This window comes from Pseudonocardia alaniniphila (genome assembly GCF_022524485.1).
Classification (GTDB): domain Bacteria; phylum Actinomycetota; class Actinomycetes; order Mycobacteriales; family Pseudonocardiaceae; genus Pseudonocardia; species Pseudonocardia alaniniphila.
On the sequence record NZ_JAKXMK010000041.1, the window covers coordinates 54335 to 104101 of the forward strand.

At 68.8% G+C, this 49767-nt stretch carries 49 protein-coding genes and 4 pseudogenes (1 of these 53 running past the window's edge); 29 read left to right on the top strand and 24 right to left on the bottom strand.

The window, feature by feature from the left end:
• Nucleotides 1-476, bottom strand: the 5' portion of a protein-coding gene (locus MMF94_RS36760; protein ID WP_338104412.1) for a site-specific integrase. 88 nt of this gene lie to the left of the window's left edge; the window shows 476 of its 564 coding nt (coding positions 1-476); its start codon is at nt 474-476; its stop codon lies beyond the left edge, outside the window.
• Between the two features lie 103 nt (nt 477-579).
• On the opposite strand from MMF94_RS36760, the gene MMF94_RS43875 reads away from it, so the two are divergent.
• On the top strand, nt 580-882 hold the full coding sequence (locus tag MMF94_RS43875) for a transposase (RefSeq protein WP_417715115.1): 303 nt from the start codon (nt 580-582) through the stop codon (nt 880-882).
• Complete coding sequence (locus tag MMF94_RS36765) at nt 882-1724, top strand: IS3 family transposase (protein WP_417715116.1); 843 nt, start codon at nt 882-884, stop codon at nt 1722-1724. Before MMF94_RS43875 ends, MMF94_RS36765 begins: the two co-directional genes overlap by 1 nt.
• A 67-nt stretch (nt 1725-1791) precedes the next feature.
• Here the strand turns inward: MMF94_RS36765 and MMF94_RS36770 are convergent, their stop codons facing one another.
• The 7 genes from MMF94_RS36770 to MMF94_RS36795 all read right to left on the bottom strand — a co-directional run bounded on the left by MMF94_RS36770 (nt 1792) and on the right by MMF94_RS36795 (nt 8406).
• On the bottom strand, nt 1792-3033 hold the full coding sequence (locus MMF94_RS36770; RefSeq protein WP_241042088.1) for an acyl-CoA dehydrogenase family protein: 1242 nt from the start codon (nt 3031-3033) through the stop codon (nt 1792-1794).
• A 539-nt stretch (nt 3034-3572) separates the two neighbouring features.
• Complete coding sequence (locus MMF94_RS43880) at nt 3573-4082, bottom strand: transposase (protein ID WP_379660527.1); 510 nt, start codon at nt 4080-4082, stop codon at nt 3573-3575.
• A 362-nt stretch (nt 4083-4444) separates the two neighbouring features.
• The gene (locus MMF94_RS36775; protein ID WP_241042089.1) at nt 4445-4912 is read right to left on the bottom strand and encodes a hypothetical protein; all 468 of its coding nucleotides are present in this window, start codon (nt 4910-4912) and stop codon (nt 4445-4447) included.
• 339 nt (nt 4913-5251) lie between these two features.
• Nucleotides 5252-6160: a hypothetical protein gene (locus MMF94_RS36780; RefSeq protein ID WP_241042090.1), complete on the bottom strand. Its 909-nt coding sequence runs from the start codon at nt 6158-6160 to the stop codon at nt 5252-5254.
• Nucleotides 6161-6244: 84 nt separating this feature from the next.
• The gene (locus MMF94_RS36785) at nt 6245-6931 is read right to left on the bottom strand and encodes a hypothetical protein (RefSeq protein ID WP_241042091.1); all 687 of its coding nucleotides are present in this window, start codon (nt 6929-6931) and stop codon (nt 6245-6247) included.
• Between the two features lie 42 nt (nt 6932-6973).
• Entirely contained in the window at nt 6974-7135 is a 162-nt protein-coding gene (locus tag MMF94_RS36790; RefSeq protein ID WP_241042092.1) for a hypothetical protein, read from the bottom strand.
• 476 nt (nt 7136-7611) lie between these two features.
• Nucleotides 7612-8406: a TauD/TfdA family dioxygenase gene (locus tag MMF94_RS36795; protein ID WP_241042093.1), complete on the bottom strand. Its 795-nt coding sequence runs from the start codon at nt 8404-8406 to the stop codon at nt 7612-7614.
• Nucleotides 8407-8840: 434 nt separating this feature from the next.
• On the opposite strand from MMF94_RS36795, the gene MMF94_RS36800 reads away from it, so the two are divergent.
• The 7 genes from MMF94_RS36800 (at nt 8841) to MMF94_RS36830 (ending at nt 16066) form a co-directional block, all read left to right on the top strand.
• A complete protein-coding gene (locus MMF94_RS36800) occupies nt 8841-9713 on the top strand; it encodes an ABC transporter substrate-binding protein (RefSeq protein ID WP_241042094.1) in 873 nt (290 codons plus the stop codon).
• 176 nt (nt 9714-9889) lie between these two features.
• Nucleotides 9890-10699, top strand: a complete 810-nt coding sequence (locus MMF94_RS36805; protein ID WP_241042095.1) for a histidine racemase CntK family protein — start codon at nt 9890-9892, stop codon at nt 10697-10699.
• The gene (locus MMF94_RS36810) at nt 10692-11531 is read left to right on the top strand and encodes a class I SAM-dependent methyltransferase (RefSeq protein ID WP_241042096.1); all 840 of its coding nucleotides are present in this window, start codon (nt 10692-10694) and stop codon (nt 11529-11531) included. Before MMF94_RS36805 ends, MMF94_RS36810 begins: the two co-directional genes overlap by 8 nt.
• 3 nt (nt 11532-11534) lie before the next feature.
• Nucleotides 11535-12830 (top strand): opine metallophore biosynthesis dehydrogenase, encoded by a 1296-nt coding sequence (locus MMF94_RS36815; RefSeq protein ID WP_241042097.1) that lies wholly within the window; start codon nt 11535-11537, stop codon nt 12828-12830.
• The gene (locus tag MMF94_RS36820; protein WP_241042098.1) at nt 12827-14077 is read left to right on the top strand and encodes an MFS transporter; all 1251 of its coding nucleotides are present in this window, start codon (nt 12827-12829) and stop codon (nt 14075-14077) included. The genes MMF94_RS36815 and MMF94_RS36820 overlap by 4 nt, the downstream gene beginning before the upstream one ends.
• Before the next feature lie 80 nt (nt 14078-14157).
• Complete coding sequence (locus MMF94_RS36825) at nt 14158-15249, top strand: FecCD family ABC transporter permease (protein WP_379660534.1); 1092 nt, start codon at nt 14158-14160, stop codon at nt 15247-15249.
• A gap of 28 nt (nt 15250-15277) precedes the next feature.
• The gene (locus MMF94_RS36830) at nt 15278-16066 is read left to right on the top strand and encodes an ABC transporter ATP-binding protein (RefSeq protein WP_241042100.1); all 789 of its coding nucleotides are present in this window, start codon (nt 15278-15280) and stop codon (nt 16064-16066) included.
• A 241-nt stretch (nt 16067-16307) separates the two neighbouring features.
• Here MMF94_RS36830 and MMF94_RS36835 read toward each other — a convergent pair whose 3' ends face one another.
• Together MMF94_RS36835 and MMF94_RS36840 are read right to left on the bottom strand one after the other, a co-directional pair.
• Nucleotides 16308-17474, bottom strand: a complete 1167-nt coding sequence (locus MMF94_RS36835; RefSeq protein ID WP_241042101.1) for a GTP-binding protein — start codon at nt 17472-17474, stop codon at nt 16308-16310.
• A gap of 305 nt (nt 17475-17779) precedes the next feature.
• Nucleotides 17780-18337 carry a helix-turn-helix domain-containing protein gene (locus tag MMF94_RS36840; RefSeq protein WP_241042102.1) on the bottom strand — a complete coding sequence of 186 codons (558 nt, stop codon included), beginning with the start codon at nt 18335-18337 and terminating at the stop codon, nt 17780-17782.
• Between the two features lie 76 nt (nt 18338-18413).
• Here MMF94_RS36840 and MMF94_RS36845 point away from each other — a divergent pair, with 76 nt between their 5' ends.
• A complete protein-coding gene (locus MMF94_RS36845) occupies nt 18414-20018 on the top strand; it encodes an SAM-dependent methyltransferase (RefSeq protein WP_241042103.1) in 1605 nt (534 codons plus the stop codon).
• 213 nt (nt 20019-20231) lie between these two features.
• Here MMF94_RS36845 and MMF94_RS36850 read toward each other — a convergent pair whose 3' ends face one another.
• Nucleotides 20232-20570, bottom strand: a complete 339-nt coding sequence (locus MMF94_RS36850; protein WP_241042104.1) for a hypothetical protein — start codon at nt 20568-20570, stop codon at nt 20232-20234.
• Here MMF94_RS36850 and MMF94_RS36855 point away from each other — a divergent pair.
• Nucleotides 20561-20950, top strand: coding sequence for a transposase (locus tag MMF94_RS36855; RefSeq protein WP_379660528.1), 390 nt, complete (start codon nt 20561-20563; stop codon nt 20948-20950). The two genes, MMF94_RS36850 and MMF94_RS36855, sit on opposite strands and share 10 nt — an antisense overlap.
• A 271-nt stretch (nt 20951-21221) precedes the next feature.
• Here MMF94_RS36855 and MMF94_RS36860 read toward each other — a convergent pair whose 3' ends face one another.
• A complete protein-coding gene (locus MMF94_RS36860; RefSeq protein ID WP_241042105.1) occupies nt 21222-22583 on the bottom strand; it encodes a site-specific integrase in 1362 nt (453 codons plus the stop codon).
• Nucleotides 22584-22593: 10 nt separating this feature from the next.
• Nucleotides 22594-22776 (bottom strand): helix-turn-helix domain-containing protein, encoded by a 183-nt coding sequence (locus tag MMF94_RS36865; protein WP_241042106.1) that lies wholly within the window; start codon nt 22774-22776, stop codon nt 22594-22596.
• A 1325-nt stretch (nt 22777-24101) separates the two neighbouring features.
• Between MMF94_RS36865 and MMF94_RS36870 the strand changes: the two genes are divergently transcribed.
• The 9 genes and pseudogenes from MMF94_RS36870 to MMF94_RS36905 form a co-directional block, all read left to right on the top strand.
• Nucleotides 24102-25253, top strand: coding sequence for an SNIPE associated domain-containing protein (locus MMF94_RS36870; protein WP_241042107.1), 1152 nt, complete (start codon nt 24102-24104; stop codon nt 25251-25253).
• 111 nt (nt 25254-25364) lie between these two features.
• Nucleotides 25365-25547, top strand: coding sequence for a hypothetical protein (locus MMF94_RS36875; protein WP_241042108.1), 183 nt, complete (start codon nt 25365-25367; stop codon nt 25545-25547).
• A 516-nt stretch (nt 25548-26063) separates the two neighbouring features.
• On the top strand, nt 26064-26516 hold the full coding sequence (locus tag MMF94_RS36880; protein ID WP_241042109.1) for a ParB N-terminal domain-containing protein: 453 nt from the start codon (nt 26064-26066) through the stop codon (nt 26514-26516).
• Complete coding sequence (locus MMF94_RS36885; protein WP_241042110.1) at nt 26513-26902, top strand: hypothetical protein; 390 nt, start codon at nt 26513-26515, stop codon at nt 26900-26902. The genes MMF94_RS36880 and MMF94_RS36885 overlap by 4 nt, the downstream gene beginning before the upstream one ends.
• A gap of 95 nt (nt 26903-26997) precedes the next feature.
• Nucleotides 26998-27729: a hypothetical protein gene (locus MMF94_RS36890; RefSeq protein ID WP_241042111.1), complete on the top strand. Its 732-nt coding sequence runs from the start codon at nt 26998-27000 to the stop codon at nt 27727-27729.
• Between the two features lie 514 nt (nt 27730-28243).
• Nucleotides 28244-28366, top strand: a complete 123-nt coding sequence (locus MMF94_RS43470; protein ID WP_277398909.1) for a hypothetical protein — start codon at nt 28244-28246, stop codon at nt 28364-28366.
• Between the two features lie 30 nt (nt 28367-28396).
• Nucleotides 28397-28804 carry a hypothetical protein gene (locus tag MMF94_RS36895; RefSeq protein WP_241042112.1) on the top strand — a complete coding sequence of 136 codons (408 nt, stop codon included), beginning with the start codon at nt 28397-28399 and terminating at the stop codon, nt 28802-28804.
• A gap of 544 nt (nt 28805-29348) precedes the next feature.
• Nucleotides 29349-30212: an alpha/beta fold hydrolase gene (locus MMF94_RS36900; protein ID WP_241042113.1), complete on the top strand. Its 864-nt coding sequence runs from the start codon at nt 29349-29351 to the stop codon at nt 30210-30212.
• 40 nt (nt 30213-30252) lie between these two features.
• Nucleotides 30253-30539, top strand: a pseudogene (locus tag MMF94_RS36905) (phosphate signaling complex PhoU family protein); the annotation flags it as partial.
• Between the two features lie 34 nt (nt 30540-30573).
• Here MMF94_RS36905 and MMF94_RS36910 read toward each other — a convergent pair.
• Both MMF94_RS36910 and MMF94_RS36915 read right to left on the bottom strand, forming a co-directional pair.
• Nucleotides 30574-31005, bottom strand: coding sequence for a hypothetical protein (locus tag MMF94_RS36910; RefSeq protein ID WP_241042114.1), 432 nt, complete (start codon nt 31003-31005; stop codon nt 30574-30576).
• Between the two features lie 156 nt (nt 31006-31161).
• Entirely contained in the window at nt 31162-31440 is a 279-nt protein-coding gene (locus tag MMF94_RS36915; RefSeq protein WP_241042115.1) for a hypothetical protein, read from the bottom strand.
• Nucleotides 31441-31778: 338 nt separating this feature from the next.
• Between MMF94_RS36915 and MMF94_RS36920 the strand changes: the two genes are divergently transcribed.
• On the top strand, nt 31779-32219 hold the full coding sequence (locus MMF94_RS36920; protein ID WP_241042116.1) for an Hsp20/alpha crystallin family protein: 441 nt from the start codon (nt 31779-31781) through the stop codon (nt 32217-32219).
• Here MMF94_RS36920 and MMF94_RS43885 read toward each other — a convergent pair.
• Nucleotides 32209-33096 (bottom strand): transposase family protein, encoded by an 888-nt coding sequence (locus MMF94_RS43885; protein WP_379660530.1) that lies wholly within the window; start codon nt 33094-33096, stop codon nt 32209-32211. The two genes, MMF94_RS36920 and MMF94_RS43885, sit on opposite strands and share 11 nt — an antisense overlap.
• Nucleotides 33097-33270: 174 nt before the next feature.
• Here MMF94_RS43885 and MMF94_RS36925 point away from each other — a divergent pair, with 174 nt between their 5' ends.
• The gene (locus tag MMF94_RS36925) at nt 33271-33867 is read left to right on the top strand and encodes a VOC family protein (protein ID WP_241042117.1); all 597 of its coding nucleotides are present in this window, start codon (nt 33271-33273) and stop codon (nt 33865-33867) included.
• Here MMF94_RS36925 and MMF94_RS36930 read toward each other — a convergent pair.
• Nucleotides 33836-34060: pseudogene (locus tag MMF94_RS36930) on the bottom strand (helicase C-terminal domain-containing protein); the annotation flags it as partial. The gene MMF94_RS36925 and the pseudogene MMF94_RS36930 overlap by 32 nt on opposite strands.
• Nucleotides 34061-34839: 779 nt before the next feature.
• Between MMF94_RS36930 and MMF94_RS43890 the strand changes: the two are divergent.
• The 3 genes and pseudogenes from MMF94_RS43890 to MMF94_RS36945 form a co-directional block, all read left to right on the top strand.
• Nucleotides 34840-35301 (top strand): annotated as a pseudogene (locus MMF94_RS43890) (hydantoinase/oxoprolinase N-terminal domain-containing protein); the annotation flags it as partial.
• A gap of 163 nt (nt 35302-35464) precedes the next feature.
• Entirely contained in the window at nt 35465-36793 is a 1329-nt protein-coding gene (locus MMF94_RS36940; protein WP_241042119.1) for a hydantoinase/oxoprolinase family protein, read from the top strand.
• On the top strand, nt 36790-38340 hold the full coding sequence (locus tag MMF94_RS36945; protein ID WP_241042120.1) for a hydantoinase B/oxoprolinase family protein: 1551 nt from the start codon (nt 36790-36792) through the stop codon (nt 38338-38340). The genes MMF94_RS36940 and MMF94_RS36945 overlap by 4 nt, the downstream gene beginning before the upstream one ends.
• Before the next feature lie 204 nt (nt 38341-38544).
• Here MMF94_RS36945 and MMF94_RS36950 read toward each other — a convergent pair whose 3' ends face one another.
• Both MMF94_RS36950 and MMF94_RS36955 read right to left on the bottom strand, forming a co-directional pair.
• On the bottom strand, nt 38545-39060 hold the full coding sequence (locus tag MMF94_RS36950) for an SRPBCC family protein (protein ID WP_241042121.1): 516 nt from the start codon (nt 39058-39060) through the stop codon (nt 38545-38547).
• A 583-nt stretch (nt 39061-39643) separates the two neighbouring features.
• Nucleotides 39644-41149, bottom strand: coding sequence for an FAD-dependent oxidoreductase (locus tag MMF94_RS36955; protein WP_241042122.1), 1506 nt, complete (start codon nt 41147-41149; stop codon nt 39644-39646).
• 596 nt (nt 41150-41745) lie between these two features.
• Here MMF94_RS36955 and MMF94_RS36960 point away from each other — a divergent pair.
• Nucleotides 41746-41925 carry a hypothetical protein gene (locus MMF94_RS36960; protein WP_241042123.1) on the top strand — a complete coding sequence of 60 codons (180 nt, stop codon included), beginning with the start codon at nt 41746-41748 and terminating at the stop codon, nt 41923-41925.
• Nucleotides 41926-42265: 340 nt separating this feature from the next.
• On the opposite strand, the gene MMF94_RS36965 is transcribed toward MMF94_RS36960, so the two are convergent.
• Entirely contained in the window at nt 42266-43162 is an 897-nt protein-coding gene (locus tag MMF94_RS36965; RefSeq protein ID WP_241042124.1) for an SDR family oxidoreductase, read from the bottom strand.
• Nucleotides 43163-43537: 375 nt separating this feature from the next.
• Here MMF94_RS36965 and MMF94_RS36970 point away from each other — a divergent pair, with 375 nt between their 5' ends.
• From MMF94_RS36970 to MMF94_RS36985, 3 genes are all read left to right on the top strand, one after another.
• On the top strand, nt 43538-43675 hold the full coding sequence (locus MMF94_RS36970) for a hypothetical protein (RefSeq protein ID WP_241042125.1): 138 nt from the start codon (nt 43538-43540) through the stop codon (nt 43673-43675).
• A 383-nt stretch (nt 43676-44058) separates the two neighbouring features.
• Entirely contained in the window at nt 44059-45642 is a 1584-nt protein-coding gene (locus MMF94_RS43635) for a SigB/SigF/SigG family RNA polymerase sigma factor (protein WP_338104411.1), read from the top strand.
• Between the two features lie 377 nt (nt 45643-46019).
• On the top strand, nt 46020-46598 hold the full coding sequence (locus tag MMF94_RS36985; protein WP_241042126.1) for a DUF6328 family protein: 579 nt from the start codon (nt 46020-46022) through the stop codon (nt 46596-46598).
• A gap of 395 nt (nt 46599-46993) precedes the next feature.
• Here MMF94_RS36985 and MMF94_RS36990 read toward each other — a convergent pair whose 3' ends face one another.
• The 4 genes and pseudogenes from MMF94_RS36990 to MMF94_RS43895 all read right to left on the bottom strand — a co-directional run bounded on the left by MMF94_RS36990 (nt 46994) and on the right by MMF94_RS43895 (nt 49725).
• A complete protein-coding gene (locus tag MMF94_RS36990) occupies nt 46994-47404 on the bottom strand; it encodes an FCD domain-containing protein (RefSeq protein WP_277398911.1) in 411 nt (136 codons plus the stop codon).
• A gap of 262 nt (nt 47405-47666) precedes the next feature.
• Nucleotides 47667-48182: an SRPBCC family protein gene (locus tag MMF94_RS36995; RefSeq protein ID WP_241042128.1), complete on the bottom strand. Its 516-nt coding sequence runs from the start codon at nt 48180-48182 to the stop codon at nt 47667-47669.
• A 436-nt stretch (nt 48183-48618) separates the two neighbouring features.
• A pseudogene (locus MMF94_RS37000) lies at nt 48619-49376 on the bottom strand (IS5 family transposase).
• 13 nt (nt 49377-49389) lie between these two features.
• Nucleotides 49390-49725: an FAD-dependent oxidoreductase gene (locus tag MMF94_RS43895; RefSeq protein WP_420852492.1), complete on the bottom strand. Its 336-nt coding sequence runs from the start codon at nt 49723-49725 to the stop codon at nt 49390-49392.
• Nucleotides 49726-49767: the final 42 nt, after the last annotated feature.

The window sequence follows — 49767 nt, forward strand, 5'->3', positions numbered from 1 at the left end:
ACGGTCGAGCCGCCGGTGTGTCCGACCAGGCGGGCGATGTGTTCGATGGGGACGCCCTCGTCCGACAGCAGGGACACGAAGCTGTGTCGTAGCTCGCGTGGTGTCCAGTCCTTGGCGTTGAGGCCTGCCGCGGTGGCGATGCGGCGGAAGCCGCGCCGGACGTTCGCGGCGTCGAGTGGGGTGCCGGCTTCGGAGGCGAAGACGAGGTCGTGGTCGGCCCAGCGCTCTTTGGCGAGCGTGCGTTGTGCGGTTTGTCTGGCCCGGTGTTCGCGGAGCGCGTCGATGCATCGTTGGGGGAGGGCGAGGGTGCGGCGGGAGGTGCGGGTCTTGGTGTCGCCGCCTGCTCGGACGGAGCGCCAGACCATCATGTGGGGCAGGACCGGTGGGCTCGCGTGGGGGTTGCCGTCAAGGTCGACGTGGCTCCAGGTGAGGGCCCGCAGTTCTTCGGTTCGGGCGCCGGTGAGTAGGGACAGCAGTGAACCGCCCCGGGGTGTCCGGAGACTTTGATGTGCCCCGAGTTCCCTGGAGGCGGCTTACTGGATGATCACGGTCCTCTGACCCGAGAGGATCGCCAGTTCCGTGCCGAAGAGGTATCCCGCCGAGTTCCGCCGCAAGGTCCTCGACCTGGTTGCTGCGGGCCGTCCCGTCGCTCAGGTCGCCGCTGATCTCGATATCAGGGATCAGACGATCTACGTGTGGCGACGCCAGGAGCTGATCGATACCGGCCAGCTTCCGGGCACGACCAGTACCGAGAACGCCGAACTGACCGCGGCGCGCAAACGCATCGCCGAACTCGAGGCCGGAGTGGCCATCCATCGCCGAGCTGCACAGCTGCTCGGCGAGGTGGTGTCCCCAAAAGACGTTACGAGGCGATCGCGGTGATGGCCTCGGAGAAGCTGCGCGTTCAGCTCGCCTGCCCAGTGCTCGGCGTCGCCGAGTCCGGCTACTACGACTGGCGCTCGCGCCCACCCTCGGCCCGCTCGCTGCGCCATGCCTGGCTGACCGAGCAGATCCAGGCCGTCCACCAGGCCTCGTTCGGCACCTACGGCTCGCGCCGCGTGCACGCCGAGCTGCGTCTCGGACTGGGCATCGTGGTCGGTCACCCCGGCGTGGAGATGCTCATGCGCCGTGCCGGGCTGGTCGGCCTGCCCGGACGTAAGCGTCGCCGTCCGATCCACGACACCCCGTTCGCCGGCGACCTGGTGGACCGCAACTTCGCTCGCCACCGGCCCAACGAGTTGTGGGTCACCGACATCACCGAGCACCCCACACGCGAGGGAAAGGTCTACTGCGCGGTCGTGCTGGACGTGCACTCCCGCCGGGTCGTGGGCTGGTCGATCGACGCCTCGCAGACCGCGGCGTTGGCCACCAACGCGCTGAGCATGGCCATCGCCAACCGCAGCCCGAGACCGCAGACCGCGACCGTGATCCACTCCGACCACGGCGTGCAGTTCACGTCCTGGGCCTTCACCCGTCGAGCCCGAGAGTCCGGGCTGGTGCCGTCCATGGGCCCGATCGGAAACTGCTACGACAACGCCGTCATCGAGTCCTTCCGCGTGCAGACTGAGCTGCTCAACCGCCGCCGATGGCGCACCCGCCTCGAGCTCGCCAACGCCCTGTTCGAATACCTGGAGATCTTCCACAACCGCCGCCGACGCCACAGCGCCCTGGGCATGCTCACACCGATCGAATACGAAAAGCTCCACGCCACCGCGACCGCGTGAACCCAGCAACCCGACTCCGCCAAGTCCGAGGCACATCAGAGCCTCCACAGGACCCAGGGCGGTTCACTCAGACGGACCCGGTGACCTGTTCCTTGATGCCCAGGAGCGCGCGCCCGTAGATCTCCCTGCCCAGCGACGTCGAGACCCCCGCATGCCGGGATCCGGTGGCCAGGTCGCGCCAGAACCGCTGGAGCGGGTTGCTGCGACGGAAGCCCGCGGTTCCGCCGATGTCGAGCAGCAGTTCCATCGCCTCCCGGCACCGCTGCATGACCACGCCGTTGTCCATCCTGATGCGGGCCCGGGCCGCAACGTCCAACCGGCGGCCCTCGATCGAGGCGGTCTCGATGTCGGCGGCCGCGCGGTAGGCGTGCAGCCGGGCGGTGTCGATGAGCGACGCGGCCTCGGCGATCCCCAACTGGACACTCGGCGAGCGGACCGCGTCGGTGTAGGTCGAGCTGGTGATCGGCTTCCCGTCACTTAGCGTCTCGAGCACATGTTCCAACGCACCCTGAGCCATCCCGATGATCGGGCCCGCGAGCGACACCCGCAGCCACGATTGAACCCGCGCGAGATAGACACGCTCGCCCTCCTGCCACCGCTGCCGCGAACCGCGCAACCTCCGCGCGGCCATGGTGCGGTACTCCGGCACGAACACATCACCCACGACGACGCTGTCGCTGCCGGTGCCCTCCATACCGGCCACGTCCCAGCTGTCTTTCACCTCGACGTCGCAGGCCGGGACAAGGACGAGGCGGGCATCGGGCTCCGGCGTCGAGCCGGCATCGACGAGCACCCGCAACAGCACCCACTGCGCCTGATGGATCCCCGAGGCGTAGCGCCATTCCCCGCTGACCCTGATCCCACCCGGCACCGACCGCACCGAGTTCGACCCGGCACTTTTCAGCGCCGCGCTCACCGCCGCGTGAGCGTCCGTGCCCCAGATGTCATGCCGGGCCTCATCGTCGAACAGCGAGGCCATGAACGCGGAACCGCAATAGATCTTCCCGACCCAGGCGCTCGATCCGCAGCCACGAGCCAGCTCCGCGAACACGTCGATGACCGTGCGCACGCCGGCCTCGCGGCCACCGAACCTCCGTGGCGCGGTCAACGTGTAGAAGCCCTCGGCACGCAGCGCCGCGTCCACCTCCGGCGTCAGATTCCCCCGCTGTTCGGTCTCCGCCGCATGAGACCGCAGCAGCGGCACCAGCTCCCGAGCGGCAGCAATCAACTCCGCCCGTTCAGCCGGGTCGTTGAGTTCGGTCGGAACAGACACGGACGCACTCATAAGTCCCCTCGATGCTGTGGGCAATTTCGCCCGGTCTGCGAACGATCACCGGAATGGACATGAAAGCCTGCTCCGATCGAGCGTCGCCTGACATCGACCAGACCCAGGCTGGAGCCGATGACTTCGGAGGCTGCCCAGGACGCTGGGCATGTCATTCCGTGCTCCCCTCGAATGTCACTTCGTTCGCTGCGCAGACATTCGCCGCGCAACGGTGGCCAGCTCATGGACATGACTTGTGGGCACGCGCGATCCTGGCACATTCTCGATATTTCGCTTCGGATCATTCGGGGGTGAAGATGCTCCCAGCGCTATCAGCGAGAGTAAGCACCCGACGGCGCTACAGCGAGTTCGGTCAGGCGTTAGGGACGTCCGCGGCGGACTGCTCATACGCGGCGGACCGGAGGGCGGCGACGCAGTGATTGCAGGTCCGAGTGTGATGCGCTGGTGTTGGCGAGGAACTGGGTTAAGCAGGTCGACGAACCGGCTTGGCTGCTCGACGTGCGGGGAGTGCCCCACCCTCTCGAAGACCTGCAGGCTGCTGCCGGGAAACCGGTCGTGGGCACTCACCGTGCGCGATCGGGATGACCGAGTCCCTGTTGCCGCCGACGAGCAAGACCGGGATGTCGGCGAGCAGATAGAGCCGCTCGGTACCCACCAGGCGCTGGCCTGACCAGTCGAGCCCTCCGCGCACGGTTCGAAGGCGCCGCGAGCCCCGTCGTCGGTGAAGGAGGTGAATGCGCTGGCCAGTCCGTCGAGCCCCGGTGCGTCCAAGTGTTGGATGCGTTCGGTCTTGTACCACCCGTCGATGTAGACGAACTGGTCGTTCTCCGCCTCGTCCGCAGCTCGGCGTTCTCGCGCCGGAGCCGGCGCAGCTCCTCGGTCTCGGCCGTGGTCGGGCGGTCATTCCGTTCGCCGCGGTTGGCCTCGTCCTGGCGGATCCAGTTGCGCAAGGCCTCGTAATGCACCCCGAGCTGCTCGGCCGGCCGGCGGATCACCGGCCGCGGGTATGTCTCCTGGTAGAGACGTACGGCGCGTTCACGCAGCCCATCGGGGTACTTCTTCGGTGCTGCCACAGAAACTCCCTACACGACCTACGGCCGTGATCGTCGGTTTCCGGGCTACCGGGGGAAGCTCACCGACGACCAGCGTGCGGGCCAGCCATCCGCCCACGGGCAGGACGACCCCGTGACGTGGTCGGCGCTGGTGGTCAGAAGGCTGCGGCGGGGCGAGGATGGTTGGCTTGCGAAAGCGGCCCATGCCGCGCGGGCAGCGATGGTGACACTTGAGGCGAAGGAACAGGGTGAGGATGTGCCGCAGCAGGCGCCCGGCGAGCTCCCGCTGCTGCATAGGCGATCATCGCCGCGTACTTCGGCCAGGGCGTGCGCCCCGACCTCCGCGTGGTCGGAGCCTGACGCGTTCTACAGGGGTTGAACCGCTACTTCAGCAGTATCTCGACGTAATTTCCGATCACACGAATGCTGAAGATGATTGAGTGAACCTTTCCGGCGCACGTATCCGCGTCCGCGTCACTGCACACCGGCGATGCCTCAGCTTGGGCTTCGTCGGACAGGTCCAGCGCGCCGCGAAGCAGGCTGACTGTCCCCGTGTCCGGTCCTGCGTAGGCGTTGACTCGCATCCGGCCTGATAGCTGATCGACGTCGGCTCGTAGCCGGTCTGTGAGCTGACCGGCGTTGCTCACGGCGTGTGGACAGAGGGTCGGATCGACATCCGTACATGCCACCAGCTTCCGTTCAAGGGCGTCCAACTCCGCAGCTGCCGACCTGAACTCTTCGGCCAACTCGGCCTCGGCGGACAGCGCGGGTGCGGTGGACGCCGGACCGGTACCGGTCGGGAGCGGCGGAAGCCTGGGGCCGCATCCGGACAGAGCCAGCGCTGCGATCAACGCAGCACAGGTTCGTGTTGTCCAGCTACCACGCCAATTCATGGTGGGACTCCTGCCCGTCGTTGCTTGACTCGCATGCTGGCGGCGCCATGCTCCCGGCCCTGTGCTGGGTGAGGCGGCCCGCCCTGTGACGCAGTGGGATGACGCATAGTCGTCAGAGGCAGGCGCCGACTTCCGGCTTCCCGTCCGCCGGCGGCCGCTGCGGGGTGCCGGTGCCCTCACCGTGGTTCGCGGGCACCGTCGGCTGGGCTTCCGGACACAATGCACCGCGCAATACGTATCCCGCGGCTCGGACCGGGGCACCCTCCGATGTGGACTCCGGCTTTGTGGACAACCCGGTTAGGCCTTCTGGTGCATCTCCATCATCTGCTGGTGCTGTGTCATCGCGTCCAGCGCTTGTTGCCGGGCCTGCCTCGCCCGCCGTGCCCGCACCGCGGGCCAGGCGAGCGCCGTGACCAGTAGGGCCAGCGCTGTGAGGGACAGCAGCCCGTCGATCCGCAGCGGGACCGTCATCCAGCCGCTGAGCAGCCCGACGAGCCACAGCTTCAGCGCGTTGGTCGCGAATGTGCTCGGCAGCACCAGGAACGGGACGCTGAGCTCCAGCCGGACGGATGTGATCGCCGTGGCCAGGACACCCACTGTCAGCAGCTGCACACTGAGGCCTGCGGCGAGCTCGACGCCCGGCAGAAGCAGTACCCCGCCGCCGAGCGCAAGTGCGGTGAGAGGGAGCTCGGCGACGGACCACGACAGCTGGGAGCGTCGGCTCCGCATGAGCAACGCCATGGCGACCAGACGCAGGAACCGGACCAGCCCGGCACCGGCAAACAGCACTACGGCTGCGGCGATGGTCGGCCAGAAGCCTTCCAGCCGGCTCGACAGGCCGATCGTGCCCAGCGCCTGGACGACCGCCCATAGCAGACCGACGCGCAGCGCGCCGTGAACCGCCAGGCGGAACACCCACCACGTCCCGGCCATCGAGATGTACAGCCACTCCGACGAGTCCGACCAGACGTCGAGGGCGCGCTCTGCGAGAGCCCGGTCCACCCCGTCCAGCACGGCCAGCGCTCTCCTCGCCAGGGTGAGCAGAGCCTGGTAGGCCGTCGCCGCCAGCACGACCTCGGGCCACGGCGCCAGCGTCAGCCCGGCGACCAGGACCGACGTGACCCACATCCCGATCGCGACCTCGACCAGCCGAACCAGCCACCACCCTGCGGCGCGCTGCCGCCGCGGCCAAGCTTCCGGCGCCATCGATTTCCCCCCGTTTCGCCCCTCCCGGGAGTATGGGAGACGACACCGACAGTTGTGCATCTCAAGCGGTGCGGCCCGGCCGGGTCAGGCCGTCGCGCAGACGGATGTGGCTGTTCGACGCCGCCGCCACGATCCTCGAGGCGCTGCGGGCCACCGAACCCCACCAGCTCGCGCAGCTGCGCAGGTGGGGAAGGCTTCGGCGTAGCGGCGAAGCGTCGGCCACCGCGCTCGGCGGGGGTTCAGGCGAGGTCTTTCTCGTGTTCGATCTCGACCGGGGCCCGGGGTGTAGCCGTGGTGGCGGGCCAGCCGCTGTGCGCCGGCGTGGTAGGAGGCGGCGCGGCCGATGGCCTGTCCGTGTTCGGTCTCGACGAGGTAGTGGCCGTCCTGGCGGACGATGGAGCCGGAGAAGTCCCCGCCGCCGCAGGTGACCAGTCCCAGGCCGGGGCGCACTACGTCGACCAGGAGCCGCCCGCACGAGGGCCGCTTCCCCGGCCTGCTACCCGCACCCGTGGGCTTGCGCTCGGTGGGCTTGCGCTCGGTGGGCTTGTGCGGTGCGGGTGCGGGTGCGCTGGTGTGGGTGGGGCGGCTGGTCAGCGGCCGGAGGGCGGCCCACCGGTTGACCATCGTGCGGGTCGCTTTCGGGACCAGTACGGAGTGGGTGGGGCCGTCGTTTCGGCCGTAGCGGACCTGGTGGATCCCGCCGGTGCTCAGGTGCCCGGAGTCCAGCAACTGCCGCACGGTGTCCTGCTCGTAAGCGGGTACCGGCTCCACCACGACCTCGTGGCCTTTCCCGGCGGGGGCGGCGTCGCGCAGCTAGACCGGCTCGGCCGGTCCGGTGAGGACGGACCCGCGGGCCAGCGCGGCCCGGACCACGGAGGCCACCAGCTCCACGTCGTTGATCTCGCTGCGCCGCGTCGTCGGCGTCGGGGCGGCGGTGGGTTCGCCCCACAGCCCGTCCTGCAGCGGGGCGGTCACCGTGATCACCACCAGGACAGCCGGGCCTCAAAGCCCCACTGGCGGGCGAGCTGAATTGGGACGGGTCGCCCGGCTTTGCTGACGGTGCATCCGCCTGGTTGTCAACCGGCGCCGCCATCTAGCGTCGAGGCGATCAAGGTCGTGCCCCTGCCGAGCCGCGGCACAGACTAGGCGAGGTGTCCGGGCATCGGTCGGAGATCCGCCGTTGCAGGGGTGTCTACGGTGCCTCCATCGGGCCGATATATGAATATCGTTGTCATTATGGTGGGCGCAGTGCGTCGACTCAAGTAGGTCGTGCCGGCCGAGATGATCGGACTGCTAACGGTCCGACGATCGCCCCTCGACGAACGCGGTTTCGCGCCGTCCGCGCGACGGCCCGTCTGCATTGCCGTGGCCGACGCTTCGCCGCCGACGTCTACCCGTAGGCGGCGCCCCGGCCCGGCCGCTCTGCGCGGTGGATGCCGGCGCCGGACGGGTCACCATGCATGCGAGGACAGGACCGTGAGGATGTGCATGGATCGCCGTCCACGGAAGCCGTCCCGGCCGTGGAGCATGCGGTAGTTGTCGACCACGAGGATCTCGCCCGCCTCCAACCGGAAGCGCGGAGCGGCGGCGGCCGCAGTGGTCAGCACGTCGGCGTAGGACCGGAGCATCCGGCTGTGTGCGGCAGCGTCCGGTTCCTGTGGCGCCGGCGCGGCGCTGGTGCTGGCCCGCACGATCAGGCGACCGCCCCGGGTGTACTCGACGAAGCGGCGGACCACCGGGGTCGGCGGGACGCCGCGGGCGGTCACACTCGGGCCGAAGAAGTCGACGTCCGCAGTGGTCAGGAACGCGTACAGCTCGGGATGGTCGGTCCGGAGCCGTTTGAGCAGCCGGTAGCCGTCGACGACGATCGAGTACCCGCCGGATGGAGCCGGCGCCTGGCAGAGCTGGAGCAGGTAGTCCTCGTCGGGGTCGCGCAGTCGCACCGCGCGGCCGTGCACGTCGACGACGACGTTCGCGCCGTCGGAGTGCAGCGGCAGCGGTCCGGCGTCCTCCTCGGTCTTGTGCCGCACGGGGAACACGGTCCGCAGCCGGGTGCCGAGCAGGTCGGCGGCGGCCAGGACGAGATCACGGGGGTCACCCGGCCGTCCGGTCAGGATGGCCGCGCCGTCCCGCTCGACCAGGGCGGCGGCACGTGAGTCCGCGCACCGTTCGGGGAGCAGCCCGGTCCGGCCAAGCAGGTCCTCGGGCACGGCTCCGGCCGGAGTGCCGGGGGTGGCGACGGTCATCAGTACTCCTCTGGTCGGCGAGCGGCCATCAGCATGCGGTGCGCCGCCGCCGCGACGCACCGCCCGGTCGGCTAGCGGCCCTTTGACATTGATAATGATTATCTTTACTTTGATCTAGGCTTCGCGCGGTTGCGGCGGTGACGACGCGCCGCAGGTGCCTACGGGCCGGGCCGCCGGTTTCCGGTGATCGGCGGGATGGTGCGGCGGGCGCCAGCGCCGTGCCGTGCGCCGATGAGAACCGCGAACGAGAACGAGAACGGAGTGTTCGACCGATGAGACGTCTCGCGCCCTGTGTCGCTGTCGTGGCCGGCCTGGTCATGACCGTGGCGACCGGTTGTGGCGCGCCGGCCGAAACCGACCGCGGCGCCGCAGCTGGGTCGGCAGGTGCCTCTGCTGCGGGGCCGATCACTGTGGACAGCTGTGGTCGGGAGGTCGTGTTCGACTCGCCACCGGAGCGGGTGCTGGCCATCGGCTCGGAGGCGCCGTCGTTGCTGGTCGCCGCAGGCGTGGGCGACAAGGTGACGCACTACGCCGGGAGCCTCGCGGTGCCGTTCGACGCGGCGACGAAGACCGTGGTCGAGGGTGCGGAGCACGTCATCGAGGACTCGCACGCCCTCTCGTTCGAGGCGATCATCAATACGGGGGTCGACGTCGCCATCGGCACCGACATCGGTGCGGGGGTCGACCTCGACGGCCTGGCGGATCGCCTGGCCCAGGCCGGGGTGCAGCTGCTGACGGTGAGCGGCTACTGCGCGGGTATCGAGGGACGGACGACGGCCGGGCTGAGCGGGTTCGACCTGATCTACCGGGATGTCGAGACCTACGGACGGGTGTTCGGGACCGAGCAGGTGGCAGCGGGTGCGGTGGCGGGCATGCGGGACCGCGTCGCGGCGGCCACGGAGCAGGCGGGCGCGCAGTCGGAACGGCGCGCGGTCCCCCTGTACGTGAGGGCCGAGGGCCCTCTGGGCTCCTACGGCGGCCAGTCGCTGGTGTCGGAGCAGATGACGTTGCTGGGACTGGACAACGTGTTCGGCGGCGTGGCGAAGCGCTACTTCGAGCCGACCACGGAGGAGCTGGTCAACGGGGCACCCGACCTGGTCTTCGCGATTTTCCTGCCCACGGGCTCGTCGGCATTGGAGACCGATCAGGACGTGGTCGCGGAGTTGCGCAGCCGGCCCGAGCTCGCCGGGATCCCGTCGGTCGCCGACGACGCGGCGCTGCTGCCGCTCAACTACTACTACACCTCCCCCGGCCCGCTGGCCATCGACGGGCTCGAGCTGATGGCCGCCCGGCTGGCCGGTCCGTGAGGCGGCCCGGGGCCCCGAGACGGACCCGGCCGCTGGCCGGACTCACCCGGAAAGGAGCAGCGCGTCCCAGATCTCCGGTGACGGGGCAGCCACGGGGGGCCGGTGGGCACCGGTGCGCGCTCGCCACACCGGCACCGACGGGTCCCGGCCGGAAGGCTGCCATAGAGATCGACTTCGTGAAACTGAGCCCGACGCAGAACATGACGCTGCTGGTCAGGAGCCGGCATCCGGTCCGGGACTACCGGCCCATCGCGGCCGAGCTCCTCTCCGTGGGGCACGTGCACGCCGAACAGGTCGGGTTCGTCCGGACCCCGAGGTCGCCCGCGGCGCAGGTCCGCCTGCACATGGCCGGCGACGAGTTCTGCGGCAACGCCTGCATGGCGCTCGCCGCGCTGACGGCCGCGGAGCTGGGTTTGGGCGTCGACGACCGGACGGACGTCGTCCTGGAGGCGTCGGGGGCGGACGAGTTCGTGACGTGCCGGGTGGAGCGCCAGGACCCCGACTACTACTGCCGGCTCGCGATGCCACTGCCGCTGCGAGTCGAGCCGTACCCGATCCCGGGCCTGGACACCGGCCGGTCCGCCCTGGTCCGGTACCGCGACTCGCTGCACGTCGTGATCGAGTCCGACCGGCTCGACCAGGAGACCAGGGACCGGGCGCAGGCCGTGGCCACGCGGCTGGGAGCGACCGCCGGGGTGCCCCTGATCGGTGTCATGCTCTACGACCCCGGCCGGCGGGAGCTGGCTCCCCTCGTCAACGTGCCCTCGCTGAGCAGCGTCGTGTGGGAGCGCAGCTGCGGATCCGGAACGGCATCGGTCGGCGCCTACCTGGCGACGAAGGCACGAGGCCCGGTGCGGACGAGCGTGCACCAGCCCGGGGGGACGATGCATGTCCAGGCGGATCACGATGCTCGCGGCGTGACGGCGGTGCGGGTCGGCGGACGGGTCGCCATCGTGGCCGAGGGGACGGCGTACGTCCATGCCTGACACGTTTCCCGCGCTCTCGGGCGGCGCCCGAGAGCTGCTCCTGTCGTTGCACGAGTACCGACGGCGGTTCCGCGCGGCGGCAGACGGGTACGACGGATCGACCGGGCGCGCTGCCGAGCTCGAACAGGTCATGGCCGACTACTCGGTGTTCGTGACCGACGAGCGTGGCGGTGCCCTGCTGACCGAACTCGAGCGGGACGGGTCCGCCGGCGTTCCCGACCTGATGGCCGATCTGCGTGCGGAGTCCGCGCGGTGCGCTGCCGTCATGGAGAAGTACCGCGCGCTCAAGCTGCTGGAGGGCCGCGCCGAGTCCGCCGGGTACTTCGCCAACGTGGAGTCGTGCATCGAGCAGGAGTTCGGGGCCGTCGAGCTGACCCCGGCCTCGAACGTCCTGCTCGTCGGCTCGGGATCGTTCCCGATGACGCTGCTCAATCTCGCGGAGCGCACGGGCGCCTCGGCGGTCGGTGTCGACGTCGACGCCGAAGCCGTCGACCTCGGACGGCGGGTCGTGCAGCTCCTCGGCAGCGGCCTGGACATCACGCTGGAGAACGTCCCCGCCGAGGACCTGCCCTTCACCCGACGCGCGACCCACGTCATCTTCAGCTCGACGGTCGAAGCGAAGTACGACCTGCTGCACCGGCTGCACCCCTCGACGCGCGACGACGTCGTTGTGGCGATGCGGTTCGGAAACGGGTTGAAGTCGCTGTTCAACTACCCGATGCAGGAGGTCGACCCCGAGCGATGGCACCTGATCGAGACGATCCGCCGACGGGACCAGGTGTTCGACATCGCGGTGTACGTGAAGCAGCTCCCCGGACGAGAGGTGAGGTAGAGCATGGACCACCTCGGGAGGGTCCTCATCGCCGGGACCGGTCCGACCGCGGTGCAGATGGCCGTCCTGGTGGGGCGGCTCGGGCGCGCGGTCGGCATCGCAGGCAGGGAGTCGACGCGGTCGGAGGCGTTCTTCACGGCGCTGGCCGGCAGCGGGGGCACCCTCCGCATCGACGTCCAGAACGACAAGCACCGGGGGCTGTCCGGCGAGTGCCGGGTCGAGCAGCAGTTCCGCGGATACGGGACCGTCGCGGGGGAGTGGGACACCCTGATCCTGACGGTGACCGCGGACGCGTACGTCCCGGTACTGCAGCAGCTGGACCGGCGTGTCCTGCAGCAGCTCGACCGCATCGTCCTGGTGTCGCCCACCTTCGGCTCGAACGCTCTGGTGTGCCAGTACGCGAAGCAGCACGGAGCGCACCCAGAGGTGATCAGCTTCTCCAGCTACCTGGGTGACACCCGGTGGCCGGGCGGCACCCCGACCCGCTCCGCGCTGACCGCGGGGGTCAAGCGGAGGATCTACGCGGGGTCGACCATCCGACGATCGGACACCCTCGACCGGCTCCGCGGCCTGCACGAGCCGGTGGGTGTCGCCGTCGAGGTCGTCGACCGTCCGGTCGAGGCGGAGACCAGGAACATCTCCCTCTACGTCCACCCTCCACTCTTCATGAACGAGGTCACGCTGAACGCCGTCTTCGTCGAACCCGAGCCCACGAAGTACGTGTACAAGCTCTTCCCCGAGGGCCCGATCACCCCGACGTTGATCCGCAACATGGTCGCGCAGTGGCAGGAGCTGACGGCCATCGTCGTCCGGCTGGGGGCGACCGGGGTCAACCTGCTCGAGTTCATGCTCGAGGACAGCTACCCCGTCCGCCCGGAGAGCATCAGCACGTCGGACGTCGCGGCCTTCGAGCGGCTGTCCACCACGAACCAGGAGTACCTCGTCTACGTGCGTTACGCGTCCCTGCTGATCGACCCGTTCTCCGAACCGGACCGCGACGGGCGGTACTTCGACTTCTCGGCCATCCCCATCCGGCCGGTCTTCCGCAACGGCGCGGGCGAGTGGGACGTCCCGCGGATGCCGAAGGAGGACTACTACCGCACCAAGATCATCCAGGGCGTGGCCAGGAACCTGGGGGTGGCCTGCCCGACGATCGACGCACTCCTGGCCACCTATGAGCGGGAGCTGGAGCGGGCGGCGACGGCGCGCGCAGGCGACCAGGTGTCCGACGCCTTCGTCGTCCAGGACTTCGGCGAGGACCTGCGCATGATCTGCGCCGAGATCTCGGGAGCGTCGTGAGGAACACCGACTTCGACAGGATCCCGGCCGACCAACTGCCGAGTGAACGACGGATCGTCGCCGCGGTGTGGCCGACCCTGCTCGCCTCGGCCGTCGGTCTCCTGCCGTTCACGGTATTCAGCACGTTCCTGGTGTCGATCGCCGACGCCGTGGGCGACGGCGACGCCGCGGTGGGGACGCTCCGCGGGCTGGGCGGCATCGGCGCGGTGCTGGCGGGCATCGCGCTGGCCCCGTTGATCGGGCGCATCGCGCCGGGCCGGGTGGCTGCTGCGGCGTTGGTCCTGCTCGCCGTGGCGTCCGTCGTCGGGACCTTCGCCTGGATGCCCACCGTGGCGGCGTTCTGCTTGCTGACCGGTGTGTCGAACGCGCTGATGTACCCGGCCCTGTCCACCGCGGCCGCGGACCGGTTCGGTGACGGTCCGGCCGCGGCCCGCGCTGCGACGCTGGTGATGACGGCCCAGACGCTGGCGTCCACGCTGGCCGCGCCGCTGATCGCGCTGCCGGCCCTGTGGTGGGGCTGGCGGGGCGACCTCGTCGCGGTCGCCGTCGTGGCGCTCGTGCTGACGCCGGTCATGTTCCGCTACGGCCGCGACGAGCGGCCCACCGACCGCGGCGGTCAGCGGCCCGGTTATCTCGCCACGTTCCGCACGCTGGCCGCCGTCCCGGGGGCGCGCGCGCTGCTCCTGGTGGCGTTCGGGCGCGCGGGAGCCTTCATGGGGAACCTGGCGTTCCTGGCCCCGTTGTACAACGACAGGTTCGGGCTGTCGCCCACGGTGTTCGCCTTTATCTGGACCCTCAGCGGCGGATCGTTCTTTCTCGGCCACCTCGTCGCCGGGCGGCTGCTCAACACCGATGACTCCGACCGGCGTGCCCATCGCGTGATGATGATCTGCCTGCTGACGGCCCTGGTCGCACTGTTCGGGGTCTCCTTCGCCCCAGTGCTGCCGGTGGCGCTGCTGTGCACCGCGGTGCTGTCGGCCAGCCATGCGGTGATCGCAGCTGCCGTGGTGACCCTGCTCGTGCGCCGCTGCGGCGACGTGCGTGGGCCGGCACTGAGCCTGAACGCGTCGGGGATGAGCCTCGGCCTGTTCCTCGGCACGGCGGCCGCGGGGGCCGGGCTGGCGGTGGGCGGTTACCCGGGTGCGGCCGCCGTCCTCGGCGCACTCACCGTGCTCGCCCTCGGCGCCGCGCTGACCCTCCGACCCCCGCGAGAGGCAGACGTGATCCACCCCGGCGGTCTCCGGTGAGCGCTCCCGAGGACTCCCGGCGCGATCCAGGCCCGGCTTCAGTCCTGGCCCCCTTCGCCGACGACCCGGGCGCGGTCGGGATCGAGCCCGCGGAGCGGACGCACGAGGCCGACGACCGCGACGACGACCTCGACCACGACCGGCGGCGGCGGCACACCCGGCTCTGGATGGCAGGCCTGCTCGCCGGGCTGCTGGTCACGCTGCCCGTCGCCGTGAGCCTCGGGCCGGTCGCCATCCCGGTGGACACCGTGGCCCAAGTCGTGAGCCGCCACCTCCTCGGTGTCCCGCTGGAGGTCGTCTGGACGCCGGCCCAGGAGTCCATCGTCTGGCTGCTGCGGGTGCCCCGCGTGCTGCTAGGCGTCGCCGTCGGGGCCGGCCTGGCGATCGCCGGGGTCGGCCTGCAGGCGCTGACGCGCAACATCCTGGCCGAGCCCTACCTGCTGGGCGTGACCTCCGGGGCGTCGACCCTGGCCGCGGCGTCGATCCTGTTCGGGTTCGGCGCCGGGATCGGGTCGACCTCGCTCGCCGGCAGCGCGTTCGTCGGTGCGCTCGCGGCGGGGGTGGGGGTGTTCCTGCTCGCCCGGGTCGGTGGCCAGATGACCTCGACCCGGCTGGTGCTGGCGGGAGTTTCGGTCGGGTACGTGCTGCACGCGCTCACCTCGTTTCTGATCTTCGCCTCGGACGACCCGGATGCCGGCCGCTCCGTGCTGTTCTGGATCCTCGGTTCGCTGACGCTGGCGACGCACTGGTCGGCCCTGGTCACCGGGGCGGTGGTGCTGGCCACGCTCGTGGTGCTGCTGATCCGGGCCCTGCCTCTGGACGCGCTGGCCATCGGTGACAACACTGCCCAGACGCTCGGGATCTCTCCGACCGCGCTGCGCGCCACGATCATGGCGGTCATCGCGCTCTGCGTCGGGGCCCTCGTCGCGGCCTCCGGCGGCATCGGCTTCGTGGGCCTGATCATCCCGCACGTCGCCCGGATGTGCGTCGGATCCGCACACCGCCGGCTGCTCCCGGTCGCGGCCATGATCGGCGGCATCTTCCTGGTCTGGGCCGACGTGCTCGCGCGTACCGCCCTTGCTCCGCAGGAGCTGCCACTGGGCATCGTCACCGCGATGGCTGGGGCCCCGTTGCTGTTCGTGCTCGTCCGCCGGCTCAACCCGACCCGATGACAGCCCACCGCACGACGGGACTCCAACGATGATCTCCGCGACCGACGTCTCGGTCGGCTACGACGACAAGCTGGTGATCGACGGCGTCGGGCTGCGCGCCGGCCCGGGCGAGGTGGTCGGGCTGATCGGCCCGAACGGCAGCGGCAAGACCACGTTCCTGAAGACCATGTACGCGGCATTGCGCCCGCGGGCCGGCCTGGTCACCGTCGACGACGAGCCGGTCTCCGCCCTGCGCGGGACCGACCTCGCCCGGCGGGTCGCCGTGGTCGCCCAGGAGTCGCCGTCGGACCTGCCGGTCACCGTCGCGGACATGGTGCTGCTCGGCCGGGCCCCGCACCGCCGGCCGCTCGCCCCGTTCGTCCGCGAGGACTACCGGGCGGTGGCGACCGCGCTGACCCGTGTCGGCGCCCGGGACCTGGCGGATCGCCGGTACGCCACGCTGTCGGGCGGGGAGAAGCAGCGCGTGCTCGTCGCGCGGACTCTCGCCCAGCAGGCCGACCACCTGCTCCTCGACGAACCGACCAACCACCTCGACATCCGCTACCAGCACGAGATCCTGCGCCTGGTCGGCACGCTCCCGGTCACCACGGTGGTCGTCCTCCACGACCTCAACCTCGCCGCCCGCTACTGCACCGCACTGGTCATGCTCGACCGCGGCCGGGTCGTGGGCGCCGGAACCCCGGACGAGGTCCTCACCCCCGACGCGGTCAGCCGGGTATACGGGATGCACGTCGAGCGGGTGTACGCGGCCGGCTGCCTGCAGCTGATCTTCAGCCCGATCGACGAGCCGGGGACGCAGGTCCCGGCCTCCGCGTGACGGCGTCGGCGCCGCCCTGCTCGATCCGGCTTCGCGGAAGGTTTCGTGACCCGGGCTCTGCTCCGCAGGCGCGCCGGCGCCTCAGTCGGCCATCGTGTGGCTGCGTTCCTCCAGGCAGCTCATCGCATCCAGCGTGAAGCTCCGACCGAATTTCGAGCCACCCAGCGGCGCGCATCGCGGGTGCGGGTCGCACTGCCGCGAGGCCGGTTCGCCGGCGTCCAGCCCTCGTCGTCCGTCAAGGTCAGCGCGCCGTTCCGGTGTAGTGGTGGCCGTGGTCGTGCAGGTCGTCGAGGTCCCACTGCGGGAGGGGGTCGGGCAGCTGTCGCCATGCGGCTGGTCCGGCGGCCAGTTCGGCGTCGGTGAGCAGGGCGGGGTCCAGCCGTCGGCGGGGCTCTTCGGGGTCCAGGTCGACGCCGATGAACACCAGTTCCTGACCAGGGGCGGGTGCGTCGGGTCCGAGCAGTTGACCGGGTTCGAGGACGAGGTTGGGGCCGGCCTGGGACCACACGGCGAGGACGTCCGGGCGGCTGGCGATCCGGCAGAAGCCCTTGCTGCGCAGCAGGCCCGTCCAGTCGTCCAGGGCGGCGAGCAGGCGTGCGGGGTGGAACGGGCGCTCGGCGCGGTAGACGGCCGAGGAGATGCCGTACTCCTCGGTCTCGGGGGTGTGGCTGCCGGCCAGCTCGGCGGCCCAGCCGGGGGCCTCCGCGGCGAGCAGGGGGTCGTAGCGGCCGGTGTCGAGCACCTCCGACAGCGCGACGACGCCGTGGTCGGCGTGGATCAGCCGGGCGGTGGGGTTGAGCTTGCGCAGGACGGACTCGACCGTGCCAAGGCCGGCGGGCGTGACCAGGTCGGTCTTGTTGAGCACCAGGACGTCAGCGAACTCGACCTGGTCGACGAGCAGGTCGGAGATGCTGCGCTCGTCGTCCGCGGTGGCCTCGATGCCGCGTTCGGCCAGCAGGTCGCCGCGGACGAGCTCGGCGAGGAACCCGGCGGCGTCGACGACACTGACCATCGTGTCGAGGCGGGCGTGGTCGGCGAGGCTGGTGCCGTCCTCGAACGTCCACTCGAAGGTGGCCGCCACGGGCATCGGCTCGGAGATGCCGCTGGACTCGATGAGGATGGTGTCGAAGCTCTGCGAGCGGGCGAGCTCGCCGACCGTGTCGAGCAGGTCCTCGCGCAGGGTGCAGCAGATGCAGCCGTTGCTCAGCTCCACCAACTGCTCCTGCGTGCGGTCGAGGCTGCCCTGGCCGGCGACGAGCGCGGCGTCGATGTTGACCTCGCTCATGTCGTTGACGACCACGGCGACCCGGCGGCCCTCGCGGTTGGCGAGCACGTGATTGAGCAGCGTGGTCTTGCCGGCGCCGAGGAAGCCGGACAGCACGGTGACGGGAACGGTCGTGTTCTTCACCCGATAAATGATAACGGTTTTCGATAGACCGGAGAGGTGTGTCCAGGTGTCCTCGGCAGCGCTGCGGGGGAGCGAGACGACGAGGGGTCAACGGGTACTCGCGCGACCGCGGCGCTGCTGCTGAGTGCCGGATCGCTGGCCGATCGGCGCGGGCGACGCGGTGTGTTCCTCATCGGCATGTCGCCCTGGCCGCTGCCGTCGCCGCGTCACCAGCCGGATGCGGGCGTGATCGCGCGCGTCGTCGTCCTCGTGTGCGGCGGGCCCGGCTGTCGCGGTGGCGCCGTGCCCCTCGGACGGCTGCCGGGCTATTGGTGCACGTGTGCTCGCTGACCGTCTCGGTCGAAGGTCATCACCAGCTCGGCCGGGCCGTCGATAGCGCTGAGGGCGTGCGGCGTCATGGTCGCGAACTCGGCCGCTTCACCGGTCTCGACGTCGATCTGGCGGTCACCGAGCCACAGGCGCACCCGACCCTGGATGACGACGAACCAGTCGTGGCCGGGGTGGACCCGCTGGCGAGGCTTGCCGGTGGTGGGCTCGAGCCGGATCTTCGCCGCCATGGTGCGCCCGTCGGGTCGGCTGAGCAGCCAGGTGGTCCGGGTGCCCTCCCGGTTGGGCGTCGGGCGAATGACCACGTCGTGATCGCCTTCGACGTTCAGCAGCGCGTCGAGGCTCACCTGCAAGGCGGTGGCCAGGGGCAGCAGGACGTCGAGGCCGAGGGCTCGCTTGCCGGTCTCGACGCGGCTGATGGTGGACGGGCTGAGGTGCGTGCGCTCGGCGAGTTCGTCGAGCGAGTACCCCAGCGTGGTGCGGAGGCTGCGCAGCCGGGTGCGGACCACTCTGTCGACGTCGGGATCCTCGGCCATTCCGCACCTCCAGTTGCCTCTTGCGAATATTGCAAGTCTGCTTGCTGCTTTGTCCAGGAATCGTATCGTCGGTGCCATGGCTGAGCACGCACATGGGTCGCACGCACCGGGACAGATGGAACGGCACTGCGACGTCGCGATCATCGGCGGATCGGCGGCAGGGTTGGCGGCTGCCTTGCAGCTCGTCCGGCAGCGCCGATCGGTGGTGGTCGTCGACGACGGCACTCCTCGCAACGCCCCCGCCGCACACATGCACGGCTACCTCGGATTCGACGGCGCACCACCGTCGGAGCTGGCCGGTCGGGGGCGCGAGGAGATCCGCAGCTACGGCGGGGAGATCCTGACCGGCCGGGCGCGGACCGTCGAGCGGCGCGACGACGGCTGGTTCCGTGTCGAGGTCGGCGGCGGTCACGCTCTGGTGGCCCGTCGGGTGCTGGCGGCGACGGGGTTGGCCGACGAGCTTCCGGACATCGAGGGCCTGGCCGAGAGCTGGGGTGCAGATGTGATCCACTGCCCGTTCTGCCACGGCTTCGAGGTGCGTGACCAGCGCATCGTGCAGATCGTCACGCACCCGATGGGACTGCATCCGGCACCGCTGTTCCGGCACCTCACGGACCGCTACTGCATCGTCGTGCACGACGCCTCCGGGCTCGACGACGGTTCCCTCGACGCGCTGGCCGCGGCTGGCACCGAGGTCGTCCGGACGCCGGTCCGCCGCGTCGTCACCCGAGAAGACGGCCGGCTCGCCGGCGTCGAGCTGGTCGACGGGCGCACGCTCGAGGCCGACGCCGTGGTGGTGGGCCCGAGGTTCCGGGCCCGGGCGGACGTGTTCGCGACCGCAGGACTGTCGACGGTCCCGCACGTCACCGGCGTCGGCGACGCAGTGGAGGTGGATCCGATGGGCCAGACCTCGGTGCCCGGCCTGTACGCGGCGGGCAATGTGACCGACCCGAGCATGCAGGTGCTCCACGCCGCCGCGCACGGCAGCCGCGTCGGCGCCATGATCGCGTTCAGCCTCGCCGACGACGACGTGCGCGCGGCCGCCCGACCGTCGGGCGACGAGACCGACTGGGACCACCGCTACGGGGGTGACGCGACGATGTGGAGCGGTAACCCCAACGGGACGCTCGTGCACGAGGTGAGCAACCTGGCAGCCGGCCGCGTACTCGACGTCGGTGCAGGAGAGGGCGGCGACGCAATCTGGCTCGCTGAGCGGGGCTGGAAGGTCACCGCGACCGATATCTCCGAATACGCGTTGGACTGCGTCGCCGTCGAGGCCTCACGCCGCGGCCTCGCCGTCGAGTGCCTGCATCGTGACGCCAACGCACCGGACCCGTTTGAGACCGGCGGCTACGACCTCGTGTCGATGCAGTACGGCGCCGTGCACCGCACTCCCGACCGACGCGGTCTGCGCAACCTGCTCGCCGCCGTCGCGCCCGGTGGCACCCTGCTCGTGGTCGGGCACGACCTGACGCCGATGCGCGCGCCGATCGACGTGGCCGAGCAGACCCGCATGTTCGACCCCGACGCCTACCTCGGCGTCGACGAGATTGCCGCCGCCCTGGCCGACGCACCCGGCTGGAAGATCGAGCTCCACGAGACGCGACCACGGCCACCCGGCGCGGTGTCGACTCACCACGTCGACGACGTCGTCCTGCGCGCCCGTCGCCTGCCGAGCTGACGATCGGTATTGCGCAAGGCGGTGCTGGAGCTGGTTGACGTGTGGCGTACCGCACCGCGTCAAGCTGCCGATTCTCTGGCGCTACCTCGGAACGGATCCGGCCCCACCGGCGAAGTGCTCAGCTTCTCGCTCGGGCGCGCTGCGGTAGTTGATTGCGACGTTGGCCGAGTGCGTCGTGGTTCGATGAAACGTGACGTCCGCCCGCTCATCGAGTCACCGCCGCGGGCGTGACGCCGAGTTTGCGCGGACGCGGGGCACGACGTCGATCGCCAGCCGGTCGAGGTTGGCCATGACGGCGTCGGGCTCGCCGGCGGACTCGACGTGCAGCAGCACACGCGAGACCCCGGGGACGGCGAGACGGGTGGCGATCCGCTCGACGCACAGCTTGACGGGGCCGATCGCCTGGGTCGCGAGGAGCAGCTCGCCCATTGCCTCGGGCGGCGGCTGGTCCCCGGCGCGCTCCTCGAGCATCACGTACTCGGCGTGCGCGCGGGTGAAGAACGGTACGACCGTGCCGTGCACGAGATCGCGCGCTTGCTCGTGTGACCGCACCCACCGAGGACGCAGCCACAGCCAGCTTCGAGGAGTTCATCGCGGCCTGGCGTGGCCAGTACCCGGCGATCACGCGGTCTGGCGCGCTGCCTGGTCGAAGTTCGTGCCCTTCCTCAACTACGACCTGGAGATCCGACGGGTCATCTGCGACCAACGCCATCGAGAACCTCAACGCCCGCTACCGGCGCGCGGTCAAAGCCCGCGGGCACTTCCCCACCGAGCAGGCCGCGCTCAAGTGCCTCTACCTGTTCACCAGATCACTCAACCCGACCGGGAAGTGCCGGGCACGGTGGGCAACGCGCTGGAAGCCGGCGTTGACGCCTTCGCCAGCGGTATCGTCCCCCTGTTACACCGTTGATCGGAACACCCGATGTGAGTGACTAACTGCGTGACAACCGGCGCGCACGCTCATTGTCGACGACGGATGGCCACGGACGAGTTGGTGCGGTGAACTGCGGAAAAGCCCTGACGGGCTGGCCCCTTGCATTGCTTCACACCGAAGAGGTCACTGGTTCGATCCCAGTATCGCCCACCATGCCGAAAGGCCCCCTGACCTGCGGGTCAGGGGGCCTTTCGGTGTTCTGCGGGGCTTCCTGTCGATGGAGAGCAGTTGACTTGGTAGCCAGCTTTGTAGCCAACCGTGCTGGACGGCTACGTCTCCTCGATCGGGTCGTCGAAGAAGAGGTTGGTGACCATGTCCGCGGCTTCGTGGTGGAGCTCGGGGACGTCCTTGGTGTAGGTGTCAAGGGTGAAGGCGACTGTGGCGTGACCTAGTCGCTTGCTGACGATCTTCGGGTTGACGCCGGCGCGAAGCGACATCGTGGCGTGCGTGTGACGCACTTGGTGGAGTGTGACGGGCGGAAGGCTGGCGCGGTCGACGAGCCGGCTGAACTGTTCGGTGATCGTGTCGGGGTGGATGGGGCGACCGTCGGGCCAGCAGAAGAGCAGGCCGTGGTCGGAGTAGTCGCGGCCGAACGAGTGCTTCTCGTCCCCGAGCTTCTTGACGTGGGCGGTGAGGGCGGTCGTGGTGCGGCGGTCGAGGGCGAGGCTTCGCCGGGACCGTTCGCTCTTGCCATCGGATGGTTGGGCCTTGCCGGCTGCTACGACTCGTGTGTGCCAGACGGTCATTGCTCGCGCGTCCAGATCAAGGTGGGCGAGCTGTGCGCCGGCTGCTTCTGATCGGCGGATGCCGGTGGTGGCGAACATCAGCCACATCGCGTACAGGCGGTCGCCGGCCGCGGTCGCGAGGAACTGCTTGAGCTGTTGCGGGGTCCATACCGAGTGGCCCTTGCGGTCGCGCCGTACGCGGACTGCGTGCTCGACGGGGTTGGTGCTGACGTACTTCCAGCGGACCGCGTCCGCGAAAGCTCGGTTCAGCATGATGTGGACGCTCTGGACACTGCGCGGCTCCAGGCCGCCGGTAATGGCGCGCGGTACGCGTCCCGCACGGTAGCGCTGCAGCGCACGTACTCCGGCGGAGTAGCTGAGCCCGGCCGCCGTGGCGATCTGGCGGGCAGCGGGCTCAGCGCCGCGGGCGATGCCCTTTCGCCACTCCTCGTACATGATTTGGTTCGTGTTGTCGGACCGCCTGCCGTGCTGAAGGAGGTGGGAGTAGAGGCGGTTGATTGTTTCGACCGTGATGTCCTGCAGTTTGCGATCTCCAATTATCGGTATGACGTAGTACTGGGCGTAGCTGGTGTAGTTGCTGTGCGTGGTCGGCTTGAGGGCGGTTTTCATTGCGGCGAGCCACTCGTCGAAGAACTCACGGACAGTTCGTGGGGCGTTCTTGACGTAGGTGTGTGTGCGGAGTTCTGTGTTTGCTTCGACGAGCGCGTCCCACGCGGCGTTCTCGGTAAGGAAGCCACTGCGTGAGTCCCGTCGTCGCTTGCCGGTGAGGGGGTCGGCTCCGAGGTCGATCAGGTAGGCCCACTTGGCGCCACGTTGGTAGACGGTTCCTGCGATCCCTCGCCTGCTTCGCTTACGACCACGACTGGCCGTCACGGCAGGGCCCACGCGGCGGTCGTCATGTGGGCTCCTCGACGAGCTTGCGCAGGCGATCCCGGACGACGTAGATGCGTCCGCCGAGCCTCTTGATCGGAAGGTGTCCTTGCTCCGCGTAGCGATAGGCCGAAGCTCTGCTGATGCCAAGCACTTCCGCTGCCTTCCTCACGCTGATCAGGACCGGCAGCCCATCGAGGTCGGTCATTGTTCCTCGTCTCGTCTCGTCGCGTTCGCGTCCTCGTGTGAAGGACGAGACTGAGCTTGGCAACTCGGATGACGTTGTCTGTGGTTCTCGCATGGTTGGCATCGTGGTCAGGCGCATACGAGGTGGTGCTGCTGGCTGTGACCTAACCAATTCGCTCGACGCGATTGGCATCCTCGGTGCAGGTCGCGAGACGTGCCTCCGTGTCATTTTGATTCGCACGTGGTGATTATTGTGCAGCTATCTTGTCGGCACTTGGTTCAAGTCGAAACTGTGGATAACTTTGGCTACGTGTCTACAGAGTTGTTCGGAACCTACAAGGACGCGGTCGCTGTGTGGTCTGTCGTGGTTGGCGATCGCGTCGGACCTGGCAGACAACGCCGAGGTCTTCGATCAGCTAGGCCTGCGTCTGGCCTATCGGCGCGCGGGCAGATCGATCGGGCTGAAGCAGCTCTGAGCATCGTGGGGCAAGATCGTGTCTGAGTGGGGCTCGCCCTTGTCCCACGTCGTTCGGCTCGGCGAGGATCTATCGCCCAGGCCACGGAACTGGCCCCCCCATCCGGATCGCCTGCGGATCCGCGACGCGAGCGATCGAGCAATGCCAAGGGTCCGTGCGTGTGTGGTGGCGCGGCGGACTCGGCGTCGAGGACTCTGCACTCATCCACAACCTGCGAGTCGGCGCAGGCGAGATGGTCATCGATGGCGTCGCCGGCCTGTCGCTGCTGGGCGCGGCGAGGATGCCATGCGCAGAGTGGTGTACGCCTCCTCATGTCGGGGAAGGATCACGGCGCTAGACGGTAGATTTTTGGAGATCTAGGCCAGTCCCGGCTGCCCTAGAACCACCCGATCAGCGTTGATCGCGCAAGGGTGGCCCGGGCGATCTCGTGTCCCCGGTCTGCGGCATGTACGTGTCCCCGGTCTGCGGCTGTAACCGCGCGCTGTGTCAAACCGATCACTTCAGCGTGACGTGGCCTGGCCAGTACCCCGACCCGCCGACCCAGCCCTTGGCCACGGTGGCGAATGCGAGTCCTCATCCGGGGCTGCCCGCGCCGCGTCATGCTGCCGCCCCACCCGCCGTCCCCGGCTGGCCGGATGCCCCCGGCCGTCAGGCCACCCTCACGCAAGCCGCACCCGGATACCACCCAACGCCCGCACCGCCTGCTCCAGCCGCGTGGGCTCATAGACACGCTGCCGCGCCGTTGCCGACCGCCCCCACGCCGCCTCCTGCGCCGACCAGAGGGCGCAGCAGACTGTTCGGAGGCCGGAAGCGCCAGGACCTCGAGACGGAGAACGCGCAGCTGCGCACGGAGCTGGACCGGCTGCGCGGGATGACCGGTGCGCAGATCGCCGCCCAGGTCGAGCACTCACGACAGCAGCTCGCCGCGGTGGCCGCTCGAATCGCCGAGGCAGAGCAAGCACTCCATCAACGGCGCGCAGAACTTGACCGTGTGAGCAGGCAGGTCGTCGAGACGAACGAGACCGCTTTGCTTCAGGAGAGCGGCGTCTATGAATATCGGCACCGCCTTGACGACGCGGTGGCCTACAAGAACAACCTCGACCACATCAAGCAGACCACACGCGCGATGGTGCGCGACGGCACCGCGGTCCTGTCTACGACGGAGTGGTCGGTCAACGGGTCCAAGAGCGAGGGCCGCAAGATGGTGCGCGACTTCTCCAAGCTGCTGCTGCGCGCGTACAACGCTGAGGCCGACAACTGCGTGCGCACTGTGAAGCCGCATAACCGAGCTGCCGTGATCGCTCGACTGGAGAAGACTCGAGAGACAATCGCTCGCCTCGGCCGGACGATGAACATCGAAATCGTCGAGCCGTACCACCGGGTCCGCGTTATGGAGATCGAGCTGACCACAGACCACGCCGCAAAGGTCGAGGAGGAGAAGGAGCAGATCCGGGCTCAGCGTGAGGCTCAGCGCGAGGAGGAGAAGGCCCGCCGTGAGTTCGAGCGGGAGAAGGCACGGCTGCTGAAGGAACGCGCCCACTTCGAGAACGCGCTCGCCAAGGTCCGGGAGCAGGGGGGCGACGTCGGGGAGCTGGAGGCGCAACTCGCCTCGGTCGACGAGGCGATCAACGGTGTCGAGGCACGCGAGGCGAACATCCGCGCGGGATTCGTCTACGTGATCTCGAACGTCGGGGCCTTTGGGCCAGGCGTCGTGAAGATCGGCCTCACGCGGCGCCTCGACCCGGGTGACCGTATCCGTGAACTGGGGGATGCCTCGGTGCCGTTCAAGTTCGACACGCACGCGATCGTGTTCAGCGAGGACGCGGTCACGCTGGAGACCCGGCTGCACCAGGAGTTCGCCGAGCGGCGTGTCAACCAGGTCAACTTGCGGCGGGAGTTCTTCCGAGCCACGCCCGCCGAGGTGCGCGACGCACTCACGCGGTTCGCCGGTCAGCACTTGCTGGAGTTCCAGGAGGTGCCGGAGGCTCTTGAGTGGCGCGCGAGCTGCGGAAAAGCAGCCTGACCCTGCTCTGGTGCATGGCGCCCCCAGGCGACATTTCTCAGGTCGAGCTATCGGCGAGCTGGGCCGCGGCGGGTTCATCGGTGCGGTTCCGCGCGAGGACGAGCACCGGCGATGGCGGTGGAGGTGGCGGCGTTCGTGGGGACGGCGGCCGAACAGCACGGCGCCTACTACGGCCGCGACGTGAGCGAGGTGATCGTGGAGGTCGAGAAGATCCAGCGTTTAGAGGCGGAGGACCTGCCGATCGTGCGTGCTCAGATCGATGCCCGCGTGGCTCACCTGTGGCCCGACGTCTGAAAGTTGCGCTTGATCGGAATACCGGGATCTGCCTGCTTCGACCGCTTCGCCTGATAGCAGCGCGCACGCTCACGTCCCTAGCGAGCGACACGCTCACCGGCCCCGCTGGCCTACCGCAGCCACGAAGACGGCTCCGCGGTGGGGGTCCGTCGCCAAGTCATGCGCCCACCGGCCAACTCCGCCTTGGACATCGCGTCGATGAACTGTGGCGACTTTAGGCCTCGCGGCCTGCTGATCGTGACCGAGCTGCGCTGGGGCGGCCTTCCGGGTGGGTCCACGCAGGGTGGCATCGCCGCCCGGTTTCGTTGCCGATGAACCCGCGCTGACCCACGCCGGGTGAACCAGCTTCTCCGACAGGCACGCGACCCGCCGGTGCATCGCCCGCTGGTCCACGCCGTGCGGGCCAGCCGGAACCCCCGGCCGAACCAGGCGAGCGCTGCCAAGGGGGCGCGTCCCACACCGGGACACACCACCGCCGCAGCACAGCATCGGCGGCCAAGAGGCTAGGAGCCCGCTATGACTGACCCACAGCTCGATCAGAACGAGATCAACGCAGATCCCACCGTCGAGCTCAACCCGAGCGACTCTGATTTCCAGCTTGGTGAACTTCTGGAGACTGATCCACGCGAGCTGATCATCGGTCCGAACATCCGCGGGTCAGTTGTCCTGGATCAGGGATTTGTCCGGTCGGTTCGTGAGCGCGGGGTTCGAGAGCCGATCCATGTCCGCCGCCGGGCCGATGACGGGGCGCTCGTGGTGCGCAAAGGCAAGCGCCGCACCCTGGCCGCGGTCGAAGCCGGTCTCGACCGCGTGCGGGTCCTGATCGACCCGGACACCGACCCCGGCGAATACGACCGTAGGGGGCAGATCGAGCGGATCGTGGATCAGCTCGAGGAGAACTTGCACCGGGCGGGCAATCCGAGGCGGAGGAGGTGTCAGCCCACCAGCAGCTCCTCGACTTGGGCTTGACGGCCGGCCAGATCGCCCGCCGCACCCACACCCCGGTGAAGCGCGTCAAGGTCACCACCTCGGTCGCGCGCAGCGAACTCGCGGCGGCGGTGCTGAGCCGCTACGACATCCCGCTGGATCAGGTTGCGGTGATCGCCGAGTTCGATGACGGCAGCGAGAAGGGCGTTGAGGCGGTCAAGGCCCTGACCATCACCGCGCAGACCGAGCCGGCCCAGTTCGACCACGTCGCGCAGCGGTTGCGCGATCAGCGCGAGGAACAGCGCCTGGTCGCCGAGCGGTCGCTGAGCTCACCGCCGTCGGCGTCCGGGTCGTCACCGAAGCTGATGGGGCGTCGCCGATTAGTGGGCTGCGGCCTGGCGCGGAGGATGCCAGCGGCACCGAGCTAACCTCCGAGGCGCACCAGGCTTGCCCGGGCCAGGCCGTCTGTGTTGAGGTTCGCCGCGGCTGGGGTGCCCGTGAAGCCACGCTCACCACCACGGACATGTGCATTGACGCGGAAGCGAACGGACACGTTGCGCGCTGGGACAACACCTCGGCAACGCCTGCAGGCGCCGGTGGTCGTCCGGGTGGGCCGAGGAGCGAGGCGGAGAAGGCCGAACGCCGCCGGGTGATCGCGAACAACAAGGACTGGGACTCGGCCGCCACGGTCCGGCGTGATTGGCTGCGGACCACGTTTCTGGCCCGCAAGACGGCTCCGAAGGATGCGGTCCAGTTCATCGCGGCCACGCTCGGTCGGGGCAGCCACGACGTGCGCAGGGCCATGGAGTCCGGCCACTCCACCGCCCGGCAGCTGTTGGCCATGGACGCCGTGGTTGACCACGGATCGACCAACCCCATCGCGACTGCCGGGGAGACGGCGACTCCGGCCAGGGCGACCATGCTGGCGCTGGCGATCTTGCTTGGTGCCGGCGAGCAGGGCACCGGGCGGCACAGCTGGCGCACTCCCAGCAGCGAGACCCGCGCCTACTTCGCCGCGTTGCAGCGGTGGGGCTACCCGCTGTCCCCGGTCGAGCAGCTCGTGCTCAGCCCGGACACCTCCACGACCGAGGCGGAGCAGGCGGGCGGTGGCGTTGGCGGCGAGAACCATAACGAGACCGATGACGAGGCCAACCCTATGCATGCGACGGGCCAGGAGGTCGTCGAGGACACCGGGGCCATCGATCAGAACGCCGACGAGGACACGGTCAGCGACAGTCATCAAGTAATTAGCTGAATGCCCGTCATCACTCGGTCGGTGAGGCCATTCCACGGTCTCACCGACCGTGTGCGGCGGCCCAGCTCGGCGGAGCGAGGGCAACGTCCGCGATGTCGCGAAGCCGACAGCCTTTAGCCCCTCATTTCGATTCGTGGTTTCCACGCGACCCAGGGCGCTGCGTCGGTATGAGTGACCGTTCTGATGACGAATCGTGTTCGGCCCCATGCCGCTGCAACGACGATGCCCGGTAGATCGGATTCGTGGCGATCTTGGCTCACCGGCGGTCGTGGACGCCTGGGGCTCGGCGTCGCGGGGCTGCCCGGAGAACAGCACGCCGGGGGCGGGGCGGGCGCCGACGAACCCGGCCCACACCATGCCGGTGAGACCGCACACAGGCACCGACCCGGTCGGAAGGAAGTCATTGCGATCCCACCGGCATGGGCGAGCTGGAACCGCCGCCGTCCCTGCGGGCCCCCGCCCCGCGCGCGCTGACCCGGGCTGCGTCACCGCGACGCCGAGCCCGGGAGGACCCATGCCACCCACCCCGCAGAGCACCCACCAGACCTGGACCGACGACTCGCGCATCGACTGGCGCGAGTGCACCGATCGCGACGTCCGTGTGGAGGCGATCGCCGCGGATCTGTCCGGCGTGTAGGCCGAGGTGCCGGAAAGGAGCGCGGTGGTGATGGGCCGGCACCACATCACCGTCGAGGACGAGGCCCGTAGCTGGATCCTGCCCCACGGCGTCAGTGCGAATATCCCGCTGCGCGGGAGTCACGGGATGTTCGGCGCCCACAACGTCGCGCGTGGGTTGCTCGTCGAGATCTGTCGTCACACCGGTGCGGTGCCGCTGTGCCTGCACTACCACGAGGCCGCGCACCGCCGCGGGACGCTCACCATCGTCACCGCCCTGGCCTGGGGCAACGACCGGTTCCTGCTGGTGACCACCCGCACCTTCACCGACTGGCGCAAAACCGGCGACGACCGCTGGAGCATCTGCATCAACGGCCACGACCTCCCCGACGAGGACCGGCACGTGGTCCCCTCGGTGCCGCTTCAGGCGGCCATCGTTGATCGCTGGCTCAACCCGTAAAACCACCACCCGCTGGCGCGGGCTCCACCGCGAGCCCGCGCCGGCGCGCAAGCACACAACGCTAACGGGGGCGCGTGCAGCTCCGGGTGTCGTCCCAAGAAGCTACTCCCGCCCGGCCAGCCTGCCGGGCTGATCGCGCCCATCGTCGTTGCCAGGTGTTGGTGTCTGTTGATGACGCCCGAAGGTCAGCACAGCCCGGGTGGGGCGAGCGCCGATGAACCCGCCCCGGCCCATCCCGGGAGGGGCCTGCGCGCGAGTCTCTGCGTGATCCCGCCAAGGAACTCGTAGAGAGGCGCGACGCGATGGCAGCTCTGGACCAGTCTGCCCTGCTCGACGTCCTCGGCGTGCTGAACGCCGCCGATGTCAGTGATCGTGCCCGTCCAGCCCGTCCGCGGTACACGGTGGCTTCACTTGATGCGCGCCCCGATGCCCAGGCTCGTTGGCTACCCCTTGTGAAGGCGGGGCGGCCGGAGAGAGCGGGTTGGCCATACGCTTCTGCCGGTGAGGACGTTTGCCCGATGGGTCGTCCGGACAGATGTCTCTCATGTTCGATGACTTCACGGACGAGCGGATTGACGTCGGGGAGGTGGAACTTCGAGTTTGGCATGCCGGGCAAGGCCGTCCCGTTCTCCTCATCCACGGACATCCGCGTACCGGGTCGACGTGGCACTGGGTCGCGCCGCAGCTGGTGGAACGTGGGTTCACCGTCGTTTGTCCGGACATGCGTGGCTACGGCCAGTCCGGGAAGGTGCGCATCCTCCCCGACCACTCCCAGCAGTCGAAGCGAGCCGTGGCAGCGGACCTGGTTCGGCTGATGAACGCCCTGGGCCACCGGACGTTTGCCACCGTCGGACATGACCGCGGCTCCTACGTCGCGCTACGCCTGGCATTGGACTATCCCGACGCGGTCAGCCACCTGGTCGTTCTCGACGGTGTGCCCATCAGTGAGGCCCTCGCCCGGTGCGATGCCAAGTTCGCCCGCGATTGGTACCACTGGTTCTTTTTCGCTCAGCCCGACTTGCCGGAGCGGGTGATCACCGCCGATCCCGACGCCTGGTACGCAAGCAAAGCGCGGCCCGAAAGCATGGGAGCCGAGAACTATCAGGAGTTCCGGCAGGCTATCCACGATGCGGCCACCGTGCGGGCGATGCTGGAGGATTACCGCGCCGGCCTCGGAGTCGACCGGGAGCATGAGGAAGCCGACCAGCGCGCCGGTCGCACCGTGGGCTGCCCGACGCTCTGCCTCTGGTCGACCCGGGACGACATGGAGAGCCTCTACGGTGATCCGCTCGCCGTCTGGCGGGCGTGGGCCGACGATCTCCGTGGCCGCCCGATCGAGTCCGGACACCACGTCGCGGAGGAGAACCCCGACGACCTGACCGCAGCGCTGCACCACTTTCTCGCCTGACTGTCCCGCGCCGCCTATTGTCGGCTCGTGCCGCTGACCGGCCATTCACGGGGCGGGCGACATCGAGCGCATGGGCGACCTGGCGCTGCACGTGGCGCAGGCGGCACGCCGCCGCCATCGCCTCCCGGTGCTTCCTGCGGAAGTCGCACCGTACTTCGCGGAGATGGGGCGCGTCGGGGTTGCGCTGGCGCTGAAGGCAGGCGACGTGATCCGCAGCCGCGATCTGGGCGCCGCCGCGTAGTTGGAGACCGACGAAGACGCGATGGACGACCTGCACCGGACATCTTCACGGTGCTGATGGACCGCCATGCAGGAGGTCCTGACTGGCCCCGGCCGGTATCCCTGAAACCACCTCGTCAACTCACAAGTGCGACATCGGGAATCCGGGAGATCGAGGAGAGGAGATGACGCCGGTGAGCGCCCGGCGTAGATCGGCGAGATGTCCGTGCTCGATCTCGATCGTCCGGGCTAGACCGCACTCGGCGTTGCTGGCGTCGACCATGTAGGCCCGACCCGGCCCGGTGAGGACGATCTCGTTGCCTTCCTGTCGCGCCGACCACGCCGCGGCCGCGACGTCGCCAACCGTCGCAAGCGCCGCACGTTCTGAAAGTTCCTCGATCGCGGTAGACAGGGCGGGGGCGAGGTCGAGCCGGATCGTGATCGCGACGGTGCCGCCGTGTCGCCGCGCCACGAACGGAGCGGCCTCACAACCGAGGGTTAAACAGCTCCACTCCGGGTGAACCTCCACCCGCCACGGCGCCGTGGCGGCGGACGGCCTCAGAACCAGTCCCACCCGGCGTCTCCCTCGTCTCGAAGAACCTGTGACCGTGCGTGCGGCGGGTCACGTCCTGCCCCATCGGTGCAGCGATGCCGATGCCTGCCGTGCGCCCGGTGCCGACTTCGCGCGGCTGCCTCGACTGTTGCTCGCCGACGAAGGTCGGGGGACGACTCACAGTGATCCCGGGTCGGGGAGAGGCGGAGCGCCCTCCGTCGCCGGATCGGTCGGCCCCCACTCCGTCAGCGTGCGGCTGAGCCGGCGTGCTCTGTGCCAGAGAGCTGGGCGAGGAACTGATGGGCACTTGGCTCGCTCGGAGCCTTCGTACATCACCTGCTCGAAGAAGCCGGCAATGTCGTCGAAGCCACCGTTCTTGGCATCGCGCACGTACTGGCCGTAGTCATGGCCGGCCTTGAGTGGGTGGTACTGCACGGATACCAGGTCGTAGAACACGTCGCTGAATCCTGTTTCACCGGCTTGCCATTGTGATCACTGCTCCCAGGTGTTCGTCCTGAGATGCGGCTACCCCGTGGACGGTGTCGCCATGCGGACTCGACCGGCTCCGACCCACCCTCGTTGCTTCTCGCCCGCCCGGGTGTCGGACGGGCAAAGAGCGGCACCGTTCCTCCCGGGTGCCTGCCCGAAGCTGTGCTCCGTGTCTGATGCAATCGCCAGCTTGTACGGCAGGGAGTCTGTAGCTACCATTGGAGCTATCCGGAGTGGTCCTTGCCGATCCGGCATAGCTCCGGTGCATCGCCGCCTGTTGTCGATCACGAAAGGAGTGGCCTGCGATGCTGATGCGCACCGACCCGTTCCGTCAGCTGGACCGGCTGAGCCAGCAGCTGTTGAGCAACACCCCGGGAACCTGGTCTCGTCCTACCGCGATGCCGATGGACGCCTACCGCGACGGCGAGCAGTTCGTGGTCAGCTTCGATCTGCCCGGAGTCAAACCGGATGCGATCGAGCTGGATGTGGAGCGCAACGTGCTGACCGTGACTGCTGAGCGGCCCCCCGTTGCGACCGGCGAGCACGTGGAAATGCAGGTGGCCGAGCGACCGCACGGGGTCTTCTCCCGCCAGCTGTTTCTCGGCGACACCCTCGACGCCGACCGCATCGACGCGTCCTACGACGCCGGCGTACTCACCCTGCGGATTCCGATCGCCGAGAGGGCGAAGCCCCGCAAGATCACCATCACCAGCGCCGACACTGAGACCAAGCAGATCAACGTCTGAACGTTGCTGCATCACACCGGCGCGGTCCCCACGGACCTGTCTGTGGGAATGGCGAGCTGTTGCAGGTCCGGCCACCGGGTGGTGCGCGGCCTGCCGTCCGGGCGATCGGGCCTGACAGCACGGCCCGCGCCTTTCGCAGCCAGGTACTGGGCGCGTACGGCAGCGGGGAGGAGCGATATCGACACACTGCGAGGTTCAGCGAGGTAGTTGGCGGTCCGGGTTCGTCACCGCAGCGGTCGGACAGAAGGCAGGCGTCGGCTCGTGTGACCCAGGCGCTGACGCAACCCCGAGCGTCCTCACGCGCGCCCGCAGGTGACGGGCCCGGCCCGCCACTACCTCGCCGGGACCGAATCGGTTTGGCGGGCTCCGCGGGCGGTCTTGCCGTCCACCGCGATCGCCTGCCCCGGCCCGGTGCTGGTCGGCCCGGTGCCGGTAGGGGCGATAACTCGTCGGGCGAGCCAGCCGCTGACCGCGGTGTCCAGCTCGTCGGCGTCCACGCGCTGCAGGACCCGCCGGAACGTCGACTCGCTCGGCGCCGGCGTCCGATGCCCAACCGAAGCCGCACCGAGACCGGCAGGTCATGGGCCCACTCCGCGATCACGACGTAGGAGCGGGCCCCGCCCAGCACCGCGTACACCGCCGCCGAGAGCACCGTCACCAGCCGGTGGCGCACCCCTCGGGACTTGCGCGGATCAGTCACTGCACCCAGCACGACCAGAAGTTCTTCATCGGCTGGGTCGAGGGCCGGGGCATTCGCCGGGTCGATTCTGGTGTCGCTGCAGCCAGCGAGCACAGCGATCGGGGAGGATGGGCATGCGGACACGGCGGTACTGCAGGTGATCAAGCAGGCGTCGGAACCCGCGATGATCACCCACACGGCCGTGTTCGCCCTACACCATCACCGGCCTGTCACCGCTCGACACGCTGCTCAGCACGACCCTTCCGGGGCCCTGCCGTCCGGCGCGACCTTGCCGGGCCCTGGGGGCTGTCATGCTGTTCATGAGCAAATAGCTCGGTGTCGTTTGGGTAGGTCTGGGCTTAGGTTCGGGCGGTGGCGAACGAACTGACCATTCCGCTCCTGCCTTGTCCATCCATCGACGAGATCGCGTCGTTCTACGAGATGCTCGGCTTCGAGGTCACCTATCGGCAGACGCGGCCGAACCCGCACGTCGCGGTGCGACGGGAAGACATCAATCTGCACTTCTTCGGGATGGACGAGTACGACCCGGCGCAGTCGTACAGCTCGTGCCTGGTCATCGTGGCGGACACCAGCGAGCTGTTCGAGGCTTTCGCGGCGGGGATGCGGTCCGTGCACGGAAAGCTGCTCCTCTCCGGCATCCCGCGCATGACCCGGCCGCGGCTGCGCAACGACCGCTACACCGGGTTCACCGTCGTCGATCCGGGCGGCAACTGGATCCGGATCCACAAGGCCACCACGGAACCCGAAGCGCAGACCAAGCTCGCCAAAGCCCTGGAGAACGCCGCGAGGCAGGCGGATGCGCGCGGCGACGAACGCCAGGGGCTGAAGATCCTGGAAGGCGCGTTGAAGCGGGCGACCGGCGACGAACCGGAGTTTCAGGCGGTGCGGGAGTACCGCGACGAGCTCGTCGAACGGATCACGGGGTCTGAGCCACGTCCAGACGCTTGAGCGCGGCCCTGACCACCTCGGGGTGGTAGGTCGTCCGGAACGGGGGGAGCGAGGCGCGCAGGAAGCCGCCGTAGCGGGTCGTGGCCGGCCTCGGATCCAGGACGGCCGCGACGCCCTTGTCCGACATCGACCGCAGCGACCGCCCAGCGCCCTGGGCCAGCAGCAGCGCCGCGTGGGTCGCCGCGAGCGTCAGGAGCCGTTGCCTCCCCTGAATGCGCAGCGCGACGCCGGGGCCAGGCGGGCGTGCGGAAACCTGATACCCGCAGTCGCCCCGGTCCGGTGATCGCGCATAGTTGCAGGGTGCGGGTCTCGGTCCGGACCTGCCTGCGTCCGCGGGCCTGGTCAAGCAGGCGTAGGAACCCGCGATGATCACCGAGGCGGCCGTGTCCGCCCTACATCATCACCGGCGTGTCTCCGCTCCGAACGCCGTTCGCCGCGACTTTGCCGGGGCCCTGCCTCGGGATCCGGACCGATGTACTGGTGAGAAGTTTCTGGAGTCAATCAGGTATCAGGCGTCAGCTATCAGCGTCATCGAGGACGGGGTTGTTGTTCAACGGATATCGAACCGCGAAGTTGATCTGTTCGTCTGAGCGGGTTGGCACCCGCTGCGATCCTCGGATGTCGCCGTCCGATCGGCCATGTTTGACGGGCGCGTTCAGGGGGACCCTTTGCCACTTGGCAAGGAGGATGAGAGGGATGGCAGAGAAGCAGGATCCACACTACGGTGAGGATTCGGGCCAAGATCCACACTACGGCGAGGATGGCGATCCGGGCGCAGCCGAGGAAAACCGCGAGAGCCGTGCTGGGGATTCCGCTGAGGACGCTGACGATGATAAGGCAACCAAGGCCCATGGCGGCTGACCCAACTGAATGATCGATCACTGATGCCGACGGGTAGACACACGTCGTCGACATGATTGAGGCCTCGATGATCATCTGGCGTTTCTTCGCGCCGCGCGCCATGGGGTGCCAATGACTGTCAGTGCGGGCGTCGATGTGGGTGGCACCTTCACCGACGTCGTTGTGCACGCGGAGGGACATCGGCCGCGCGCGGTCAAGGTGCCGACGACGCCGGGGAACCAGGCCGAGGGCGTCGAGAATGGGGTGCGCGAAGGACGGCCGGATGGCGACGTCGAGCTGCTGCCTCACGGCACCACGACGGCGACGAACGCCGTGCTCGAGCGCCGGATCGCCCGCACGGTCTTCGTCACCACCGATGGGTTCGGCGATGTCTTGGAGATCGGCCGGCAGGACCGTCCGGCCCTGTATGACCTGTCGGTGGTTCGGCCCGAGCCACTCGTGCCTCGTGAGTGCGTCGTGACGGTCGTTGAGCGGATGGGTCCTGACGGCGAACCGGTCGTCGATCTCACTGGTGACGAGATCGAGCGCGTTGTCACGGAGGTGAAGGAGCTCGAGCCCGAGTCGATCGCGGTGAGCTTGCTGTTCGCCTACGCGGACCCGGCGCACGAACGCAGGCTGTGCGATGCGCTGGAGCGGCTCGAGGTGCCGGTCACGCGCTCCAGCGCTTTGCTGTCCGAGCTCCGCGAGTTCGAGCGGGCATCCACCTGTGTGCTCAACGCCGCGGTGGAGCGCTGTGATGCGCCGATATCTGGCCAACCTCACCGAACGGCTGCCCGATCCGACGATCACGGTGATGACCTCCGGCGGCGGCACCGCCGGCGTCGACCACGCCGCCGCAGCGCCGGTGCACACCCTGCTGTCCGGGCCGGCGGCCGGTGTGGTCGCCGCGGGGGCGGTGGCCCGCTCGGCGGGGTTCGACGACGCGATCGCGTTCGACATGGGTGGCACCTCCAGCGATGTATGCCTCATACGCGGCGGTGTGCCGGAGGTGTCGACGTCGTCCCGCATCGCGGGGTTGCCCTTCCGCACCCCGGCGGTCGGGATCCACTCGGTCGGAGCGGGCGGCGGGTCGATCGCTTGGATCGACGCGGGCGGTGCACTGCGGGTAGGGCCCCGTTCCGCGGGGGCCGACCCGGGGCCGGCCTGTTACGGCCGGGGCGGGGAGGATCCGACCGTCACCGACGCGCACAGCGCGCTGGGGCATCTCGACCCGAACCGCGAACTCGGTGGCGGCCTGCGGCTTGACGTGGACGCCGCGCAAAGGGCGCTGGACACCCTGCCCGCCTCCGCTGGCGGTGCGCACGGCGTGCTCACTGTGGTCCGCGCGACCATGGCCCGTGCGCTGCGGACAGTGAGCACCGAACGGGGCATCGACCCCTCCCGGCTGGCGATGGTCGCTTACGGAGGCGCCGGGCCGTTGCACGCCACCGCATTGGCAGGGGAGCTGGGCTGCACGGCAGTCGTCGTGCCGCCGGCGCCGGGAGTGCTCAGCGCGCTTGGCCTGCTGCTCGCAAAGCCGCGGTTCGAGGCGTCGCGGACGGTGATGGCCGATGTCGGCACGGACCTGTCGGCGGCCTGGGAGGAGCTGACCGAGGCAGCCCGCGCGGAACTGTCCAGCCAGGGCGTGGCGGGCGAGGTGAGCATCTCCCGGGTCGCCGACGCGCGCTATGCGGGCCAGTCGCACGAGCTGCGGATCACCGTGGACGACGGTGGCGCAGACCTTGCCGAACTGCTGCACGCAGCGCACGAGGAGGCCTACGGCTACGCCATGCGCGACGAGCGAGTGGATGTGGTGACGCTGCGGGTGGTCGCCACCGCAGCGCCGATCCTCGCCGAGCCCCCCGGCGACTGGGAGCAGGAGGAACCGGCGGAGGAGCGCAGCCGTGACATCGGAGTCGCAGGCGAGACCGTCGATGCCCGGGTGGTTTCGCGGGCGGCGCTGCACCCGGGCGACGAGGTGCACGGCCCCGCATTGATCGAGCAGTCCGACACGACGACCTTGCTGGCACCTGACGAACGCGCAGTCGTGGACGACGCGCTGAACCTGGTGGTGCATCTGTCGTGAGCGGACTTTCTGCCGTCGAGCTGGAGGTCTTCCGGCACGCTATCGCGGGGGTGGCCGAGGAGATGGGGGTGGCGCTGCGCCGCGCCGCCTACTCCCCGAACATCAAGGAACGCGCGGACTGCTCCGCGGCGGTGTTCGATCCGGACGGCGAGATGGTCGCGCAGGCCGAGCACATCCCCGTGCACCTCGGCTCGATGCCGGCCAGCGTCCGCGCCGTGCTCGACGCCTACGGCGAGCTGCTGCCTGGTGACCAGGTGTGCGTCAACGACCCGTACATGGGCGGCACCCACCTGCCCGACCTGACGATCGTCGCCGCGGTCGGTGACTCTGACGGCCAGCTGCTCGGCTACGTCGCCAATCGGGCCCATCACGCAGATGTCGGCGGTGCCGCTCCCGGGTCGATGCCGGCCGGCGCCACCGAGATCGCCATGGAGGGCGTGCGGATCCCGCCGATCCGCATTGCGGATACCGACGGCGAACGCGAGGACGTCGTGCGGTTGATCGCCGCCAATTCGCGGACGCCGGGGGAGCGGCGCGGGGATCTCCGCGCGCAGTTCGCGGCCAACCATGTCGGCGCGGCTCGGCTGCGAGAGCTGGCCGAACGGCAGGGCGCGGAACGGTTGCACGAGTCGATGGCCGCGGTGTGCGACTACTCCGACCGCCGCGTGCGGGCGGCGGTGGCCGATATCCCGGACGGTCGCTACGAACGCTCCGACGTGCTGGAGATCGGCGAGGGGGTGCAGATCCGCGCCACCGTCACCGTCTCCGGGGAAGAGGTGTCGATCGACTTCGAGGGCAGCGCCCCGCAGATCCCGGTGAACTGCAACGCGGTGTTCGCGGTGACGTTGTCCTCGTCGATGTTCGTCTTCCGCATGCTGACCGACCCCGACGCCCCGCCCAACGCCGGCTGCTACCGATCCTTGAAGGTGAGGGCTCCGGAAGGATCGGTGGTGCATGCCCGCTTCCCCGCGCCGACCGCCGCCGGCAACGTCGAGACCAGCCAACGGATCGTCGACGTGTTGCTCGGCGCGTTCGCGCAGGCGATCCCGGACCGGGTACCGGCGGCGAGCCAGGGGACCATGAACAACCTGCTGCTCGGCGCAGGCGGGGACGCGTCGTTCAGCTACTACGAGACCCTCGGCGGCGGGGAGGGCGGCACCCCACACCGGCCGGGCATGTCCGGGGTGCAGACCGGCATGACGAACACCCAGAACACGCCGGCCGAGGCGATGGAGATCGGTTACCCACTACGCGTGTGGCGCTACGAGCTGCGCCGCGGCTCCGGCGGGGGCGGAAAGCATCCCGGCGGCGAAGGGCTGATCCGGGAGATCGAAGTGCTCGCCGACTGCGTCCTCACCATCCAGTCCGAACGCCGCGAACGCGCCCCGTGGGGGATCGGCGGCGGTAAGGACGGTGCGGTGGGGCGGAACATGCGCATTCGCGCCGACGGCACCGAGGAGGAGTTGCCGAGCAAGGGCACGTGGAACCTGCAATGCGGGGACCGCGTGCGCATTGAAACCCCCGGCGGCGGCGGGTGGGGCGAGTGACCTCGCCCGCGAGATGGCTCCGTCATAAGCGCTGAAGGGAGGGCTTCAAGCCCGCCGCAGAAAGGCCGCGCACGGAGCCGGGACGCTGCCGGCGCTGTCTTGATGACCTCGCGTTGGTGCTACTGCATTTTGCTGACCGAGCCGTCCGGGTGCACGCGCGCGACGCAGCCCGTCCGGCGCGTGCATCCCGGCATGGATCGGCGATCAGTTAGGCCCGGGAAAGTCGTTCCGCTCGTCGACGCCCGCCCCCGCAACGGGTTGCTGCGGGCTCCGGCCGACGTCACCGCGCCAGCCGCCCTCCTCGTGGCCCCGGTTCTCGATGAACTGCTTGAAGTTCTTGAGGTCGCCCTTCGTGCGCTTCTGGATGATGCCGAGCGCGTCGCCTGCTTTCTCGGTGAGCCCCTGCGGCTCGTGGTCGAGCTGCAGCATGACGCGCGTATGTGTGTCGTCGAGCCGGTGGAAGGTGACGACACCCGCCTGATGGGTCCCGTCGTCGGTTTTCCATGCGATCCGCTCGTCGGGATGCTGCTCGGTGATCTCGGCTTCGAATTCTCGCTCGACGCCCGCGATTCGGGTGACCCAGTGCGTCCGCGTCGGCGTCACCTGCTCGATGCGCTCAACGCCGTCCATGAAGTCGGGGAACGACTCGAACTGCGTCCACTGGTTGTAGGCCGTGCTGGCCGGCACGGCGACGTCGATGCTCTCCTGAATCTTGGTCATGCACGGTATGTACCCAACGTGCTCGCGAGTACGCGTCTTCGGTCATTCGACCGGTGGCCGGCACGGGCGACCTCGAGACGGCGCGGCGCAGGAGCCTGCTGCGGCCTAAGACCGTCGTCCGTCCTCTGCGGCTGTTGCCGTCGGTAGCCGCTCCTCGCAGCGGCAGGGAGTTCACCGTCGGCGTTTGCCAAGATTGGCAGATCGACGCCACAGCCGAGGTTGCCTGCCTTGTGGCGAACGAGCTGGTCAGAAACGTAGTCGTCCATTGTGGCACGGATTGTGTTCTGATATTGCGGTTGACCGAGCAGGGGTTGTTCATCGAGGCGCGTGACTACCTCCCGGGGCCCGCTCCCCGTCCCCGGCCGCGCGTCGTCGGAGGACCTCGACGGGGGTTGCACGTGGTAGCGAACCTGGCTTCCCACTGGGACGTTTCGAACCACGCAGACGGCAAGACGGTATGGGCGCTGCTGCCGGTGAACGCCGACCCCGAGGTCTAAACAAGTGAGCGACGTGAACAGGAATCATTTGTCGTGACTGGCCTCGGGGGCGGCGCAGCGCTGATGCCGTGAAGGCGAACGGGTATTCACGCCTCGGACGGTGGGCACGTGCGGGGGAGCGGACGAACGGCCGGCCCTTCCAGCACTGCCCCGTCGACGTCGAACCGGGAACCATGGCAGGGACAGTCCCAGCTTCGTTCGGTGGCATTGAACCGGACGAGACATCCGAGGTGGGTACAGCGCAGCGAGACGGCGTGCAGCAGGCCGGCCTCGTCGCGGTAGACGCCGGTTCGCTCGGTGCCCGAGCGCACGACCCGCGCCTGGCCGGGTGGCGTCTGCTCGGCGGAACCCTGGCCCGGCATCAACCGGTCGCCGACGATGTCGACGCCGACCTTTGTGTTCATCCGGGCCAGTGTCGGAAGCCCGCGTAGCGAGAGCCGATGCGGGCTGAACACGTCGGTGGGGACCTGTTCGCCGGCGATCTGCGCGGCCAGGAGCATGGCGCTCATCGTGCCGCCGGAAAGGCCCCACTTCGAGAATCCGGTGGCGACGAACATCCGCGATGACACGGGCGTGTACGTGCCGATCATGGGGGTGCTGTCGTAGGGGACTGCGTCCTGCGCAGACCACCGGTGGGTGATCTCCGTGACGTCCCAGTGTCGGCGGGCGCAGTCCTCGAGCGCGGTGAAACGGTCCTGCCCGGCCTCGCGGGCTCCGGCCGCGTGGCCCTGCCCGCACACGATCATGAGATCTCCTGCGGAGCGGAACGACCAGGTCGGAGTGCCAGCAGTGATCGACATACTGCGGGACGGCTCGCCGCGGACCCGTGTGGCGATGCAGTATGACCGCATCACTTTCAGCCGCGTGAAGTACAGACCGCGGTCCCAGATCGGGTAGTGGGTCGCGACGACCACCCGCTCCCCGCTGAGCTCCCCGTGCGTGGTCATGACACGGACCGGGCGGCCTTCTTCGACGCTCAGCGCGCGGGTCTGCTCGAAGACGCGCGATCCCTCGGAGTCGATCGCGGCGGCGAGCCCGCGCGCATAGGCGAGCGGATGCAGTTCGAGCTGGTCGTCCAGCCGAACGGCACCGGCCACATCGAATGGGAGGTCGACCTCGGAGGTCGTGTCGACGGGCAGACCCGCGTCGTGCGCGGCGTCGGTCTCCTGCTCGACGGCGCTGAGCTCGTGATCATCCAGGGCGACGGTGTACGCGGCGCGACGCCGCAGGTCGCAGCCGATTCCGAGCTCTGTCACGAGCTTCGCGACCGTCTCGACCCCAGCGAGCGAGTGCTCGGCGTACGCCGCGGCGACGCCCGCGCCCCTGGTCCGCGCGATGGTGGAGAGCATGGTGCCCTGCAGCGCCGTCACCTTCGCCGTGCTGTTGCCCGTCGCGCCGGTGCCGACGCGGCCCGCATCGATCACGGCGACCCTGGCTCCGTGCTGTTTGAGCAGCAGCGCAGTGGTCAGCCCGGTGATGCCACCCCCCAGCACGAGAACGTCGAAGGCCCGTTCCGTGCCCGGCAGCGGGAACAAGACCCCCGCGCGTCCGGCGAGCCATAACGACTCCGCGGCGGTTGTGGTGGGAACCATGGATCTCCTCCAAGTCCAGCACAGATGGGTTGGCTGGGCGATACCCGGAGCCCGAGCGGTCAACCTCCAGACGCCGCCTGGTCTGATTCCGGCGGTGCCCGACCTGGCCGGGCGGTGCTTCCAGGCGCTGTGCTCGGCCGACGTAGGCGAGGTGTAGCGACTGACCGTCCCGCGTGATGTTCGTGGCGCGTTCAACCTCGCAGCGGACCCCTGATCGACGCAGAGCAACTGGCCGACTGCACCTGCCGGCCGTCGGCCCGGGTGGGCTCGGAGGTCGACGCCGTGGGCGCGGAGCTGCTCGGCGATTTCGACGAGGTGCGCGGGGGAGCGACCGAGGCGGGTAGCGGCGAGCTGGTCGCCGGCACCGGGCGACAACAGGGCAAATCACGATGTGGTCGTTATTCATCAAACCGATAGTGAGTAGGGGCATCGCCGCAAGCCGCGGATACCCACTAAATGCCAGCGGGGCGTAACCCTCTACGTGGGCTCAGCCGGCGCCGACCGGATGGTGTTGCCGCACCTTCTATCTGGTCATGGTCATGTTTGACGAGCTCGGCCGGGGGGATCCTCCGCTACTGGAAAGGAGGATGAGAAGCATGGCGGAGAAGCAAGATCCGCACTATGGCGAGGATTCGGGCCAGGATCCGCACTATGGCGAGGACAGTGATCTGAGCACAGCCGAGGAAAGCCAGGAGATCCGCGGCAGTGCCCGTGATGTTGCCGTAGACACTGACGATGATGGGGCGGCCGAGACGGAAGCTGACCCCGCTCAATGATTGGTCACTCGCCTTGCCGACGTGTCGACATAGTTGAGGCCCTGTGGCTCGATTTGGGTCGCTGCTCGGCACCGGCGGGTGGGGCGAGTGACCTCGCGAGCCGCCATGCCGTCGGACACTCTGAGATCAATATGCAGTGCACGAGCAGGCGCCGAAGGGCGTACCGATCGATGTCAGCCCGCTGGTGTGACGGGCGAGCCGGACACCTGGTGCCGTACCAGCCGTCCGGCTTGGTGATCGGGGCGTCGCGGTCTCCCGGCGTCGACAGCAACGCTCCCGGCAGCACCTCGCGCGCATCGACGTGTCGCACCGTCAGCGCACGGAAGCCGAGTATGAACAATCAGGTGATCGGGGAGCCGCCCGTCACGCCGATCACCTCGGAGGTGATGTAGCTCGACTCCTGGGAAGCCAGGAACACGTAGATGGGTGCAAGCTCCGCGGGTTGTGCGGCACGCCCCAGCGGCGACTGCTTACCGAACGACTCGAGCTTCTCCTGCGGCATCGTCGCCGGGATCAGCGGCGTCCACACCGGGCCGGGGGCCACCGAGTTCGCCCGGATGCCCTTCTCGGTGAGGTTGTTGCCCAGCCCCTTGGTGAAGTTGACGATCGCGGCCTTGGACGTGGCGTAGTCCAGGAGGTGGGGCGAAGGGTTGAAAGCTTGCACCGATGAGGTCGTGATGATCGAGGAGCCTTCCGGCATGTGCGGGATCGCCGCCTTGCACAACCAGAACATCGCGTAGATGTTCGTCTTCATCACCCGGTCGAACTGCTCGGTCGTGATGGCGTCGATGTCCTCGTCCTGCGACATTTGATAGGCAGCGTTGCTCACCAGCACGTCGATCCGGCCGAACTCCTGCACGGCCCGGTCGATCACCGCCTGGCACTGCGCCTCCTCGCGCACGTCGCCGCGCACTGTCACCGCCTTGCGCCCGGCCTCCTCCACCAGGCGCACGGTCTCCTGGGCGTCCTTCTCCTCCGACTCCAGATAGGAGATGAGCACGTCGGCCCCTTCCCGGGCGAACGCGAGCGCGACGGCACGACCGATCCCGGAGTCGCCGCCGGTGATCACGGTCTTCTTGCCCTCCAGGCGCCCGGTTCCCCGATAGGTCTCTTCGCCGTGGTCAGGCCGAACGTCCATCTCGTCAGTGCGGCCCGGGTACTCCACGGTCTCGCTGCCGCTCCCCGGGACGTCGTGCTGCTCGCCGGGGTCCTGCTGGGTGAACTGGTCATGGCCCATGGTCGGTCTCCATTCACGTTGCGGTCTGCCGCAAGGTTCCCTGAAACGAGGATCACAACCCTCGGCAGACGTTCGCCGGGAACGCTCAGCCAGGCAACGTAAGCAACGGCCGCCCGCCGATGGTGCGGATGTCGATGGAGGCGAGCGTGTTGCGCCGTGATGCCGACGACAGTGGCCCGGCCATCGGGGCCGGCATCCCAAATGGCCGTCACCTCCGCGCCCGTCGCAGGCGGTGGCGTCGGCGCGGTAGCCCGACGCGGACGGCACCCCGTCAACTCGAGGTGCACCGCGGTACCCCACGCGCGCTGCGGCAATGTCGTTGCAGGAGCAGGTCACCTCAGGGGTACCCGTGGGGATGAAGGTGAAGCGCCGGGTGTGAGTGGGGCCGCGCGGACCGTCACGCTGCTGGACGGGCTGGCCAACACCGTCTTCTCGCCGCGAACCGCGACCCTCGCCGAGCACCCGGGGCTGGCCCAGGCCTTCGGGGCCTGGCCGGGTGCCGTACTCGAGTAAGGGTTGTGCACCGGAGCCAGCGGGTACCGGCGTGAAGGTTATCTGGGCCCGCCGAGGGATCGGAGGTCGGAGATGAGTGACGGTGGAGAGGCCGGGATGGTGTCGTGAGCCGGCCGGTTCGAGATCGACGTCCATCGACCGTTTGGGCTACTTCGGTGGAATCGCGGCCGCTCTCGCAGTGGGGCTGGTCGAGCCACCGCTGGGCGCGTTCATCTCGGCGGTCCCTTTCGGGAGATGCTCACCACCGCTGGTGTACCGGACCCGTTGCGCTTCCTAGGACCGGCCATCGAAGGCGTGGCCCAGCCGGTAGGGAGCAGCGGCCAAGGCACCGTGCGGCTCGCCGACGAGATCGACGAACAGGGCTGGGTTAAGACGCCGTGGTCATGTCATCCAGCCTGTCTCCCGCTGCATCGTCCGGCAACAGAGACAACCTCACGACGACGCTTTCGAATACGCCGCCTTCGCTGGAGGTCGCCCTCGGGTGCCGAGACCACGAGACGGTCCTGCGGGTTCAGGGCGAGGTGGACCTGGCGACGGCCTCGCATTTCTCGACGGCTCTGGCCGTGGGGCTCGCGGTGGCTGTCGACAGCCTGTCCGTCGATCTCCGCGACCTCGCGTTCATCGACTGCGGCGGCCTGGAGATCCTGGCCCGCACCGCACGCCAGGCCCGTGCGGGGGACACGAGGTTCCACATCGCCCCGGGCCCGGCGGTCGGCGACCTGGCCGCCCTGCTCGGTGGCTGGGCGGAGCTTCCCGAGGGCACCGTGGTGTCCGTCGGCGAGCAACCGACGGCCCGGCAGGGGAGCGCTCTCACGGTCGGTCTGGGCGAGCCGGGCAACGGGACGCTCGTGCTGCGCCCCGATGGCGAGGTCGAGCTCGGTACTGTCGAGTTCCTCCCCGGTGTCATCAACGCTGTCGTTGACGAGATAGGCGGGGCCGCGTCCCGGTCGATCGTGGTGGATCTCGCCCGTGTCCGAGTCATGAGTGCGGCGGGGGTTGTGGTTCTCTGCGGGGGGCATCACCAAGCGAGTGCGGCCGGCGTCGCGTTCCGGGTGGCTGGTGGCCCTCCGGTGGTGCGGCGGATCCTCGATGTCACCGGAGCTGCGGCGGCTCTGGAGTACTGCGAGCCCGTGGCCGACGCGCTGGCACCGGCGATGTCCCAGCCGCGGGTCGTGGGAGGGGAAGCCGGGGGGACGGAGCGCCGCGACGACTACGCGCATCTTGCGCCGCTGTTCGCCGAGCGGGTGCGGCTCCCGGCTGATCATCCACGGCAGCAGGTACTGCGCGACGAACTGATCAAGGGATTTCTACCGGTGGCACAGCGCGTCGCGCGCAAGCACCGGTATCGGGGCGAGAACCTCGATGACCTCGAGCAGGTCGCGACGATCGGGCTGATCAACGCGGTCGACCGGTTCGAGCCAGCGCGCGGCGTCGATTTTCTCTCGTTCGCGATCCCGACCATCAACGGGGAGGTGCAGCGCCATTACCGGGACCGCACCTCGGCGATCCGGGTACCGCGCCCGATCAGGGAGCTGCAGGTCCGCGTGTACCGGGCCGCGGACGAGCTGAGTCAGCGGATGGGGCGTGCCGCCACACCGAGTGAGCTCGCACGGCACTTGGACGTGGATCTGGACTCGGTGATCGAGGCGTTGCAGGCCGCTTACGAGTCCCGCCCCTCCTCGCTCGACGAGCCGCAACGCAAGGATGACGCGGGCTTCGGTGAGGGCAGCGTCGCCGACACCCTCGGGGTCACCGATCCGGAGCTGGACCTCGTCGAGAACCGGGAATCCCTCGCTCCGCTGGTGAAGGCGCTGCCGGAGCGCGAGCGTAAGATCGTCCTGCTGCGGTTCTACGGCAACATGACCCAGACCGAGATCGCAAAGCGCACCGGGATCTCCCAGATGCACGTCTCGAGGTTGCTGAGCATGACCCTGGCGCAGCTGCGTCGGCAACTCACAGCGGAGTAAGGCGCAGAGTCCCGACGCCGTGCGTCGGCGGCCAGATCGCGCGCCATGTCGTCGTGCCCCTGCCCAAACGGCCTAACGGGTCACGCGGCCCGCTCGCCCGATTCGCCGAAGGTGTCTGGACGGCTACGGTGGAGGCATGAGAACCAACCGAAGACGGAAAAGGGGTAGAGCGCTCCGCCGCTCAACTGGGAGCGGCGCTAACCGGTGATTTGTGGCCTGGCTCGCTGCGGTTGCGCTACTGATGGGTGGGCGGATCAGAAAGACCAGCTCCAAGACTTCAATCGAACGTCGGGCTGATGGCGAGCTATCTATGACGTGCCGGTCGGCATGACGGAGCCAAGGGTTCGCCAGATTTTGGTTGGGGTACTCAACAGGCCATGAAGCAGTGGGACACGGTCCGGGCGACTGGCGTGTTGGGTGGGCACGACGAGGACGGCCGGGGTGAGGGCGCGTTGCAGCGCGCGGATCGCAACATGCTTGAGCTGCTGCAGGAGTTGCGGGTGGCCCAGACAGGGGTGCAGATCCTGTTTGGGTTTCTGCTCGCGCTCGCTTTCACCGAGCGTTTCAGCCGTATCGATTCCGTTCAGTTGTGCATGTACGTGGTCACTCTGCTGCTGTCCGTGGTCACTGCGGGACTGCTGGTGGCTCCGGCAGCTGTCCATCGGGTCACGTTCCAGTGCGGTGCGAAAGCCGAGACCGTGCAGCTAGGCCACCGGTTGTTCTTGGCGGGGTTGGGGACGCTCGCTTTGACGCTGACGGGCGCGGTACTGCTGGTGCTCGACGTCGCAGTCGATCGGGAGTTCGCGGTGTCCGCCGCGGTGATGGTCGGGGTAGTGCTGATCTTGCTCTGGTTCGCCCTAGCGCTGTGGCTGGTTCGCCGCGTGCGCGCCAACTGCGTGGTGCCTGCTGAAGAATCTGGCGAGCGAAGGATCCGCGGCTGGCATGAGGCCATATAGAAGGGACCGACGGGCTATCCGAATAGGCAGGTCTCACAGTGCAGGGGGCACAGGGCGGTTCGACCTGGCCGGGTTCGATCCGTGACGCGAAACGAGTAATCAATGAGCCCCGGGTCGCCTCCGTCGCACAGGCAAAAACGCCGAGACATATGCCCGGATCCAGGGAAGCGAGCGGCGACGTGCTCGGCACTACCAGGGCCGGATCGCGCTGGCCAGGCATCGACCCGGCGGCCGAGCGGTGGCAGATGAGGGCGCAGGCGTGTCGGAGTAGATCGAGGTGCGTTCGGCGCGGCATTTGTGGGGTCGAGCGGTGTCCTCGGCTCCCACCGCCCGACCCGTATAGCGACGAGCCCGGTCACAGACCGAATCGACGCGGCGTTCCGGTCGGCCGTCGTTCAGTGCTCCGCGAAGGAGCGCTCGCCATGCACGGCGAGCACGGCGAGTTCGGCGAGCACGGCGGGCGGCTCGCCGGCCTCGATCAGCTCGAGTAGGTGGCGGTAGCGCGCGGCGTGCTCCATGAGGTTCTCGTGAAAGCGCTCCCGAGTGCTGAGTTTCCGTGACATGCACAGCAGCACTTGCTGCTGCACTGGCCGGTACATCTCCGAGAGCCGCCGGTGTCCGGCCAGGGCCACGATCGGGGAGTGGAAGGCGTAGCCATTCTCCACGAGCGGGCCGCAATCCTTGTCACGCGCGTTCTGCTCCGTGCGAGCGAGGGCTTCGTGGCAGGCGACCAGCCGCTGTGGGTCGTGCACCGGCACCCCGAGCTCCACGGCCATTCGCTCGAGTCCGCTACGTAGCGTGAGAATCTCGAAGACGTCCTGGTTGGTGAGGGTGGCAACCGTGGAGCCATGGCGGGGGGGTCACGACACGACTGTCGTTCTGGAACAGGCGCAGTGCCTCGCGCAAGGGAGTGGTCAGCAGGCGTATTGAGATCGGCTCCTTAGCAGTTGGGCGTTCACCGCTTGCATCCGGGTTGGGCCGCGCCAATCGGCTCGGTTTCCTGCTGACCGAGCGGCCGTGCACGCCGCGGCATGTCCGTCGTGAGCGTGCACGGCGCGGATCAGCCGATCAGATAGGTCCAGAGGAGCCGCTCAGCTCGTCACTGCCTGTGCCGGCAACGGGTCGCTGCGGGCTGCGGCCGACATCGCCACGCCAGCCGCCCTCCTCGTGGCCCCGGTTCTCGATGAACTGCTTGAAGTTCTCCAGGTCGCCCTTTGTGCGCTTCTGGATGACGCCGAGCGCGTCGGCCGCTTTCTCGGCGAGCCCCTGCGGTTCGTGGTCGAGCTGCAGCATGACGCGTGTGTGTGCGTTGTCGAGCCGGTGGAAGGTGACCACACCCGCCTGATGGGTGCCGTTCTCGGTTTTCCAGGCGATGCGTTCGTCGGGGTGTTGCTCGGTGATCTCGGCGTCGAACTCTCGCTCGACGCCGGCGATCCGGGTGACCCAGTGAGTCCTGGTCGGCGTCACCTGCTCGATGCGGTCGACGCCGTCCATGAAGTGGGGGAACGACTCGAACTGCGTCCACTGGTTGTAGGCGGTGCTGACGGGCACGGCGACGTCGATGCTTTGCTGGATGTTGGTCATGCACGGTGGCGTACCCGGTGCGGTCGCGAGTACGCATCGTCGAGCGTCCGCCCTGTAACCGGCCCGACGAGCGCCGACTGGAGCTGCCCGGCTACCTCCGGCGGGGTGCCGGTCGTCGGCACGCGGGGTCGACAAACAGACCCAGCTCGACGCCTTTCGGCGAAACCCTGCCGCACGGTGCAGGAGGTCATGCGCATCCGGCCTGGCTGGGATAAGGACGGATGTAAGTGGGGCCAGGTCGACCCTCGTGGAAGCTCCTCCCGTGGTGTGTGGACACCGCCTGGCATCCCGTCAGCTCGTGCGGTGAGCGCGTGCCCGAGGTAGGCATACCGATCAAGCCGCCCTGCCCGGCTCCGTCGGTTCATACACACTGCATTAACAACTCTGCTCGGTCTTGTGGATCATGCTGCTTGACCCACCGGCCTAGGAGCTGTCCTCAAAGCCACATCTGGAGGGTCGCGATGTCGATCATGGCCTGGTAGGACGTGGCGGTCTTGTCGTAGCGGGGTGGCGATGGCCCGGTACTGCTTGAATCGATTGAAGCAGCGTTCGACCACGTTGCGTCGCTTGTAGGCGAGCTTGTCAAAGGCGGGTGGGCGCCCGCCCACCGAGCCGCGGCGAGCCCGGTGGGCTTGCTGGTCACGCCGCTCGGGGATGGTCGCCCGGATCCCGCGTCGTCGCAGGTATGCACGGTTGGCACGACTGGAGTAGCCCTTATCCGCAAGTACCCGAACGCAGGCAAGATGGATCTTGGTAGAGGGTCCGCCCCGGGACCGCCCGATAGCATGATCATCTGGCTCGTCGTGTCCGTTGCAGGACTCGTCCACCTCCTGGGGAAGACGGCGTGGTGATGGCCTTGCGGGCGCCGGCGGCATGCTGGTGGGCGCGCACGATGCTGGAGTCCACCGAGACCTCACGGTCGAGTTCGTCGATCGCCTCGGCGATCACCCGCACCCGCAAAACCAGGGCGGTGAGGGTGCCGTTGCGTGACCAGCGCCAGAACCGGTTGTAGACGGTCTTCCACGGCCCGTACCGCTCGGGCAGGTCCCGCCACGCCACCCCGGTCTTGGCCTTGAACAACATCCCATTGATCACCCGCCGGTCATCCACCCGCGGCCGACCCCTCGCCCCCGAGGCCGGAAGCAACGGCTCGATCACCTGCCATTGCTCATCAGTGAGCTCGTGCCTGCGCACCACAAACACAAGATCAAACCAGACCAGCGACACCCGCTTTGAGGACAGGCTCTAGTCCTGAGCGCAGCGACCAGATCCAGCGTCGCAGCGCCAAGGGCTCCCACGGGGGTCGCCCACCCGCGTTCGACCAGGCGAAGAAGTGCGGCTGCCGGAACTGCACGCAGCCACGCCGGTCCCACGACTCCCACGCTGCACTCGGCTCCGTGGGTGTCGCCGCGTCGCGTTCCAGGACCGTGACCCAATACCCGTCTCGGGCAAGCAGCAGCGCCGTGCACAACCCGATGACCCCGCCACCGACGACGATGGCCGAAGGTGGGAGTGTCCGACGACTGGTGTAACTGGTCGTGATGGTTAGCTGCCGTTGGTGGGGATGATGCGTCCGGCGAAGGTG

Excerpts from the sequence above, each read along its gene's own strand:
- MMF94_RS36940 (WP_241042119.1), top strand. The coding sequence starts at position 35,465 with ATGCGCCGATATCTGGCCAACCTCACCGAACGGCTGCCCGATCCGACG.
- MMF94_RS36880 (WP_241042109.1), top strand. The coding sequence starts at position 26,064 with ATGACTGACCCACAGCTCGATCAGAACGAGATCAACGCAGATCCCACC.
- MMF94_RS43470 (WP_277398909.1), top strand. The coding sequence starts at position 28,244 with ATGCCACCCACCCCGCAGAGCACCCACCAGACCTGGACCGACGACTCG.
- MMF94_RS36875 (WP_241042108.1), top strand. The coding sequence starts at position 25,365 with ATGGCGGTGGAGGTGGCGGCGTTCGTGGGGACGGCGGCCGAACAGCAC.
- MMF94_RS36965 (WP_241042124.1), bottom strand. The coding sequence starts at position 43,162 with ATGGGCCATGACCAGTTCACCCAGCAGGACCCCGGCGAGCAGCACGAC.
- MMF94_RS36810 (WP_241042096.1), top strand. The coding sequence starts at position 10,692 with ATGCCTGACACGTTTCCCGCGCTCTCGGGCGGCGCCCGAGAGCTGCTC.
- MMF94_RS36780 (WP_241042090.1), bottom strand. The coding sequence starts at position 6,160 with ATGGCGCCGGAAGCTTGGCCGCGGCGGCAGCGCGCCGCAGGGTGGTGG.
- MMF94_RS36830 (WP_241042100.1), top strand. The coding sequence starts at position 15,278 with ATGATCTCCGCGACCGACGTCTCGGTCGGCTACGACGACAAGCTGGTG.
- MMF94_RS36960 (WP_241042123.1), top strand. The coding sequence starts at position 41,746 with ATGGCGGAGAAGCAAGATCCGCACTATGGCGAGGATTCGGGCCAGGAT.
- MMF94_RS36955 (WP_241042122.1), bottom strand. The coding sequence starts at position 41,149 with ATGGTTCCCACCACAACCGCCGCGGAGTCGTTATGGCTCGCCGGACGC.
- MMF94_RS36950 (WP_241042121.1), bottom strand. The coding sequence starts at position 39,060 with ATGACCAAGATTCAGGAGAGCATCGACGTCGCCGTGCCGGCCAGCACG.
- MMF94_RS36895 (WP_241042112.1), top strand. The coding sequence starts at position 28,397 with ATGGGCCGGCACCACATCACCGTCGAGGACGAGGCCCGTAGCTGGATC.
- MMF94_RS36995 (WP_241042128.1), bottom strand. The coding sequence starts at position 48,182 with ATGACCAACATCCAGCAAAGCATCGACGTCGCCGTGCCCGTCAGCACC.
- MMF94_RS36815 (WP_241042097.1), top strand. The coding sequence starts at position 11,535 with ATGGACCACCTCGGGAGGGTCCTCATCGCCGGGACCGGTCCGACCGCG.
- MMF94_RS36985 (WP_241042126.1), top strand. The coding sequence starts at position 46,020 with ATGAAGCAGTGGGACACGGTCCGGGCGACTGGCGTGTTGGGTGGGCAC.
- MMF94_RS36795 (WP_241042093.1), bottom strand. The coding sequence starts at position 8,406 with ATGACCGTCGCCACCCCCGGCACTCCGGCCGGAGCCGTGCCCGAGGAC.
- MMF94_RS36900 (WP_241042113.1), top strand. The coding sequence starts at position 29,349 with ATGTTCGATGACTTCACGGACGAGCGGATTGACGTCGGGGAGGTGGAA.
- MMF94_RS43635 (WP_338104411.1), top strand. The coding sequence starts at position 44,059 with ATGTCATCCAGCCTGTCTCCCGCTGCATCGTCCGGCAACAGAGACAAC.
- MMF94_RS36920 (WP_241042116.1), top strand. The coding sequence starts at position 31,779 with ATGCTGATGCGCACCGACCCGTTCCGTCAGCTGGACCGGCTGAGCCAG.
- MMF94_RS36865 (WP_241042106.1), bottom strand. The coding sequence starts at position 22,776 with ATGACCGACCTCGATGGGCTGCCGGTCCTGATCAGCGTGAGGAAGGCA.
- MMF94_RS36840 (WP_241042102.1), bottom strand. The coding sequence starts at position 18,337 with ATGGCCGAGGATCCCGACGTCGACAGAGTGGTCCGCACCCGGCTGCGC.
- MMF94_RS36870 (WP_241042107.1), top strand. The coding sequence starts at position 24,102 with ATGACCGGTGCGCAGATCGCCGCCCAGGTCGAGCACTCACGACAGCAG.
- MMF94_RS36765 (WP_417715116.1), top strand. The coding sequence starts at position 882 with ATGGCCTCGGAGAAGCTGCGCGTTCAGCTCGCCTGCCCAGTGCTCGGC.
- MMF94_RS36845 (WP_241042103.1), top strand. The coding sequence starts at position 18,414 with ATGGCTGAGCACGCACATGGGTCGCACGCACCGGGACAGATGGAACGG.
- MMF94_RS36890 (WP_241042111.1), top strand. The coding sequence starts at position 26,998 with ATGTGCATTGACGCGGAAGCGAACGGACACGTTGCGCGCTGGGACAAC.